At 74.5% G+C, this 56,915-nt stretch carries 51 protein-coding genes and 1 pseudogene (1 of these 52 running past the window's edge); 32 read left to right on the forward strand and 20 right to left on the reverse strand.

Annotation, left to right across the window (positions count from 1 at the left end; all coding sequences use genetic code 11):
• Positions 1–116: 116 nt before the first annotated feature.
• From ABZ793_RS10990 to ABZ793_RS11005, 4 genes and pseudogenes are all read right to left on the reverse strand, one after another.
• The gene (locus ABZ793_RS10990) at positions 117–3,050 is read right to left on the reverse strand and encodes a hypothetical protein (RefSeq protein ID WP_357455276.1); all 2,934 of its coding nucleotides are present in this window, start codon (positions 3,048–3,050) and stop codon (positions 117–119) included.
• A gap of 76 nt (positions 3,051–3,126) precedes the next feature.
• Positions 3,127–3,254, reverse strand: a pseudogene (locus ABZ793_RS10995) (cupin); the annotation flags it as partial.
• 17 nt (positions 3,255–3,271) lie between these two features.
• Positions 3,272–4,222 carry an LLM class F420-dependent oxidoreductase gene (locus ABZ793_RS11000; RefSeq protein ID WP_357455279.1) on the reverse strand — a complete coding sequence of 317 codons (951 nt, stop codon included), beginning with the start codon at positions 4,220–4,222 and terminating at the stop codon, positions 3,272–3,274.
• 2 nt (positions 4,223–4,224) lie between these two features.
• Positions 4,225–5,010, reverse strand: coding sequence for an ABC transporter ATP-binding protein (locus ABZ793_RS11005; RefSeq protein ID WP_357455282.1), 786 nt, complete (start codon positions 5,008–5,010; stop codon positions 4,225–4,227).
• Between the two features lie 312 nt (positions 5,011–5,322).
• Here ABZ793_RS11005 and ABZ793_RS11010 point away from each other — a divergent pair, with 312 nt between their 5' ends.
• Positions 5,323–6,351, forward strand: coding sequence for an ABC transporter substrate-binding protein (locus ABZ793_RS11010; RefSeq protein WP_357455285.1), 1,029 nt, complete (start codon positions 5,323–5,325; stop codon positions 6,349–6,351).
• A gap of 369 nt (positions 6,352–6,720) precedes the next feature.
• On the forward strand, positions 6,721–7,536 hold the full coding sequence (locus ABZ793_RS11015) for an ABC transporter permease (protein WP_357455676.1): 816 nt from the start codon (positions 6,721–6,723) through the stop codon (positions 7,534–7,536).
• A gap of 136 nt (positions 7,537–7,672) precedes the next feature.
• On the opposite strand, the gene ABZ793_RS11020 is transcribed toward ABZ793_RS11015, so the two are convergent.
• Positions 7,673–8,854 carry an ABC transporter substrate-binding protein gene (locus ABZ793_RS11020; RefSeq protein ID WP_357455289.1) on the reverse strand — a complete coding sequence of 394 codons (1,182 nt, stop codon included), beginning with the start codon at positions 8,852–8,854 and terminating at the stop codon, positions 7,673–7,675.
• Between the two features lie 449 nt (positions 8,855–9,303).
• Between ABZ793_RS11020 and ABZ793_RS11025 the strand changes: the two genes are divergently transcribed.
• From ABZ793_RS11025 to ABZ793_RS11040, 4 genes are all read left to right on the forward strand, one after another.
• Positions 9,304–12,450, forward strand: coding sequence for a nitrate- and nitrite sensing domain-containing protein (locus ABZ793_RS11025; protein ID WP_357455292.1), 3,147 nt, complete (start codon positions 9,304–9,306; stop codon positions 12,448–12,450).
• Positions 12,447–12,854, forward strand: a complete 408-nt coding sequence (locus tag ABZ793_RS11030) for a roadblock/LC7 domain-containing protein (RefSeq protein ID WP_067359650.1) — start codon at positions 12,447–12,449, stop codon at positions 12,852–12,854. Before ABZ793_RS11025 ends, ABZ793_RS11030 begins: the two co-directional genes overlap by 4 nt.
• Positions 12,855–12,940: 86 nt before the next feature.
• Positions 12,941–13,306: a DUF742 domain-containing protein gene (locus ABZ793_RS11035; protein ID WP_350704113.1), complete on the forward strand. Its 366-nt coding sequence runs from the start codon at positions 12,941–12,943 to the stop codon at positions 13,304–13,306.
• Positions 13,287–13,910, forward strand: coding sequence for an ATP/GTP-binding protein (locus ABZ793_RS11040; protein ID WP_357455296.1), 624 nt, complete (start codon positions 13,287–13,289; stop codon positions 13,908–13,910). The genes ABZ793_RS11035 and ABZ793_RS11040 overlap by 20 nt, the downstream gene beginning before the upstream one ends.
• A 66-nt stretch (positions 13,911–13,976) precedes the next feature.
• Here ABZ793_RS11040 and ABZ793_RS11045 read toward each other — a convergent pair whose 3' ends face one another.
• Positions 13,977–15,104 carry a uroporphyrinogen-III synthase gene (locus ABZ793_RS11045; protein WP_357455299.1) on the reverse strand — a complete coding sequence of 376 codons (1,128 nt, stop codon included), beginning with the start codon at positions 15,102–15,104 and terminating at the stop codon, positions 13,977–13,979.
• A gap of 147 nt (positions 15,105–15,251) precedes the next feature.
• On the opposite strand from ABZ793_RS11045, the gene ABZ793_RS11050 reads away from it, so the two are divergent.
• From ABZ793_RS11050 to glmM, 6 genes are all read left to right on the forward strand, one after another.
• Positions 15,252–15,968 carry a methyltransferase domain-containing protein gene (locus tag ABZ793_RS11050; protein WP_357455302.1) on the forward strand — a complete coding sequence of 239 codons (717 nt, stop codon included), beginning with the start codon at positions 15,252–15,254 and terminating at the stop codon, positions 15,966–15,968.
• Between the two features lie 117 nt (positions 15,969–16,085).
• Positions 16,086–16,343: a DUF6364 family protein gene (locus tag ABZ793_RS11055; RefSeq protein WP_208417965.1), complete on the forward strand. Its 258-nt coding sequence runs from the start codon at positions 16,086–16,088 to the stop codon at positions 16,341–16,343.
• Entirely contained in the window at positions 16,333–16,626 is a 294-nt protein-coding gene (locus ABZ793_RS11060) for a type II toxin-antitoxin system PemK/MazF family toxin (protein WP_350680954.1), read from the forward strand. The genes ABZ793_RS11055 and ABZ793_RS11060 overlap by 11 nt, the downstream gene beginning before the upstream one ends.
• 359 nt (positions 16,627–16,985) lie before the next feature.
• Entirely contained in the window at positions 16,986–17,429 is a 444-nt protein-coding gene (gene rplM / locus ABZ793_RS11065; RefSeq protein ID WP_018720634.1) for a 50S ribosomal protein L13, read from the forward strand.
• Positions 17,430–17,449: 20 nt separating this feature from the next.
• A complete protein-coding gene (gene rpsI / locus ABZ793_RS11070) occupies positions 17,450–17,917 on the forward strand; it encodes a 30S ribosomal protein S9 (RefSeq protein WP_350680952.1) in 468 nt (155 codons plus the stop codon).
• A gap of 110 nt (positions 17,918–18,027) precedes the next feature.
• Positions 18,028–19,383: a phosphoglucosamine mutase gene (gene glmM, locus ABZ793_RS11075; RefSeq protein WP_357455307.1), complete on the forward strand. Its 1,356-nt coding sequence runs from the start codon at positions 18,028–18,030 to the stop codon at positions 19,381–19,383.
• Between the two features lie 108 nt (positions 19,384–19,491).
• On the opposite strand, the gene ABZ793_RS11080 is transcribed toward glmM, so the two are convergent.
• Together ABZ793_RS11080 and ABZ793_RS11085 are read right to left on the reverse strand one after the other, a co-directional pair.
• Entirely contained in the window at positions 19,492–20,238 is a 747-nt protein-coding gene (locus tag ABZ793_RS11080) for an ABC transporter ATP-binding protein (RefSeq protein WP_357455311.1), read from the reverse strand.
• 2 nt (positions 20,239–20,240) lie between these two features.
• A complete protein-coding gene (locus ABZ793_RS11085) occupies positions 20,241–23,057 on the reverse strand; it encodes an FtsX-like permease family protein (protein WP_357455314.1) in 2,817 nt (938 codons plus the stop codon).
• A gap of 98 nt (positions 23,058–23,155) precedes the next feature.
• On the opposite strand from ABZ793_RS11085, the gene ABZ793_RS11090 reads away from it, so the two are divergent.
• Positions 23,156–23,761: a helix-turn-helix transcriptional regulator gene (locus ABZ793_RS11090; protein WP_357455317.1), complete on the forward strand. Its 606-nt coding sequence runs from the start codon at positions 23,156–23,158 to the stop codon at positions 23,759–23,761.
• 20 nt (positions 23,762–23,781) lie between these two features.
• Here the strand turns inward: ABZ793_RS11090 and ABZ793_RS11095 are convergent, their stop codons facing one another.
• Entirely contained in the window at positions 23,782–24,978 is a 1,197-nt protein-coding gene (locus ABZ793_RS11095; RefSeq protein WP_357455320.1) for a pyridoxal phosphate-dependent aminotransferase, read from the reverse strand.
• A gap of 31 nt (positions 24,979–25,009) precedes the next feature.
• Complete coding sequence (locus ABZ793_RS11100) at positions 25,010–25,522, reverse strand: MmpS family transport accessory protein (RefSeq protein WP_357455323.1); 513 nt, start codon at positions 25,520–25,522, stop codon at positions 25,010–25,012.
• A 324-nt stretch (positions 25,523–25,846) separates the two neighbouring features.
• On the opposite strand from ABZ793_RS11100, the gene glmS reads away from it, so the two are divergent.
• Positions 25,847–27,760 (forward strand): glutamine--fructose-6-phosphate transaminase (isomerizing), encoded by a 1,914-nt coding sequence (glmS, locus tag ABZ793_RS11105; protein WP_357455326.1) that lies wholly within the window; start codon positions 25,847–25,849, stop codon positions 27,758–27,760.
• A 112-nt stretch (positions 27,761–27,872) separates the two neighbouring features.
• On the opposite strand, the gene ABZ793_RS11110 is transcribed toward glmS, so the two are convergent.
• Both ABZ793_RS11110 and ABZ793_RS11115 read right to left on the reverse strand, forming a co-directional pair.
• On the reverse strand, positions 27,873–29,456 hold the full coding sequence (locus tag ABZ793_RS11110) for an alpha/beta hydrolase (RefSeq protein ID WP_357455329.1): 1,584 nt from the start codon (positions 29,454–29,456) through the stop codon (positions 27,873–27,875).
• A 185-nt stretch (positions 29,457–29,641) separates the two neighbouring features.
• On the reverse strand, positions 29,642–29,938 hold the full coding sequence (locus ABZ793_RS11115) for a type VII secretion target (RefSeq protein ID WP_357455332.1): 297 nt from the start codon (positions 29,936–29,938) through the stop codon (positions 29,642–29,644).
• A gap of 176 nt (positions 29,939–30,114) precedes the next feature.
• On the opposite strand from ABZ793_RS11115, the gene ABZ793_RS11120 reads away from it, so the two are divergent.
• From ABZ793_RS11120 to ABZ793_RS11185, 14 genes are all read left to right on the forward strand, one after another.
• A complete protein-coding gene (locus tag ABZ793_RS11120; protein ID WP_350704088.1) occupies positions 30,115–30,483 on the forward strand; it encodes a holo-ACP synthase in 369 nt (122 codons plus the stop codon).
• Positions 30,484–30,533: 50 nt separating this feature from the next.
• Positions 30,534–32,003, forward strand: a complete 1,470-nt coding sequence (locus ABZ793_RS11125) for an NAD(P)H-hydrate dehydratase (protein WP_357455336.1) — start codon at positions 30,534–30,536, stop codon at positions 32,001–32,003.
• A gap of 96 nt (positions 32,004–32,099) precedes the next feature.
• Positions 32,100–33,218: an alanine racemase gene (gene alr, locus ABZ793_RS11130; protein WP_357455339.1), complete on the forward strand. Its 1,119-nt coding sequence runs from the start codon at positions 32,100–32,102 to the stop codon at positions 33,216–33,218.
• Positions 33,215–34,306 (forward strand): alpha/beta hydrolase, encoded by a 1,092-nt coding sequence (locus ABZ793_RS11135; protein ID WP_357455342.1) that lies wholly within the window; start codon positions 33,215–33,217, stop codon positions 34,304–34,306. The genes alr and ABZ793_RS11135 overlap by 4 nt, the downstream gene beginning before the upstream one ends.
• Positions 34,303–34,785 carry a tRNA (adenosine(37)-N6)-threonylcarbamoyltransferase complex ATPase subunit type 1 TsaE gene (tsaE, locus tag ABZ793_RS11140; RefSeq protein WP_357455345.1) on the forward strand — a complete coding sequence of 161 codons (483 nt, stop codon included), beginning with the start codon at positions 34,303–34,305 and terminating at the stop codon, positions 34,783–34,785. The genes ABZ793_RS11135 and tsaE overlap by 4 nt, the downstream gene beginning before the upstream one ends.
• A gap of 60 nt (positions 34,786–34,845) precedes the next feature.
• On the forward strand, positions 34,846–35,547 hold the full coding sequence (gene ung, locus ABZ793_RS11145; protein WP_350704078.1) for a uracil-DNA glycosylase: 702 nt from the start codon (positions 34,846–34,848) through the stop codon (positions 35,545–35,547).
• Positions 35,548–35,633: 86 nt separating this feature from the next.
• Entirely contained in the window at positions 35,634–36,485 is an 852-nt protein-coding gene (locus ABZ793_RS11150) for a maleylpyruvate isomerase family mycothiol-dependent enzyme (protein WP_350704076.1), read from the forward strand.
• A 46-nt stretch (positions 36,486–36,531) separates the two neighbouring features.
• On the forward strand, positions 36,532–37,209 hold the full coding sequence (tsaB, locus tag ABZ793_RS11155) for a tRNA (adenosine(37)-N6)-threonylcarbamoyltransferase complex dimerization subunit type 1 TsaB (protein WP_357455348.1): 678 nt from the start codon (positions 36,532–36,534) through the stop codon (positions 37,207–37,209).
• On the forward strand, positions 37,206–37,670 hold the full coding sequence (rimI, locus tag ABZ793_RS11160) for a ribosomal protein S18-alanine N-acetyltransferase (protein WP_357455351.1): 465 nt from the start codon (positions 37,206–37,208) through the stop codon (positions 37,668–37,670). The genes tsaB and rimI overlap by 4 nt, the downstream gene beginning before the upstream one ends.
• Positions 37,663–38,709, forward strand: coding sequence for a tRNA (adenosine(37)-N6)-threonylcarbamoyltransferase complex transferase subunit TsaD (tsaD, locus tag ABZ793_RS11165; RefSeq protein ID WP_357455354.1), 1,047 nt, complete (start codon positions 37,663–37,665; stop codon positions 38,707–38,709). Before rimI ends, tsaD begins: the two co-directional genes overlap by 8 nt.
• 18 nt (positions 38,710–38,727) lie before the next feature.
• Positions 38,728–38,982 carry a hypothetical protein gene (locus ABZ793_RS11170; RefSeq protein WP_350704069.1) on the forward strand — a complete coding sequence of 85 codons (255 nt, stop codon included), beginning with the start codon at positions 38,728–38,730 and terminating at the stop codon, positions 38,980–38,982.
• Between the two features lie 150 nt (positions 38,983–39,132).
• Positions 39,133–40,833 (forward strand): ABC transporter ATP-binding protein, encoded by a 1,701-nt coding sequence (locus ABZ793_RS11175; RefSeq protein WP_357455358.1) that lies wholly within the window; start codon positions 39,133–39,135, stop codon positions 40,831–40,833.
• Complete coding sequence (locus ABZ793_RS11180) at positions 40,833–42,611, forward strand: ABC transporter ATP-binding protein (RefSeq protein ID WP_357455361.1); 1,779 nt, start codon at positions 40,833–40,835, stop codon at positions 42,609–42,611. The genes ABZ793_RS11175 and ABZ793_RS11180 overlap by 1 nt, the downstream gene beginning before the upstream one ends.
• Positions 42,612–42,853: 242 nt before the next feature.
• Positions 42,854–44,431, forward strand: coding sequence for a Na+/H+ antiporter (locus tag ABZ793_RS11185; protein WP_357455364.1), 1,578 nt, complete (start codon positions 42,854–42,856; stop codon positions 44,429–44,431).
• 188 nt (positions 44,432–44,619) lie between these two features.
• Here the strand turns inward: ABZ793_RS11185 and ABZ793_RS11190 are convergent, their stop codons facing one another.
• From ABZ793_RS11190 to ABZ793_RS11215, 6 genes are all read right to left on the reverse strand, one after another.
• Entirely contained in the window at positions 44,620–45,801 is a 1,182-nt protein-coding gene (locus ABZ793_RS11190; protein WP_357455366.1) for an ROK family protein, read from the reverse strand.
• 28 nt (positions 45,802–45,829) lie between these two features.
• Positions 45,830–47,089 carry an ABC transporter permease gene (locus tag ABZ793_RS11195; RefSeq protein WP_357455369.1) on the reverse strand — a complete coding sequence of 420 codons (1,260 nt, stop codon included), beginning with the start codon at positions 47,087–47,089 and terminating at the stop codon, positions 45,830–45,832.
• Positions 47,086–47,904: an ATP-binding cassette domain-containing protein gene (locus ABZ793_RS11200; protein ID WP_357455372.1), complete on the reverse strand. Its 819-nt coding sequence runs from the start codon at positions 47,902–47,904 to the stop codon at positions 47,086–47,088. Before ABZ793_RS11200 ends, ABZ793_RS11195 begins: the two co-directional genes overlap by 4 nt.
• Before the next feature lie 107 nt (positions 47,905–48,011).
• Positions 48,012–49,109: a substrate-binding domain-containing protein gene (locus tag ABZ793_RS11205; protein WP_357455375.1), complete on the reverse strand. Its 1,098-nt coding sequence runs from the start codon at positions 49,107–49,109 to the stop codon at positions 48,012–48,014.
• A 194-nt stretch (positions 49,110–49,303) separates the two neighbouring features.
• A complete protein-coding gene (gene ybaK, locus ABZ793_RS11210; protein WP_357455378.1) occupies positions 49,304–49,783 on the reverse strand; it encodes a Cys-tRNA(Pro) deacylase in 480 nt (159 codons plus the stop codon).
• A gap of 50 nt (positions 49,784–49,833) precedes the next feature.
• Positions 49,834–51,018: a methyltransferase domain-containing protein gene (locus ABZ793_RS11215; protein WP_357455381.1), complete on the reverse strand. Its 1,185-nt coding sequence runs from the start codon at positions 51,016–51,018 to the stop codon at positions 49,834–49,836.
• Between the two features lie 249 nt (positions 51,019–51,267).
• Here ABZ793_RS11215 and groES point away from each other — a divergent pair, with 249 nt between their 5' ends.
• Positions 51,268–51,582, forward strand: coding sequence for a co-chaperone GroES (groES, locus tag ABZ793_RS11220; protein WP_089012574.1), 315 nt, complete (start codon positions 51,268–51,270; stop codon positions 51,580–51,582).
• A 70-nt stretch (positions 51,583–51,652) separates the two neighbouring features.
• The gene (groL, locus tag ABZ793_RS11225; RefSeq protein ID WP_350704048.1) at positions 51,653–53,299 is read left to right on the forward strand and encodes a chaperonin GroEL; all 1,647 of its coding nucleotides are present in this window, start codon (positions 51,653–51,655) and stop codon (positions 53,297–53,299) included.
• Between the two features lie 152 nt (positions 53,300–53,451).
• On the opposite strand, the gene ABZ793_RS11230 is transcribed toward groL, so the two are convergent.
• Positions 53,452–53,835: a WhiB family transcriptional regulator gene (locus tag ABZ793_RS11230; RefSeq protein WP_350679881.1), complete on the reverse strand. Its 384-nt coding sequence runs from the start codon at positions 53,833–53,835 to the stop codon at positions 53,452–53,454.
• A 253-nt stretch (positions 53,836–54,088) separates the two neighbouring features.
• Between ABZ793_RS11230 and ABZ793_RS11235 the strand changes: the two genes are divergently transcribed.
• The gene (locus ABZ793_RS11235) at positions 54,089–54,919 is read left to right on the forward strand and encodes a LuxR family transcriptional regulator (protein WP_357455385.1); all 831 of its coding nucleotides are present in this window, start codon (positions 54,089–54,091) and stop codon (positions 54,917–54,919) included.
• 127 nt (positions 54,920–55,046) lie between these two features.
• Here the strand turns inward: ABZ793_RS11235 and ABZ793_RS11240 are convergent, their stop codons facing one another.
• Positions 55,047–55,457 carry a DUF5319 domain-containing protein gene (locus tag ABZ793_RS11240; RefSeq protein ID WP_357455387.1) on the reverse strand — a complete coding sequence of 137 codons (411 nt, stop codon included), beginning with the start codon at positions 55,455–55,457 and terminating at the stop codon, positions 55,047–55,049.
• 185 nt (positions 55,458–55,642) lie between these two features.
• Here ABZ793_RS11240 and guaB point away from each other — a divergent pair, with 185 nt between their 5' ends.
• Positions 55,643–56,915 carry the 5' portion of an IMP dehydrogenase gene (gene guaB / locus ABZ793_RS11245; protein WP_357455389.1) on the forward strand. Its footprint extends 290 nt past the window's final position, so the window shows 1,273 of its 1,563 coding nt (coding positions 1–1,273); its start codon is at positions 55,643–55,645; its stop codon lies off the right edge, out of view.

Below are 56,915 nucleotides of genomic sequence, written 5' to 3' on the forward strand. Positions count from 1 at the left end.
GGAGACGGCCTACCCGGGCAGGTCCGTCTACGGGGTTGGGTACGCGATCGACATCATGCCGCCGAAGACCAGCGCCCGATCGAAGGTCGACGGGCCGCCGCTCGGGCTGGGTCCGGTCAGTCGCGATGGTGGCGGCCGGTGGACCGCAACGACCGCCGACCGCTCTCCTGCCCGGGCTCGTTGTCCGCGGTCGGACCGCTCAGGCCGGCGACCCAGTCCACGTACTCCTCGTCCTGTGCCGTCAGCGGCTCGGGCTCCCGGTCCGCCGGAGCGTCCTCGGCCCGGGACCGGTTGCGCCGGAACAGCCCCAGCCGACCACGGGTCCGGCCCCCGGCCTGCTCGGCCGGGCCGCCCGACGCCTCGCCGTCGGCCGGCGTCCCGGGTGCCTCGGCGGCAGCGGTCCCGTTCCCCGACGCGGCGCCTGCCGGCGCCGGCGTCGGCGCGGGGCCCCCGGGTCGCGCGGTGGCGAGGGCGTCCCAGTTCGCCGCCCGGGCCAGGTCGGGCAGCGGGGCCCGGTGCCGGGGCCGGGGCGCCGGCTCGGGCGTGGGCTCCGCGGCCGGGCGGGGCGCGTCGAGGGCGTCGTCGGGCCTGACCCGGGGCGCTGTCGGCCACGCCGGTCCGGACTGCCAGGGCGGCCGGAACGTCCGATCCGGCTCGCCGGCCCGACCGGTCGCCGGCTCGTCGGCCGGGAAGAGTGGCACCGCGCGCGGATCGCTGGCGTCCGGCTCGTGGGAGTTGGCCCCGGACGTCGTGCCGAACAGGTCGGCGGCCCCGGCGGTCGGGGCGGCTCCGTCGATCCGCTCCGCTTCGTCGATCCGCTCCGCTTCGTCGGCCGGACCGACTTCGGTGGTGGGACCGAGCTCGCTGGTCGGACCGGGTTCGGTGGCCGGGCCGACTTCGGTGGTGGGATCGAGTTCGCTGGTCGGACCGACTTCGTTGGCCGGACCGAGTTCGCTGGTCGGACCGACATCGGTGGCCGGACCCACCTCGGTGGTCGGGGCCGGTCCGGCGGCACTGCTCGCCGTCTGGGCGGTTGTGTCGGCCCCGGCGGACCCTGTCCCCGCCGCAGCGGTGGTCGGTGCCGCGGCCCCAGCAGCCTCGGCGCGCGGTGTCGCCGGTGCGGGAGCCGGATCGGCGGGGGAGTCGATGACCGCAGGCGTCGGGTCGGCGCTGTTCGTCGCCGCAGCCGCCGGCTGTTTCGCCGACCGGGGCTTGCGGGTGCGGCGGGGCTTGGGGGCGGCCGGGACGGCCGGCTGCGCGGGGGGCGCGGCGGCCTCGGCCGTAACCGGTGGGTGCTCGCCCGCAGCCGTACGGGCCTGGGCGCCCTCGTCGGCGCGGTCCTGCCTGGCGGCGGGCACGGCCTCCACCGGGGGCGGCGATCCGGCTGCTTCCGTCACGTCCGTAACCGCCGGTACCGGCGATCGCGCCGCATCCGTTGCCGCTGGCGACTCGGCCGATCGCGCCGCATCCGTCGCCGCTGGCGACTCGGCAGAGGCCGCCGCATCCGTTGTCGTCCGCGACCTGGCCGGATGTGCCGCGTCGGCGACCGTCGGGGCCGGCGATCGGGGCGCAGGCGCCGTATCCGTTGCCGGGTGCGCCGCGTCCGTGACCGGCGAAGGCGGTGATCCGGCAGTGTGCGCGGCGTCCGTTGCCGCTGGTGATCCGGCTGGGTGTATGGCGGCGGCGTCCGTCGGGGCCGGCGATCGCGGCGGGGGAGCCTTGGCCGTTGCCGGGTGCGCAGTGTCCGTGACCGGCGGGGGTGGTGATCCGGTGGAGGGTGCGGCGTTTGTTGTCTCCGGTGACTCGGCTGCCTGCGTCGCGTCCGTGACCAGCGGGGGTGGCGACCCGGCAACGGCCGCCGCGTCCGTGACCGCCGGGAGCGGCGATCCTGCGGCCCGGTCCGGGGCGACGGAAGTCGGGGCCGGAGCGGCGGCGGGTGTCGTCGGGACGGTGGCGCCGTCGGCCGGCCAGTCCCAGTGCGCCGGGACGGCCCGGGGCGGCGGGGCGTCGTCGCCGGCGGTCCCGCCGGAGTCCGTATCCCCGGGCCGGTCGGCGGCGACGCGCCCGGCGTCCGCCAGGTCGACCGTCGCCGGCTCGTCGGCCCCGGCGGCCGGCTCCGGGGCGTGCGGCAGCGCGGGACCGGCGGGCAGCGGGCGCAGGATGTCGGTCGGCTCGATGGCGCCGCCGGGGGCGGTGCGCGTGACGAGCGGCCAGCGCAGCAGCGCGGCGGCGGCCGAACCGAGCGCGCCGGCGGCCACCGCGAACAGCGCCCCGTAGTACGGCGTGAGCTGGTAGCGGTCGGTCGCGTCGCCCGGACCGGCGGTCAGGTAGGCGAACGCCACCAGCACCGGACCTGCCACCCCGATCGTGCCGCTGACCAGCGGCGGGTGGCCGCGCCACCGGGCCAGCCCGCCGGTCGCCGCGCCGGCGAGCAGCGCCACCAGGGGCAGGATCACCAGGGCCAGTCGCTGGGCCGCGCCGGCGTCGAGCCAGGCCGGCTCCAGCACCCCGAGCCGTACGCTGGGCAGCGGCCCGGTCGAGGCGACCGACGGTGCCGTCGACAGCAGCGCCAGCAGCCAGACCGCGCCTGCGACCGCCGCCATGTTCCATCCCACCGGCGGCCGGAGCAGGACGGCGAGTGCGGCGCCCGCGCCGGCCAGCGCGCCGAGGATGGCGCAGATGCCGACGGCCCAGACCGGGTCCATCGCGACGAGTTCGGCGGCCCGGGCGGGCTGCATGCAGAGCGGCGCGACGACGGTCGCGCCCAGCGCGGCACCACTGGCGACGGCGAGGTGGCGGCCGGTGCCGGCCGCCATGCCGTCCCGGCGGGCGAGGCGTTCGGTGAGCACCGCGCCGACCACGGCGGCGCTGGCGGCGAACCAGCCCGCCCAGACGAGCTGGGCCGGCCACTGGTTGACGGTGGCGCCGGTGAAGGTGCCGGCGAGCCGGACAATGCCGAAGCCGAACGCGACGCCGAGCTGACCGGCCCCGGCCAGCAGGCTCACCCCGAGCGCCGTGAGCAGCAGTCTGCCCCAGGTCCGATAGGCCATGTCCGGCACGTTACGCACCTGTTGGGCAGGTCGCCACCGGCGCGCCGCGAGCGGGGTCGGCCCGCCCAGCCAGCGGTTACTTCAGCTCGACCAGCCGCGCCAGGTACGTCGTGTCGCCGACGTTGGTCAACATGTGCACGGCGCCCGGTCCCGGTAGACCACCCCGCCGGTCGGCTCGTCGGCGTCGATCGTGGTCCCGTCGAGTTAGAGCTGCGCGTCGGTCACCGGGTTGCGTCCAGCCGAGGGAGCACCTCGGCGGCGATGAGCTCCAGGTGGTCGAGGTCCGCGAGGTCGATCAGCCGAAGGTGCACCCGCGTGGCACCGATCGCGGCGAACTCCCCGATCCGGTCGACGAGCTGCGCGGGCGAGCCGACCACCGGGTCCTCCGGCGGCAGCGCGCTCTTGACGTGCAGCGGGGCGGCCCGGCGCTGCGCCTCGGCGTCGGTACGGCCGATCGCGACCAGGATCCCGGCGGAGAGCGTCAGCGGGTCGCGCCCGGAATCGGCCCGGCCGGCCCGGTCGCAGGCCTCCCGCACCCGCTCGTACGCCTCGGCGGTCTCCTCGACGGTCTTGAACGGCATGTTGAACTCGTCGGCGTACCGGGCGGCGAGGTCGGGGGTGCGCTTCGGGCCGCGTCCGCCGACGATGACCGTCGGCCCGGGCACCTGCACGGGCTTCGGCAGCGCGGGGGCGTCGACCAGCCGGTAGTGGTCGCCGGTGAAGCTGTACGTCTCGCCCGGCGGGGTCCGCCACAGCCCGGTGATGACCTCCAGCTGCTCGGCCAGCCGGTCGAAGCGCTCGCCGATCCGGGGGAACGGGATGCCGTAGGAGGTGTGCTCCCGCTCGTACCAGCCGGCGCCGATGCCCAGCTCGACCCGGCCGCCGCTCATCTGGTCGACCTGGGCCACCATCACCGCCAGCGGGCCGGGCAGCCGGAAGGTCGCCGACGTGACCAGGGTGCCGAGCCGGATCCGGGTGGTCTCCCGGGCCAGCGCGGCCAGGGTCAGCCAGGCGTCGGTCGGGCCGGGCAGCCCCGGCTCGTCGCCCATCGCCTGGTAGTGGTCGGCGCGGAAGAAGCCGTCGAACCCGCCGGCCTCGGCCAGCCGGGCGAAGCGGAGCTGGTCGTCGTAGCTGGCGCCCCGGTGCGGCTCCGTGAAGACGGTGACCCGCATGCTCATCGTCCCTCAGCGCCGGCCGCCGCCGGCAGGTCCCGCTCCATGAGGAGCTCGTGCAGGTCGGCGCTGACCCGGGCGACGTCCGCCAGGTGCGCGTTGCGGCCGAGAGTGCGCGGCCGGGGGATGTCCACGTCGACCACCTTGCGGATCCGGCCGGGCCGGGGGCTGAGCACGACCACCCGGTCGGCCAGCAGCACCGCCTCGTCGATCGAGTGGGTGACGAAGACGACGGTGGCCTGGGACTCCATGTGCACCCGCTGGAGTTCGCCGGAGAGTTCCTCGCGGGTGAGCGCGTCGAGCGCGGAGAACGGCTCGTCCATCAGCATCACCCGGGGCTCGCCGATCAGCGACCGGCACAGCGAGACCCGCTGCTGCATGCCGCCGGAGAGCTCGTGCGGCAGCCGCTTCTCGAAGCCGCCCAGCCCGGCGAGGTCCAGCAGCTGCCGGGCCCGCTCGCGGTGCTTCGCCCGCTTCCAGCCGAAGATCTCCACCGGGAGCAGGACGTTGTCCAGCACCGTGCGCCAGGGGAGCAGGGCCGGCCGCTGGAACAGCATGGCGATGTCGCGGCGGGGTCTGGTGATCGGCGTACCGGCCACGGTGATCTCGCCGTCGGACACCGGCAGGAGGCCGGCGATCAGGCGCAGCAGCGTGGACTTGCCGCACCCGGAACGGCCGAGGACCGCCACGAACTCGCCCTCGGCGACGTGCAGGTCGATGCCGCGCAGCGCCTCCACCCGGCCACTGCGGCCGTCGAAGGTGCGGGACACCCCGGACAGGCGGATCATCTCCGGCGGCCTCCCTGAGTCTGTGATCAGCAGTCGCGGCACAGGGTAGCCGGCCTGCCTACACGTCGCATCGTCCGGGGTGGATCACCTGGCCAATCCGCAGTGGATGGCGACGAGCCGTCACGGGCGGACACGAGTTGTGTCCGTACCGCAACACGATACGGCTGGCACCGCAAAGGTTGTTTTCTCGTACGCTGTGCCCGCGATGGATCCCCTCACGACGGTGGAGCCGGCAACCCCTCCGCCGGCCCGCCGGACAACCCCCACCGGGCGGCGGCGAGCCGTACTGGTCGGAAAGGACATGGTGTACTGATGAGAAGGCTGACCCGTACGGTCGCCGCGGCCGCGCTGGCCACCGCCCTCGCCCTGGTCTCCGCGTGCAGCGGTTCGGACTCCGGCGACGACGCCAAGGGTGGCAGCGGCGGGGCGCTGGAGAAGGTGACCTACCTCACCTCGTTCGGCAACTTCGGCCGTGACTCCTACGCCTGGGTCGCGAAGGAGAAGGGCTTCTTCAAGGAGGCCGGGTTCGACGTCGAGATCAAGCCGGGCCAGGGCACCGGCGGCGTGATCCAGACGATCGTCGGCGGTCAGGCCCACTTCGGCCCGATCGACCTCACCGGCGGTCTGCTCCAGCTCGGCAACGGCCAGGCCAAGGACTTCGTCGCGGTCGCCGCGATCCAGCAGCGCACCATGGCCGCCATCGCGACCGTCGAGGGCAAGGGCATCGCGTCGCCGAAGGACCTGGAGGGCAAGAAGCTCGCCGACACCCCCGGCTCCGTCGTCCGCAACCTCTTCCCGACGTACGCCCGGATGGCCGGCGTGGACGCCAACAAGGTGACCTGGGTCAACGGCGAGGCGCAGACCCTGATGGGCACGCTCGCCTCCGGCGCGGTGGACGGCATCGGCCAGTTCGTCGTCGGCCAGCCGACCATCGAGACCGTGACCAAGAAGAAGGCGGTCCTGCTGCCCTACAGCAACGTGATGCAGGACCTCTACGGCAACGTGCTGATCACCTCCTCGAAGATCGCCAAGGAGAAGCCGGAGATGGTCAAGCGGTTCACGCAGGCCCTGATGAAGGGCCTCGAGTACGCGCTGACCAACCCGCAGGAGGCGGGCAACATCCTGAAGAAGAACGTCGACGCCGCCAACCCGGCTGCCGCCGCCGCCGAGCTGCAGCTGATGGCCGGCTACGTGCGGTCCAGCAACTCCGGCACCCAGCTCGGCACGCTGGACAGCGGCCGGGTGGCCAAGAGCATCGCGATCCTGCAGGGCGCGGGCCAGCTCAAGCAGAACATCACCCCCGACCAGATCATCGACTTCAGCCTCGCGCCGAAGGCCTGATCGACGCCGACAGTGCCGCGGGGGGGGGGCCCCCCCGGGGGGGGGGGGGGGGCGCCCCCCCCCCGGGGCGGGCCGGGCCGGGCCGGGTGGGGGGGCCCAGGCCGGGTGCCGCCGGGACCCCCCCCCCCCCCCCCCCCCCCCCCCCCCCCCCCCCCCCCCCCCCCCCCCCCCAACCCCCCCCCCCCCCCCCCCCCCCCCCCCCCCCCCCGGGGGGGGGGGGCCCCCCCCCCCCCCCCCCCCCCCCGCCCCCCCCCCCGCCGCGTGCCGGCCCTGGCCGGCAGGAGAGGAGGACCCGTGACGGAGACGACCGGTACCCGGTCCGGCCCCACCGAGGCGGGAGAAGAGACCGCCCCGGCCGGCGCGCCCGGGGTGGCGACGCCCACCACGCCGCCGGTTGCGGCGGCCGCCCGCCGACCCGGCGTACGCCCGGCGGCGGTCGGCCTGCCGCTGCTCGGCGCGCTGATCGCGCTGATCGTCTGGTGGCTGGTCACGTCGGTGCTGGAACTGGTGCACCCGGCGTCCCTGCCGCCGCCGCAGGCGGTGTGGGGATCGTTGACGGCGTCGGCCGACGTGCTGCTGCCGGCGCTGGGGGTGACCACCCTGCTGACGCTGGTCGGCTTCCTGCTCTCGGCGGTCGCCGGGGTGCTGATCGGGATGGCGCTGGCCGCGTCCCGCCGCGTCGAGCGGATGTTCGCGCCGCTGCTCGTGGCGGTCAACGCGGTGCCGAAGATCGCCCTCGGCCCGCTGCTGGTGGTCTCGGTCGGCTGGGGGGAGAAGCCCATCCTGACCATGGTGTTCCTGCTGTGCTTCTTCCCGATCGTGCTCTCCACCGCGACGGGTCTCACCACCACCCCGGCGGACCTGGCCGAGCTGGCCAGGTCGCTGAACGCGTCGTGGTGGCAGGCGTTCCGCAAGGTGCGCTTCCCGGCCGCGCTGCCGCAGGTCTTCGTCGGCCTCAAGGTGGCGATGCCGCTGGCGGCGATCGGCGCGGTGATCGGGGAGTTCTACTCGGACAAGCCGGGGCTGGGCTACCAGATCCTGCAGTACAACGGCATCGGCGACACCGCGACCGCCTGGGCGGCGATCGTGCTGATCGCGCTGATGAGCATCCTGCTCTACAGCGCACTCTCCCTGGTCGAGCGGCTCGCGCTGCCCTGGGTCCGGGCCACCACGTCGGCCCGGTGACCCACGTTCGACCGGTGACCGGACGTCGACCGATGGCCCGCTAGACCAGCCGAGGTGTGTGGCCCGCCGTACCCGGCGCAGGCATCAAGCCTGACCGCCCGGAGCCGGTACGGCGGGCCACACCGCCCCACCACCCTCACCCCGCGAGGCGCCACCGGCCGTTGCGGGCGACCAGGGTGGTCAGGGCCTGCGGCATCAGGCCGGAGTGGTTGTCCGGCGTCATCCGGATCGGGCCGGACAGGCCGTCCATCTGCGACGTCTCCAGCACGTCGCGGATGCCGTCGCGGTCCACCCGGCCGGGCTCGCCGCCGGCGCGCAGTTCGGCGTCCGCGATGAGCTGCACGGCGTCGGCCGCGAACGAGGACGAGCCGTTGTAGCCGCCGAAGCGGGCGGTGTAGTCCTGGAACCACTGCCGGCGGGCCGCCTTCGCCGGGGTGGTGGCGATGACGTCGTCGATCACCATGGTCTGGGTGAAGACCATGGTCGCCCGCTCGGTCGCCCGGGCGGCGGTGCCGAGGAAGAGGTCGCCGGCGGCCGCCGCGTCGAAGAAGAGCGATCCCTTGAACTTGGCCTGCTGGGCCGCGGCGGCGGCGAGCGCCGCCTGCTCCGGCGAGGTCCACACCACCAGCGCGTCCGGCTCGTCCTCGGTCAGCGCCTTGACCTGCTCGCCGACCTCGGTGTCGGTGGTCTTGACCGACTCCGCGCGCGGCGGCTTGATGCCGCTCTTCGCGAACTCGCTGCGCAGCGCGGCCAGCCCCTCGCGCCCGTAGTCGTCGTCGCTGTGCAGCACGCCGGCCGTCTTGACGCCCTTGCGGCTCATCTCGACGGCGAGGGCGGCGGCGCTGTCGGCCGCGTTGGGGGCGAGCTTGAACACGTACCGCCGGTCGGCGATCGGGCTGGACACCGCGCCGGACGAGGCGAGCGCAATGGTGGGAATTCGCTTCTCGTTGATGGTCCGGACGGCGCCGACCGCGCATTCGTTGCAGCCGCCCATGATGATCGCGCTGACTTGCGAATCGGCGCTGAAGTCACCGATGTTGCGCAACGACTCGGCCGGGTCCGACCGGTTGTCCTTCACCTTGAGTTCGATCCTCCGGCCGTTCAGCGCGCCCGAGGAGTTAAGTTGCTCGATCTTCAGTTCCAACGCCCGCTGGTACGCCTTGCCGGCGGTCGCCGCCGCGCCGGAGAGTTCGAGGTCCGCCGCGATGACGATGGGACTGGTGTCCTGCTCGTCCGCGCCGAACTGGCAGCCGGTGAGCGTGGTGGCCAGCACGGCCGATGCGAGCGCCGCGGCGGTCGCGGAGCGGATGGTGCTCAACTCAGTCCTCCAGATGCGGCCCGGGGCGCTGCCCGGTCACCGCCGGGTTGTTTCCGTCCTCAGTGGAGGAACGGTATCGGTCTGCCGTACGGTGTGCGCGAAGCCTGCAAAACCTTGCCAACGCCGGGCCCTGTGGTCAAGCGCGCACGTCGGAGCCGTTTCGGGACGCGCATCCCACATGGTGGGGCCGCGAGAAGTTTGCCGGCGCTCACTAATCCGACACGGATGACCACTCTGGAGTTACATGCCCTGTTCACGGGCATGAAGAATTGAAGGTATTAGTTGACCGGATCACGGGATGCGTGCCCTCCGACCGTTTCTTTCCCCACTGCGGCTTCCCAAACAGGATCGCTTCTGATGAAATCGCGGCCGTGCCGCGTGTGGCGCAGTCCGCTGCACCGGGCGCGAGTCGGCGGGGCAAGCGTGGAAGAAACGACGGAGGCGATGTCGTGAGCACCGGACCGACGACCCTGCCCGGCGGCGGCGGCGAGAGCGAGCAGTCGAAGCGCCGTAGGATGCCCCGGCTGCGCGACGCGCGGATCCGCTCCAAGCTCGCGCTGATCCTGGTGGTGCCGGTCGCCGCGGTGATCGCGCTGGCCACCGTCCGGCTCATCTCCGTCGGCGAGGGCGCCCTGGACGCGACCCAGGCCCGGGCCGTCACCGCGCTCTCCATCGACATCTCCGCGATGACCCAGGACCTGCACGCCGAGCGGATGGCGGCGTCCGCCTTCCTGGCCGCGCCGCAGCAGAAGGCCGACGCCTACAACCTGCGGGTGCGTAGCACCGACGCGCGGATCGACGCCTACCGGGCGGAGCGCGGGCGGATCGGCGAGGTGCCGGCCGCCGTCCGGAACCGGCTGGCCACCATCGACGAGCACCTGGAGACGCTGGCCGCCACCCGGCAGAAGGTGCTGGACCGCCAGCAGATGGCGGTCGCCGAGGCGGCGCTGCGCTACGGGGTCATCATCACCGACCTGGTCGCGTACGGCGACGGGCTCGCCCAGCTGCCCGGCGAGGAGCGGCTGGCCGACGCCCGGCGTGCGGTCGCCGCGTTCGCCCGCGCCAAGGCGGCCGTCGCCGAGGAACAGTCGGTCGCCTTCACCGCGCTGAGCGCCGGCTCGCTCGACGAGGAACAGTTCTCCTCCTTCGTCGCCACCCTGACCAGCCAGCAGGAGGCGCTGCTCGCCTTCTCCCTGGCCGCCGACCCGACCCAGCGCGCCCTCGTCGACGGCACCGTCTCCGGTGACGCGGTCACCCTCGCCGACCGGGTCGCGGCCGACATCACCCGCTCGGTCGGGCAGCGCCCGCTGGTGACCGCCCAGGAGGCCACCGCCGCCTTCGGCGCGGTCAACGACCTCATGCGGTGGGCCGAGATCCGGCTCCAGGACCGGCTGCTCGACCAGGCCGACCAGGCCCGCTCGGACGTCATCCGGCAGGCCGTCGTCGAGTCGGTGCTGGTGCTGCTCACGCTCGCCGTCGCGGTCAGCCTCGCCGTGGTGCTGGCCCGTTCGCTCAACCGCTCGCTGCGCCGGCTGCGGGAGGGCGCCCTCTCGGTGGCCAACCACGACCTGCCGGACGCGGTGAAGCGGCTCCAGAACGTCGGCAACGTCGGCGACGGCGGTGTCGACGAGATCGTCCGGGAGGTGCGCGACCCGATCCGGCTCGACAGCCGCGACGAGGTCGGGCAGGTGGCGCTCGCCTTCAACGTCGTGCACCGCGAGGCGGTCCGCGTGGCCGCCGAGCAGGCCGCGCTGCGCACCAGCGTCTCGGCGATGTTCCTCAACCTGGCCCGGCGCAGTCAGACCCTGGTCGACCGGATGATCGGCGAGCTGGACGCGATCGAGCGCGGCGAGGAGGACCCGAAGCGGCTGGCGCAGCTCTTCGAGCTGGACCACCTCGCCACCCGGATGCGCCGCAACGACGAGAACCTGCTCGTCCTGGCCGGCGCCGACTCGGCCGTGCCGCGCCGCGACGACGCCCTCCTGGTGGACGTGCTGCGCGCCGCGCAGTCCGAGGTCGAGCTCTACAACCGGATCGAGTTCGGCACCGTCGACACCGACATCTCGGTGGCCGCGCACGCGGTCAACGACGTGGTCCGGCTGGTCGCCGAGCTGCTCGACAACGCCACCCGCTTCTCGCCGCCGACGACGACCGTGGTCGCCGACGGCCGGCGTATCCGGGACTACGTGCTGATCCAGGTGGAGGACCGGGGCCTCGGCCTGACCGACGACCAGTTGGACTCGCTGAACCGCCGGCTGGCGGCCCCGCCGAGCGTCGACGTCGCGGCGTTCCGGCTGATGGGTCTGGCCGTGGTCAGTCGGCTCGCCTCCCGCTACGGCATCCGGGTGGAGCTGCGCCGCAACGTGGAGGGCGGCACCGTCGCCCAGGTGACGCTCCCCGCCGCGACGGTGGTGCTGCCGCAGCTCCCCAGCCGCGACCAGCAGATCACCCGGCCCCGGCAGCCGCTCGCCGTCGAGCAGACGCCGCTCACCCCTGTCGGTCTCGGCGAGCCGCTCGCCGGAACGGGGCGTACCGCCACCCTCACCGACCAGTGGCGGTCCGCGCCGGCGCCGTGGCAGGCGCCCGAGCAGGCGCGGGACGCCGCGTCCCCGGTGCAGGCCGGCGGCCTGACCGGGACGCCGTCGGCTCCTCCGGCGACGCCGGCCCAGCCGACCTTCACCGGCGGTGGGGTCTCGGTCGGCACGCCGACCGTCGCCTACCCCGCGGTCGAGCCGCTGCCCAAGCGTGTCCCCGCGGCGGAGGCCGCCGCGCCGGCCGCGCCGGTGCTGCCGGCCGGCCCGACCGCCGGCCAGCCGGCCACCACCCCGCTGCCGGCCGGGCCCGCCGCGGCGGGCGGATTCGGCGCAGGCGCGGGCCGTGGCCTCGGGGCCAACCTGGCTGCCACCGCCCCGGCCGCGCCGATCACCCCGGCCGCGCCGATCACCCCGCGCGCCGAGCTGCCGGCCGAGGCGCCCATCTTCCGCGAGATGGAGGCGGTGTGGTTCCGCTCGCACGGCAACGACGCCACCGCCATTTTCACCCGCCCGGACTTCAGCCAGCCGCCGCAGGCCCAGCCGTCCGCCGGCCAGCCGGCCGCGGCCCGGCCGACGACGGGCGAGTCGCGCCCGCCACGGCTGCCCACGCGTACGCCGGGCAGCACGGCCACCCCGCCGCCCGCGCAGCCGCCGCCGTCGTACACCCCGCCGGCCCCGGCCCCGGCGCGGCCCGTGACGCTGGACGCTTCCCCCGCGACACCGGCCGCGACACCGGCCGCGGCGCCGGTCGCGGATCCGCCGCCGGCGGCACCCGCGACGGACGCGGACGCCTGGCGGACGGCGGCCGACGAGGGCTGGTCCCGGGCCAGCCGGGCCGCGGAGCCGGCCGCCGCCGGCACCACCCGGTCCGGGCTGCCCAAGCGGGTGCCGCAGGCGCAGCTCGTGCCCGGCGGGATCGAGCCCCAGGGCGGCCGCGACCGCAGCCGGCGCACCCCCGACGAAGTACGGGGTCTGTTGTCGGCCTACCACCGCGGCGTGCAGCGCGGCCGGGCGGCCGGAACGGACCAGAACAGCACCTCGACCAAGGAGACGAGTCGATGAACAGGCCAGCGGCCATGCAGGACATGAGTTGGTTGCTCACCAACTTCGCCGACAGCGTGGCGGGTATCGCCCACGTGGTGGCGGTGTCCGCCGACGGGCTGCTGCTCGCCTCCTCGCGGGACCTGCCCGCGGACCGGGCGGACCAGCTCGCGGCGATCACCTCGGGCGTGGTCAGCCTGACCGAGGGCGCCGCCCGGATGTTCAGCGCCGGCGGTGTGCTGCAGACGGTCATCGAGATGGACAGCGGCTACCTCTTCCTGATGTCGATCAGCGACGGATCGTCGATGGCGGTGCTGGCGGCCCGTAGCTGCGACGTCGGGCAGGTGGGTTACGAGATGGCGCTCCTGGTCGAGCGGGTCGGCGCGGCGCTGGTGCCGCTGCCCCGGGACGCCGTGCGGTCGTAGCCGGGTTGCGACGCGGGCTCCGCGTCGGCGAGGGATGAGGAGACCGGTGCCACAAGGGCCCGGCCGGGAAAGGGAGGTGATCGCGGATGGACCAACGGCGCGCGGACCCGCGCGGCGCGCTGGTACGGCCGTACGCCGTCACCCGCGGTCGGACCGAGGCGCAGATGGACATCGCCCTGGAGGCGGTCCTGTCGGCCACCCCCACCCAGGTCGCGGAGTCCCGCTTCGCGGGGCACGACAAGCACCGCATCGCCACCGTCTGCGAGGGGCGGGCGCAGTCGCTGGCCGAGATCGCCGCGTACACCCGGATGCCGCTGGGCGTCACCCGGGTGCTGGTCGCCGACATGGTGGCCGAGAGCCTGCTGACGCTACACACTGCCGCTCCCGCCGAGGGGTTCGAGGAGCGGATGGAAATCCTTGGAAGGGTGCTAAGTGGACTTCGCAGGCTATGACCCCGCCGGGGCCCGCCAGAGCCGGGGAATCATCTCCGCGAAGATCGTGGTCGCGGGCGGCTTCGGCGTGGGCAAGACGACCCTGGTCGGCGCGATCTCGGAGATCACCCCGCTCAGGACCGAGGCGGTGATGACCGCGGCCGGGGTCGGCATCGACGACCCGTCCAAGGTGCCGGGGAAGCAGACCACCACGGTCGCCATGGACTTCGGCCGGATCACCATGGCCGAGGACCTGATCCTGTACCTCTTCGGCACGCCCGGCCAGACCCGGTTCTGGTTCATGTGGGACGAGATCATCAAGGGTGCGGTGGGCGCGGCCGTCCTCGTGGACACCCGCCGGATCACCGACGCCTTCGCGCCGCTGGACTACTTCGAGAACCGCAGGCTGCCGTACGTGGTGGCGTTGAACCGGTTCGACGGCGCGCCGCAGTACGAGCTGGAGGAGGTCCGGGAGGCGCTGGCCATCTCGCCGGACGTGCCGCTGGTGTTGACCGACGCCCGGCACCGCGAGTCGGTCAAGCAGGTGCTGGTGACCGTCGTGGAGCACGCCATGATCCGCCTCCAGTCCGAACACGGCCGCGGCTTCCCGGCTCCGGTCGGCTGAGAACGTCCACGGCTGGACGGTGCCCGTGGCCGCCCCGGTGCGGGCGGCAGGGGTCGCCCCGCCGCGTCAGTCGACCCGGAGCCGGTAGCCGCGCTTGACGACGGTCTGTACCACCCGGGGTGCCCGCAGCCCGGCGCGCAGCCGGGCGACCGCCATCTCCACCGCGTGCTCGTCGGCGCCGCGCGGCAGCGTCCGCAACAGCGAGGTCCGGGACAGCACCCGGCCGGGGGAGTGTGCCAGCGCCCGGAGCACGGCCATCGGCGCCGGGGCGAGCGGGCGCAGCTCGCCGTCGACCACGGCGGCGTGCCCGCGCAGGGTGAGCAGGTGGCCGGCCGCCGTCAGGGTGACCGTGCGGCGCGGCAGCTCGTCCACGATGGTCCGGACCAGGGCGCCCAGCCGCGCCCGGGACGGCATGCTGACCGGCACCCCGCGCCGCAGCAGCGGCTCCGCGGTGACCGCCCCCACGCAACTGGCCAGCACGTCGCGCCGGAACGCGTCCAGCACCGCGTCGCCGCGGTCCCCGGCGGCGCGCAGCAGCGCCTCCGCCGCCGGGGCCGAGGTGAACGTGACGGCGTCGACCAGCCGGCCGGCGACCAGGTCGATCAGGCGGTGCAGCGGGGCCGGGTCGGTCGGCGCCGCCCACCGGTAGACCGGCACCTCGATCACGGTGGCCCCGGCCGCCTCCAGCGCCATCGTGTGCTCAGGCTGCCGCCCGCCGTGCAGCGGCATGGCGATCACCTGCCCGGCGACGCCGCGCCGGCACAGGTGGTCGACCACCTCGTCGCAGCTCTCCGATTCCGGTGACCACTGGTCGTGCAGGCCGGCGGCGCGGATCGTCCCGCGCGCCTCGGGGCCCCGGGCCACCACGTACGCGTCGGCCAGGACGCCGCGCAGCGGCTCGGCCAGCCCCCAGCCCTCGGCGGCCTCCAGCCAGCCGCGCATCCCGATGCCGGTGCTGGCGATCAGGATGTCGGGTGGCCGGTCCAGGCAGGCCCGGGTGGCCTCGCGCAGGTCGGTGTCGTCGGCCAGCGGCACGATCCGCAGGGCCGGGGCGATCACCACCCGGGCGCCCCGCCGCTGGAGCAGCGCGGCGAGTTCGTCCCGCCGGCGGTCGGTGGCCACCCCGATGGTGAAGCCGGCCAGTTCGTCGCACGTCCGCCCCGGTCGAGTCGTCGCCCGTGCACCGTCCGTCATGTCGGCAGAGCGTGCCGGCGGGCGGTCTCCGGTCCGGGTCCCGTCTGTTTCGGTCCTGTCAAGAGCCCCGCACACCGCGCCGGAGCGGCGAGCCGAATCGCGGCGTTTACAATATGAGACGACTGTCCCGCGATTTGGGAAGGCGACATGGGGGTGAGTGCGGCCTTCGACGCGGTTGCCGGCAGCTACGACGAGGCCCGCCGGCGGCTGGTGCCCTGCTTCGACGCGTTCTACGGCACGGCCGTGGAGGTGGCCGCGCCGCCGCTGCGGACCGCGCTGGCGTCGGGGCGTACCCCCGAGGTGCTGGACCTGGGCGCGGGCACCGGGCTGCTGTCGCTGCTGCTCGCGGCGGCGGTGCCGGGGGTGCGGCTGACCCTGGTCGACGCCGCGCCGGCCATGCTCGCGGTCGCCGCCGAACACCTGCGGGCCCGGTCGGTGCCACACCGCACGGTGACGGCCGACCTGGCCGACCCGCTGCCCGCCGGTCGCTACGACGCGGTGGTCAGCGCGCTGGCCATCCACCACCTCGACGACGCCGGCAAGCGCGCGCTCTACCGGCGTGCGGCGGCGGCGCTGGCGCCCGGCGGCGTGTTCGTCAACGCCGAGCAGGTCGCCGGTCCGACGCCGGAACTCGACCGGCGCTACCACGGGGTGTGGCTGGCGCAGATCGCCGCGCTGGGCTCCGACGCCGAGGAGATCGCCGCCGCCGAGGGCCGGATGGCGTACGACCGACCGGCGCCGGTCGCCGCGCAGTGCCGCTGGCTGGCCGAGGCGGGACTGGCCGACGTCGACTGCTTCTTCAAGCAGTGGCGGTTCGCCGTGTTCGGCGGCCGACGTGGGCCCGACGCCGAGGCGGCCGGCTGACCGGGCGGCCTCGGAGGCCGGACGTGTGGATGTGCGGGACCGTCGAGCTTTGTCTGGTTTGCCGGCTGGCGGCGAGCGGGATGACTGCCTGTCATACCGCTGGGTAGTCTGCACGGCATGACTGCCAAGGTGACCCTGTCGTTCTCCGACGAGACGATCGAGGAGGCCCGGCGGTTCGCCAAGCGCGAAGGGCTCTCCCTGTCGGCGTGGATGGACCAGGCGGCCCGGGAGAAGGCGCTGCGCGAGGTCTTCACCGCGCACGCCGCCGCCGTCGGCCGGGCCGGGCTCGACCTCGAATCCGCCGCCCTCGCCGACGCCCGCGAGGTGGGCATGGTCGACGACGTGCTCTTCGGCGGGCGCCCGCGTGCTGCGTAGGGGCGAGGTCTGGCGCATCGACGGCGCCCGGGAACGGCTCGGGCTGGTGATCAGCTCCGACGTCTACAACTCCACCGACGTGCCGATCGTCATCGTGGCCGAGGTGGTCGAGGAGGCGCTGCTGCGCGACTCGCCCCTGGCCGTGCCGATGGGCGCGTACGTGGTGATGCCCGACCGGCTCTCCTCGCCGATGAAGAAGTGGTTCACCGAGTGCGTGGACGTCGCCGACACCGAGACCATGCTCCGGGTCGGCCGGGCGTTGCGCATCCTGCAACAGCTCTGACACCTCACCGGCCCGGCCGAGGTGCGCTCCTCGTTCCCGGCAGTCGTTCCGCACCCTGGGCAGCGCGGACGCGGCGTGTGTCGCCTTCGTCGTGGCGTACGCCGTGAGTTTCGGGGTGACCTGGTCGGTCTGCCCGCGGCCGGGCCCGCGCCGGTTGGCCGGGGTGTGACCCCGGCTATGCTCTGTGACGGGCCAGGCGGGGCGGTACCCCGTTTTGACCTGCCGACGGGGCGGCGGGTATCGTTGCCTGCTGTTGTACGACATCCAGAGGCGTGCCGCCTGAGGTACGCTTGGTCGTTCGTGCGCGCCCGGTAACCTCGGCGCGCGACCCCAGACCGACGACGAGACAAGGTATACCTGTGCGTACGTACAGCCCGAAGCCGGGTGAGATCGAGCGTCAGTGGCACGTCATCGACGCCTCTGATGTCGTGCTGGGCCGCCTGGCCACCCACGCCGCCACGCTGCTGCGCGGCAAGCACAAGCCGACTTTCGCGCCGCACGTCGACACGGGCGACTTCGTCGTCATCGTGAACGCGGGCAAGGTGGCGCTGACCGGCAACAAGCGGCAGCAGAAGATCGCCTACCGCCACTCCGGTTACCCGGGTGGTCTGAAGCAGGTCGGCTACGACGAGCTGCTGACCAAGCGCCCCGAGCGGGCCATCGAGCTCGCCGTCAAGGGGATGCTCCCGCACAACAAGCTCGGCCGTAAGCTCATCAAGAAGCTGAAGGTCTACGCCGGTGCCGAGCACCCGCACGGCGCGCAGCAGCCGGTGCCGTTCGAGATCAAGCAGATCGCGCAGTGAGCGCGGGCGAAGGAATCAGCATGACCGACATCACCGCCACCGAGGTTGCCCCCGAGGAGGCCACCGAGGCGCCGGCGCCCGTCGCCCGCGCGCCTCGTGGTGACCGGCCGATCCAGACCGTGGGTCGCCGCAAGGAGGCCATCGTCCGGGTCCGCATCGTGCCGGGCACCGGCAAGATCACCTGCAACGGTCGGGACCTCGAGGCCTACTTCCCGAGCAAGGTGCACCAGCAGCTGATCAAGGACCCGCTGGTCACCGCCGAGAAGCCGGAGGCGTTCGACGTCATCGCCAACCTGCGTGGCGGCGGCACCACCGGTCAGGCCGGCGCGCTCCGGCTGGCCATCGCCCGGGCCCTGATCGTCAGCGAGCCGGACGACCGTCCGGCGCTGAAGAAGGCCGGCTTCCTCACCCGGGACGCCCGGGTCAAGGAAAGCAAGAAGTACGGCCTCAAGAAGGCCCGTAAGGCTCCTCAGTACTCGAAGCGCTGACCTTCAGCGGCACGTTGTACTTCTGACGAACGGCCGGGTCGCCTCCCCTCGACGGGAGGCGGCCCGGCCGTTCGCCTTTCCCTGGACCGTTTCATCGGAGGTTGGCGGGTATGGGTCGGTTGTTCGGCACGGACGGCGTACGCGGGCGGGCGAATGCGGATCTCACGCCCGAGTTGGCGCTCGCGGTGGCGGTCGCCGCCGCGCACACGCTCGCCGAGTCGGACAAGAGTCATCCCCCGCTCGCCGTGGTCGGCCGGGACACCCGGGCCAGCGGCGAGATGCTGGAGGCCGCCGTCGTGGCCGGGCTCACCAGCGCCGGCGCCAACGTGGTGCGGGTGGGCGTGCTGCCGACGCCGGCCGTGGCGTTCCTCACCGCCGAGGCCAAGGCCGACCTGGGCGTCATGCTCTCCGCCTCGCACAACCCGATGCCCGACAACGGGATCAAGCTCTTCGCCGCCGGCGGGCACAAGCTGCCCGACGAGATCGAGATGCAGATCGAGTCGGCCGTCGCGGCGAACGCCACCAGCGCCTGGGAACGGCCGACCGGCGCCGGCGTCGGCCGGGTGCACGACCTGCTCGACGGCGCCGACCACTACGTGCAGCACCTGGTCGGCACCGTGCCGCACCGTCTCGACGGGATCAAGGTCGTGGTCGACTGCGCCAACGGCGCGGCCGCCGAGGTGGCGCCGGTGGCGTACCGGGAGGCCGGGGCCGAGGTCGTCGCGATCCACGCCGAGCCCGACGGCCTGAACATCAACGACGAGTGCGGCTCCAACCACATCGAGGCCCTGCGGGCCGCCGTGGTCGAGCACGGCGCGCACCTGGGCATCGCGCACGACGGCGACGCCGACCGGTGCGTCGCGGTGACCGCCGACGGCGACGAGGTCGACGGCGACCAGGTGATGGCGATCCTCGCCCTCGCCATGCGGGAGGCCGGCACGTTGACGCAGGACACGCTGGTCGCGACCGTGATGAGCAACCTGGGCCTGCGCCTGGCGATGTCCCGCGAGGGCATCCGGCTGGTCGAGACCAAGGTCGGCGACCGGTACGTGCTGGAGGAGCTGCGGGCGTCCGGGCTGGCGCTGGGCGGCGAGCAGAGCGGCCACATCGTGATGCCCGCGTACGCCACCACCGGCGACGGGGTGCTGACCGGGCTGCACCTGATGTCGCGGATGGCGGCGACCGGCAAGTCCCTGGCCGAGCTGGCCGGCGTGCTCACCCGGCTGCCGCAGGTGCTGGTCAACGTTCCCGTCGGCGACCGTACGGTCGGCGCGGCCGCGCCCGCCGTCCGGGCCGAGGTCGAGCGGGCCGAGGCGGAGCTGGGGGAGACCGGCCGGGTGCTGCTCCGCCCGTCCGGCACCGAGCCCCTGGTCCGCGTCATGGTCGAGGCCGCCACGGAGCACGTCGCCCGCGAGACGGCCGAGCGCATCGCCGGCGCGGTGCGCGTCGCCAGCCCGACCGCCTGACTTCTCCCTTCGGCCCGGGCCCGCCACCGGCGGGCCCGGGCCGTCGCCTTTCCCGGACGGTCGGGAGCCGGCCTGAGCGCTCCCCAGGGGCGGCTGCCGGCGGCCGGTCTACAGGCGCAGGCCCGCGGCGCGCCGGAAGGTGGCCGCCGGGTCCTCGCCGTCGGTGAGGTCCACGTCCTCGACGATCCGCCCGTCGCCGAGGCGGATCAGCCGGTCGCACCGGGCGGCCACCGCCCGCTCGTGGGTGGCGAGCAGGATCGTCATGCCGTGCCGGTCGCGCAGGTCCAACAGCAGGTCGAGGATCTGCCCACCGGTGGTCGAGTCGAGGTTGCCGGTCGGCTCGTCGGCGAGCAGCAGCCCGGGGGAGCCCATCAGCGCCCGGGCGATCGCGACCCGCTGCTGCTGACCGCCGGAGAGCTGGGCCGGCAGGGCCCGTTCCCGCCCGGCCAGGCCCACCGCGTCGAGCAGCTCCCGGGCCCGGGCGGCGTGGTCGGCCCGCCCCCGGCGGGGCAGCATCGGTGCGATCACGTTGTCCAGCACGGTCAGCGCGGGCAGCAGGTGGTAGCGCTGGAAGACGAAGCCGACCCGCTGCCGGTACCGGGCCAGGGCCGCCCGGCGCAGGGTGGTGATCTCCACGTCGTCCACCGTCACGGTGCCCCGGTCGGCCTGCTCGATCGCGCCGATCAGGTGCAGCAGGGTGGATTTTCCGGAGCCGCTCGGCCCGGTCAGCGCCACCAGCGACCCGGCCGCGATCTCCAGCGACACGTCGTCGACGGCGGTGAGCCGCTCGGTGCCGCTGCGGAACTGCCGGGCCAGTCCGGCGACGCGGACCGTACTCCCCGTCGTCGCTGCCATGGTCACTCCTCTGCCAGTAGTTGTGCGGTGGGAAGGCGGCGCAGCAGCGCGGCCGGGACGAGCGCCGCCAGGCAGGTGACCAGGACCCCGGCGAGCGCCACCGTGGCGGCCACCGTCACCAGCGCCGTCGGCAGTTCACCGACCAACCAGGCCGCTCCGCCGAGCCCGAGGCCGGCTCCGGTGAGCGCCCCGAGCGCACCGAGCAGGACACCCTCGTAGCCGACCAGTCGGCCGAGCTCGGCGTCGGTCCAGCCGGTCGCGCGCAGCGTGGCCAGCTCGGCGGCGCGGTCCCGGATGTTCAGGTAGAGCACGTCGGCGACCGCGGCGGCGCCGAGCAGCACCGTGGCCGCCGCGGCGAGAGCATCGGCGCCGCGCACGCTGAGCGACACGGTGTCGCCGAGCAGACTGCCCACGATCGCGCCCCGGAAGGCGTACGCGGCGGCGGCGACCAGGGTCAGCGCGGCCACCCCGATGGCCAGCGCGCCTGCGCCGAGCAGGGTGCGGCCGGGGGTGCGGACCAGGTTCACCAGGGCCAGACCGGCCAGGGTGCGCGGCCGGCGTACCCAGCGGGCGGTGGCGATTGGTGGGCGCAGCGCGGCGGCCGGGTGGGCACGCGCGGCCCGCAGGGCCGGCGTCAGGCCCGCGACCAGCGCCAGCAGCAGCGCCACCGGTACGGCGAGCAGCGCCCGCCGCCAGTCGACGTCGATGCCCAGTGCCGCGCCGAGCGGGAACGCGAGGCCGACGGCGAGCAGTCCGGCGGCGAGACCCAACGCGGCGACCTCGCCGAGGATCAGCGCGCCGATCCGGCGGGCCGGCCAGCCCAGGCAGGCGAGCACCGCCAGTTCGGGGCGGCGGTCCCGGACCGCCGCCGAGACCGCGTTGCCGAGGAAGAGCACGCAGACCACCAGCACCAGCAGGAAGAGCGCGGCGCTCTTGCGGTCGACGGCCCTCGTGATGGTGGAGGCCACGCCCAGCGCCGACCAGTTCTCGTCGAGCCGCAGCGCGGGGCGGCCAAACGCGCCGGCCGGCAGCTCCACGGTCTGCGGCGCGGGGGAGGAGCCGAGGGTGATGTCGACGTCCAGACCGGTGGCCTGGGCGATCCGCTCGGCGGTCAGCCGGACCCGCTCGGCGGAACGCTCGCTGTAGCCGCGTACGTCGGCGACCCGGACCCGGATGGCGCTGATCGGCGCGGCGCGCTGCGGGCTGCTGCCCCCGGCCAGCAACTCGGGCACGCTGCCCAGGTTGGTGAGCAGCAGCGGCGGGGCGGACAGGTAGCCGGCCGGGTTGCCACTCGGCTCCAGCGGCCGGCCGCCCAGCGCGGCCCGGCTGCGCTCGTCGGCGCCGCGGGCGACCGGCGGCTCGTACGTCTCCAGCGGCACCTTGCCCAGGTCGCTGAAGCCGGCGAGCTTCTCCGGGTCGAAGAGGCCGACCGACTTCCACATCCGCGCCTGCGAGGTGTCTCGGGAGGTGGCCAGCGCGGTCAGCGGGCGGAACGGGGTGTCCTCGGTCAACCAGGGCTGGGGCAGCACGTTGGTGGTCTTCTCCTGCCCGTACGCGCCGGGGTTCGGTGCCGCCTTCCGGGGGCTCAGCACCCCGTCGGGCATCTGGTCGTACGTCGTCTGGCCCGGTTGGACCACCCGCAGAAGCTGGCCCCAGCAGCACGTCCGCCCGTCTGCGCCGGCCGCGATCTGGGACCGGTAGGCGGTCAGCGAGTCCCGCTCGACGCCGCCGGCCGGCACGGCGGGCGCGCCGCGCAGTGCTCCGGCCAGGTCGCCCGGGATGACCCCGGCGATGCTCCGGGACGGGACGATCCGGGTGTAGCTGGCGCGGATGGCGCCGTCCAGGTAGGGCCGGCTGCTGGCCAGCACGGGCACGGTGTGGAGGACGGATCCGGGCTGCCGCTTGACGTCGACGTCGTCGCCGGGGAGCAGCGGGCGTCCCTGCACGACCGCGTCGGAGAGGCCCACCAGGCGCTGCTCGGCCGCCGGATCGACGGCGGCGAGCAGGAACGGGATCGTGAGTTCCAACTCCAGCACCAGACGTGGGGTGGACTGCGACGATTGGGCACCCGGTGCCGCCTGCTGCCCGCGCTGGAATTTGCCGTCCGGCAGCAGTCGGACGCCCTCGACCGACCAGACCTCCCGCTCGGTCAGGTTGGCGAGGCCGGGCGCCAGGCCCCAGAGGGGGTCACAGATCGGTTCGCTCCGACCGCCGGGCAGCACCTCGCGGGGCACGTCACCGCAGAGGTCTGATTCGTACCGGCGGCCGTCGTCGTAGGGGATGGCGTCGCTGTGGAACCCGCCGCTGGTTATCGGGAACAGCAGCGGATGCTTCGTGACGTAGACGTAGACCGGATGGGCCTGGGCTTTGGTGAGCCCGCGTTCGGCGAGGAACGTGCGGTCGACCCGGATGACCTGCCGGTCCAGCGACGGGTCGACCGCGTCGGTCAGGTCGACCGGCATCTTGATGGCCGTGGTGGAGTGGCCGAGCATCGCGATCGGAGCGGCCACATCCACCCCTTCGATGCCCTGCACCTGCTCGTACTGGGCGGGGGTGATGCCGCCGTACAGCCCGGAGAGGTAGTTGGGCCGGACCAGCCGCTGCTCCGCCTCCAGCGGCGTCCGCGCCCCCTTGGGACGAACCAGGATGTCGTACGCGGCGCGGGTGTCCCGCTCGACGGCGCCGGTGACGTCGAGTCGTGAGGTGGTGGTGGCGCCGGTCAGGACGACGAAGCCGGTGGTCGCCACCAGCACGCCGACCAGCAGCGCCACCGACCGTCCCGCACGGCCGCGAAGCTGCTTCCAGACGATGTTGAGCATGTCGCGCCTCCCCGTGTGCTGAACACACTGTGCGCGATACATTGTGACAATGCAAGGCCCATCGGGGTGGGCCAGTCCGGATCGGATCGGAGGAGACGGTGGCGATACAGCACGCGGTCCTGGCCCTGCTCGCCGGCGGCCCCAGCTACGGCTACGAGCTGAAGGGCGCCTTCGAGGAGGCGGTCGGCCCGCAGTGGGGCCCGCTCAACATCGGGCACCTCTACCAGATCCTCGACCGGCTCTCCCGGGACGGCCTGGTGGTGGCCGAACGGCACCCGCAGCCGGTCAAGCCCGACCGGGTGGTCTACGAGATCACCCCGGACGGCCACGCCGAGCTGGACCGCTGGCTCGCCGAGCCCAGCCCGCGCAGCGGCGGGTTCCGGGACGACTTCTTCCTCAAGGTGACCGCCGCGGCCCGGTCCGGCGACCCGGCCACCGTGCGGACGGTGCTCGGCAACCAACGCGGACACCTGATGCGGGAGCTGCGCAACCTCGACGGGCTGCGCCGCCGGGCCGACGACCCGGTGGTCGGCCTGCTGCTCTCGGCGGCGAGTCGGCACGTCGAGGCCGACCTGGCCTTCGTCGACGACGCCGAGGGGGTGCTGCTCGCCGACGGCGGGGCGGTGGTCGCCAAACTCCGCGCGGCCCGCTCGGAGGGGACGCCGGCGGAGCGGGGGAGCGGCCCGACCCGCGCCGCCGGCTGACGGTCAGGCGCAGGCGTCGGTCACCGCGTGCCGGTGAGCCGGCGCAGCCGGGTGACGGCCTCGGTCAGGACCTCCGGGCGCTTGCAGAAGGCGAAGCGGACCAGCCGGCGACCGGCCTCGGCGTCGTCGTAGAAGACCTGGGTCGGGACGGCGACCACCCCACACCGCTCGGGCAGCGACCGGCAGAACTCCACGCCGTCGCGCCCGCCCAGCGCAGTGACGTCGGCGGTGACGAAGTACGTCCCCTCCGGCGCCAGCACCTCGAACCCGGCGTCGGTCAGCCCGCCGACGAGCTGGTCCCGGCGGGCCTGCATGCCGTCCCGGAAGCCGGTGAAGTAGTCGTCGGGCAGGGCCAGCGCCACCGCGACCGCCGGCTGCAACGGCGCGGCGTTGACGAAGGTGAGGAACTGCTTCACCCGCAGCACCGCCGAGACCAGCGCCGCCGGCCCGCTCACCCAGCCGACCTTCCAGCCCGTGCAGGAGAACGTCTTGCCGGCCGAGGAGATGCGCAGCGTCCGCTCGCGCATGCCGGGCAGGGTCGCCAGCGGCACGTGGCCGGCGGCGGCGTCGGTGAAGACGAGGTGCTCGTACACCTCGTCGGTCACCGCGTACGCGCCGTGCTCCCGGCACAGCTCGGCGACCAGGGCCAGCTCGTCAGGGGTGAACACCTTGCCGGTCGGGTTGTGCGGCGAGTTCAGCAGCACCAGCCGGGTGCGCGGGCCGAACGCGGCGCGCAGGGCCGCCGGGTCGAAGGCGTACCGGCCGTCGGCGGCGGGACGCAGCGTGACCGGACGCCGGACCGCGCCGGCCAGCGCGATCGAGGCGGCGTACGAGTCGTAGTACGGCTCGAAGCAGACCACCTCGTCGCCCGGCTCGCAGAGCCCGAGGATCGCGGCCGCGATCGCCTCGGTGGCGCCCGCCGTCACCACGATCTCGCCGTCCGGGTCGTACTCCAGCCCCCAGAACCGGCGCTGGTGCGCGGCCACCGCCGCGCGCAACGCCGGGACGCCCGGCCCCGGCGGGTACTGGTTCTGCCCGGTGCGCAGCGCCTCGGCCGCGGCGGCGAGCATCTCCGCCGGCCCGTCGGTGTCCGGGAAGCCCTGGCCGAGGTTGACCGCGCCGGTGCGCACGGCCAGGGCGGACATCTCGGCGAAGACGGTCGTCCCGAACGCGCGCATCCGCGCCACCAGCGGGTCGACATCGGCGGTGGTCGTCACGCCCGCCAGCCTACGGACTCCCGGCCCGGGTTCAACCCGTCGTCCCCCTGTTGCAGGTGACCTGCCACCGGCCGCCGTCCGCGGCTACGGCCCGGCCGTCGACGGTGATGCGGCAGCCGATCGCGCGGTTCCGGTCGGGGCCGGTGGCCAGCACCATCACCCGCTCGGCGTCGTGTGCGCGCAACCGCATCCGCCAGGGCAGGGTGACTCCTTCGGTCTGGACGAAGTCACCGTTGGCGTCGTAGTACTCCACGTCGGCTGGCCCGCGGCCGGTCACCTCGTAGACGACGGTGACCGTGCCCGGTCCGTCGGAGGGCGTCCGTGCCGGTGCGGCAGTCCGTACCGGCACGGCCGGCGGAGTCGTCGGGGCCGGCTCCGCCGTCGGCCACCCGCCGCCTGTCGGTTGCTGGTACGGGAGAGGCAGGTGGGCGAGCGGGCGGTCCGGGTCGCCCCCGTCGACGGTGCTGACAAGGCGGTCGGCGAGGCCGAGGCAGGCGCAGATGCCGAAGACGACGACCGCGCCGGCGGCGACGCCGAAGTCCACCGCGGGAGGGCGCTTGCCCGACGCACGCGGGCCGGAGGGGGCCGTTTCGGGTGCGGACGGGCCTGCCGGCGGGGTCGGCTCGGGCGGCGGCGTGGCGTGGGACATGGCTGTGCTCCGGGGAAGGCGGGCGGGGCGCGGCCGTCAGGGTGCCGTACGCGGCCGACGCGGGCAAGCCACCATCCCGTGCCGGTTTCGCCCCCGGGCGTACGGGTGTGGCTGTTTGTCCTCCCGGATCCCGCCCGTTACCCGATCGCTCAAATTCAGTGATTGTTTACCCGGCTTTCGCGCACGCACGATGAGCGAAGCTGGGTTAGGCTGCGGGACATGTGTGGAATCGTGGGTTACGCCGGCGCGCGCCCGGCGCTCGGAATCGTGCTCGACGGACTGCGGCGGCTGGAGTACCGCGGCTACGACTCGGCCGGCGTCGCCATCGTCTGCGACGGCGAGCTGCTGACCGAGAAGAAGGCCGGCAAGCTCGCCAACCTGGAGAAGGTGCTCTCCGAGCGGGCCGCCGAGGACCCGACGTCCTGCGCGGCCAGCCCCATCGGCATCGGGGACGGCACCACCGGCATCGGGCACACCCGGTGGGCCACCCACGGCGGCCCGACCGACCGCAACGCCCACCCGCACCTCGCCCCCGACGGCCGCGTCGCCGTGATCCACAACGGCATCATCGAGAACTTCGCGAAGCTCCGCGCCGAGCTGGAGGCCGACGGCGTCCAGTTCACCAGCGACACCGACACCGAGTGCGCGGCGCACCTGCTCTCCGCCGCACTGGCCGACCTGCGCGCCGCCGGCCACCCCGAGGGCCCACAGCTGCTCGCCGCCGGCATGCGAGTGGTCTGCCAGCGTCTGGAGGGCGCGTTCACCCTGCTCGCCGTCGACGCCGCGGTGCCCGGCGCCGTCGTCGGCGCCCGCCGCAACTCACCGCTGGTCGTCGGCCGGGGCGACGGGGAGAACTACCTCGCCAGCGACGTGGCCGCGTTCATCGAGCACACCCGGGACGCGGTGGAGCTGGGCCAGGACCAGATCGTCCTCATCACCGGTGACACCATCGAGATCACCGACTTCTCGGGCCAGCCCGCCAGCGGCAAGGACTTCCACATCGACTGGGACTCCTCGGCCGCCGAGAAGGGCGGCTACGACTGGTTCATGCTCAAGGAGATCGAGGAGCAGCCCCAGGCCATCGCCGACACCCTGCTCGGCCGGCTCACCGACACCGGCGAGATCATGCTCGACGAGGTCCGCCTCAGCGACCAGGACCTGCGCGACGTCGACAAGATCTTCATCGTCGCCTGCGGCACCGCCTACCACTCCGGCCTGGTCGCCAAGTACGCCATCGAGCACTGGACCCGGATCCCCTGCGAGGTGGAGCTGGCCAGCGAGTTCCGCTACCGCGACCCGGTTCTCGACCGGTCCACGCTGATCGTCGTGATCTCGCAGTCCGGCGAGACGATGGACACGCTGATGGCGCTGCGGCACGCCAAGGAGCAGAAGGCCCGCGTCCTGGCCATCTGCAACACCAACGGCTCCACCATTCCCCGCGAGTCCGACGCCGTCCTCTACACCCACGGCGGCCCCGAGATCGCCGTCGCCTCGACCAAGGCGTTCCTGACCCAGCTCGTCGCGTGCTACCTGATCGGCCTGCACCTGGCCCAGGTGCGGGGGATCAAGTTCGCCGACGAGGTGGCCGCCGTCGTCGAGCAGCTCCACCGGATGCCGGGCAAGCTGCGCGAGCTGCTGGACCGCATCGAGCCGGTCCGTGAGCTGGCCCGCGACCTCAAGACCGAGCCGACCGTGCTGTTCATCGGCCGGCACGTCGGCTACCCGGTGGCCCTGGAAGGCGCGCTCAAGCTCAAGGAGCTGGCGTACATGCACGCCGAGGGCTTCGCCGCCGGCGAGCTGAAGCACGGCCCGATCGCCCTGATCGACAAGGGCACCCCGGTGATCTGCATCGTGCCGTCGCCCGTCGGCCGGGGCATGCTGCACGACAAGGTGGTCTCCAACATCCAGGAGGTGCGGGCGCGCGGCGCCCGGACCATCGTGATCGCGGAAGAGGGCGACGAGGCGGTCGTCCGCTACGCCGACCACCTGATCTACGTGCCGCGTACGCCGACGCTGCTCGCGCCGCTGGTCACCACCGTGCCGTTGCAGGTCCTCGCCGCCGAGATCGCCGCCGCCAGGGGGCACGACGTGGACCAGCCCCGCAACCTGGCCAAGTCGGTGACGGTCGAGTGACGCCGGCCGGCGGCGGGGCGCCCGCCGCGCCGCCGGCCGATCCCGGGACCCTGGGGACCCGCTGCCCGTCCGGGGGTCGTTCGTCGCCGAGGTCTCGCGTGGCGTCGCCACGTCAGCGGCCGAGCACCACGCGGGCCATGCCGTCCAGCGCCGGGTTGTCGGCCGCCCAGTAGCCGCTGTGCCCGTGCCGGCCGCTGGGGAAGGTGCGCCCGCCGAAGCCCGGGTGGGCCGGGTCCTGGCCGAACCACAGCTCGCGTTCCGGCCCGCCGGCCAGCCGGGCGGCCCCACCGAGCGGCGACGCGGCGAGCAGAGCCTGCCGGGCCAGCTCGTCCGGCGGCCGGGCGAGCCGGATCACGTCGTCCGGCGCGGTGCTCGCCCAGACCTGCTCGGGTGGCAGGCCCAGCTCGGCGGCGTGCGCGACCCCCACCCCGGGCGAGCCGACGAAGACCAGCGCGTCGGCGGCCAGCCCGTGGTCGCGGGCGGCCGTGCCGACCACCAGCGAGCCGTAGCTGTGGCCCAGCACGGTCTGCCGGCCCGGCGGCCCGTCGTGGGTCGCCCGCAGCCCCTCCTGGAACCGGTGCAGCGCCGGGCCCGCGTCCCGGGCCTGCCCCCACCAGGCCGCCTCGTGCAGGAAGTCGGGGGCGTCGTAGTCCAGCCAGAGCACCGCGGCGGTCTCCTCCTCCGGCGCGATGTCGGCGCAGCGGGACAGCACCCGCGCCGCCCGGCCCAGCTCGCCGGGTGCGTCGTCCAGGCCGGCGGTCGTCCCCGGCACGTGCGTCAGCGTCCGCGCCGCCCGGTCCGGGTTGCCCAGCGCCACGACCGCGCGGCCCTCGCCGGCGGTGTCCAGCCCCAGCAGGTACGCCCGGGGCGCCTCGCCGGCGGCCAGGCGCCCGGTCAGCGCGTCCAGCCCCGCCAGCGCCCGCTCGACCCGCAGCAGCCCGGCCAGCTCGACCGGCCCGCGCGGCACCCGCTCCAGCAGCCGGCGCCGCGCGGCGAGCAACTCCTCCCGCCGCGCCCCGAGCAGCAGGCGGTTGGCCTGGTCGCGGGCGGCCACCGGCACCCCGTCGAGGCGCCCGACGAGCGCCGCCTCGTGCGCCACCAGCCACCGCCGCTGCGCGGGGGTGAGCCCGGCCCACCACGCCCGTACCGCGGCCGGGGTGGTGCCGGGCGGGGGCCGGCCGGGTGGCGGCGGGGTGGCCCATGTCGACCGGGCGGCGGCGGACAGGGCGTCCAGCCGGCCGGCCACCTCCCGGTCGGCCGCCCCGGCCAGCGCCAGCGCCTCCCGGATCGCCGCGCCCACCCCGGCCGCGACCTGCCCCGACCGTGGGGAGGCCGGCGCGCGGGCGGGATCGGCGGCGACCCGCCCCTGTCGGTCGACCAGCAGCCCGGCGCCGTCCGCGCGCGTCACCGCGGCGGCGAGCCGGGCCTTCGCCGCCCCCAGCCGACCGGCGAACTCGGCCAGCACCTGGTCGGCCTCGATCAGGGCGGGGGAGACCGTGGTCAGCTCGGTGCGCAGCGCCGCGAGCCGGGCGTCGGCCGCCCCGCCAGCGCCGCCCGACCAGTCGGCGCGCAGCGCCGCCGCCCCGGCGGACAACTCGTCGGCCCGGCGCCCGACCCGGTCGGTCAACCCCCGCCAGGCCGCCCCGGCGGCCCGCCAGGCACCCGGGTCGACCGCCCAGAGCTGCCGGTATCCCACGGCCGTTGCCCGCTCGGCGGGGTGCGCCGGCCGCCCGGACGGCCCGGCTCGGCCCGGTGCCCGCTCGGCGGGGTGCGCCGGCCGCCCGGACGGGCCCGCTCGGCTCACCGCGGGTGGTGCCGGCGCAGCTCCGGTCACCAGTGGTGCCGACCCGGCTCCGCCCGCCGTCGGTCGTGCCGGCGCGGTCACCGGTGGAGGGCGGCGAACCGGCCGGCCGCCCGGTCGTCCACCGACTCGTACGCCTCGGCCGCCGCCCGCACCGCCCCGGCCGTCGCGGCCACCTGGGCGCCGAGCGCGCCGAACCAGGAGTGCACCGCCGACTCCAGCCCGGTCAGCGCCGCCCCGGCCGCCCACTCCGTGGCCGGCACCACCAGCCCGGTCACCCCGGCCAGCCCGTGCCCCAGCCGGTACGCGTCGTCGCCGAGCGCGCTCGCCGCCCGGCGCAGCGCGTCGGGCCGTACGGTGATCGGCTCCTCGGTCATCCTCGGCCCCCGTGCCTCGCGGAACATCGACGACCGGAACGCTAGGCGGCGTCCACACCCCCGCAGGCACCCTGTGGACGACGGCCCCGGCGGACGGACACCCGCCGTCCACAGGCGTTGCCCGGCCCCGAGCCGGCGGCTAATGTGCGGCCGCCCGCGCCGGTAGGGTGAGCCCCGTGATCGTCGCTGTCGGCATCGACGTCGTCCTGGTCGAGCGGTTCGCCCGGGCCCTGGCGCGGACGCCGCTGCTCGCCGACCGGCTCTTCACGGAGGCCGAGCGCTACACCAGCTCCGGCAACCCGCGTTCGCCGGAGTCGCTGGCCGCCCGGTTCGCGGCCAAGGAGGCGGTCGCCAAGGCGCTCGGCGCGCCGGCCGGGCTGAGCTGGCACGACTGCGAGATCGTGCCGGACCCGGACGGCCGCCCCTGGCTGACCGTCTCCGGCACGGTCGCGGCGGCGGCCACCGAGCGCGGGGTCAACCGCTGGCATCTCTCGTTGTCCCACGACGGCGGGATCGCCTCGGCCATGGTGGTCGCGGAACGGTGATCGGAGCGCGCCGACCTGGCGCGCCGGGAAGGTCGGACGGGGGCGGTGGCGTGAGACCGGTGTGGCGGGTCGCGGACGTACGCGCGGCGGAGGCGGGGCTGGCCGCCGCCCTTCCGCCCGGGACGCTGATGAAGCGGGCCGCCGCCGGGCTGGCCCGCCGCTGCGCGCTGCTGCTCGCCGACCGGGGCGGGGTCTACGCCGCCCGGGTGCTGCTGCTGGTCGGCTCCGGCGACAACGGCGGCGACACGCTCCTGGCCGGCGCGCACCTGGCCCGTCGCGGCGCGGCCGTGTCGGCGCTGTTGCTCAGCCCCGGCCGGGCGCACGCCGAGGGGCTGGCCGCGCTGCGGGCCGCCGGGGGGCGGATCGTGGACCGGCCGCCGGCGACGGTCGACATGGTGCTGGACGGCATCGTCGGGATCGGCGGGCGGGGCGGGCTCCGGGACACCGCCGACCAGCTCGCCGCCAGCCTGGTGCGGCACTGCGGGCGCGACGGCGCCCCCGCCACCGTGGTCGCGGTGGACGTGCCCAGCGGTGTCGCGGTCGACACCGGGGACGTGCCGCTGACCGCCGCCGGGCGGCCGAGCGCCGTCCGCGCCGACGTGACGGTCGCGTTCGGCGCGCTGAAGCCCGCGCTGGTGGTGGGCCCGGCCGCCGCGCTCGCCGGTCAGGTGGAACTGGTCGACATCGGGCTGGAGCCGTGGCTGCGCGGCAGCCCCGCGCTGCGCGTGACCGAGTGGTCGGACGTCGTGGACTGGTGGCCCCGGCTCGGCCCGGCGTCGGAGAAGTACGCCCGGGGCGTGGTGGGTGTCGCCACCGGCTCGGCCACCTACCCCGGCGCGGCGGTGCTCTCGGTCGCCGGGGCGCTGGCCGGCCCGACCGGCATGGTCCGCTACGCCGGCTCCGCCCGGGCCGACGTGCTGCACCGGCACCCCTCGGTGATCGCGACCGACCGGGTCGCCGACGCGGGGCGGGTGCAGGCCTGGGTCTGCGGCTCCGGGCTGGGCACCGGCGAGGAGGCGGCCCGGGAACTGCGCGCGGTGCTCTCCGCCCCGGTGCCCGTGGTGCTCGACGCCGACGCGCTGACCCTGCTGGTCGACGGCTCGCTCGCCGACCGGCTGCGCAGGCGGGACGCCCCGATCGTGGTCACCCCGCACGACCGCGAGTTCACCCGGCTCTGCGGCGAGACGCCGGGCGCCGACCGGGTGGCGGCCACGCTGCGCCTGGCCGCCTGGATGAACGCCGTGGTGCTGCTCAAGGGCGACCGCACGGTGATCGGCACGCCGGACGGCCGGGCGTACGTCAACCCGACCGGCACGGCGGCGCTGGCCACCGGGGGCACCGGCGACGTGCTGGCCGGGCTGCTCGGCTCGCTGCTCGCGGCCGGGCTGGCGCCGGAGCGCGCGGCGGCCTCGGCCGCGTACCTGCACGGGCTGGCCGGTCGGGAGGCGGCCCGGGGCGGGCCGGTGACCGCGCCCGACGTGGCCGACGCCCTCCGCCCGGTCCTCGCCCGTCTCGGCTGACTGCAGCGGCTCCGCCGGCCTGGGCCGGGGAGAGCTGACCGCAGCGGCTCCGGCGGCCTGGGCCGGGGAGATCAGCGCGGAAAGTAGGCTGGGGGCATGTGGCAGGCCGAGGTGCGGGTGGATCTGGACGCGATCCGCGAGAACGTGAGCCGGCTGCGGGCCGGCACCGCCGCCGAGTTGATGGCGGTGGTCAAGGGCGACGGCTACGGCCACGGCATGGTCCCGGCGGCCCGCGCCGCGCTGGACGCCGGGGCGGACTGGCTGGGCGTCTGCACGCTGGACGAGGCGCTGACGCTGCGCCGGGCCGGGATCACCGTGCCGGTGCTGGCCTGGCTCCTCGCGCCCGGGCTGCCGCTGCACGAGGGGGTCGCCGCCGGGGTCGACCTCGGCGCCGCCAGCCTGCCCCAGCTCGACGAGATGGTCGAGGCGGGCCGCGCGGCCGGGCGACCGGCCCGGCTGCACCTCAAGATCGACACCGGGCTGTCCCGGGGCGGCGCGACCGTCGCCGACTGGCCGGCCCTGCTCGACGCCGCCGCCAAGGCGCAGGCCGACGGCCTGGTCGAGGTGGTCGGGGTGTGGAGCCACTTCGTCTACGCGGACTCGCCCGGCCACCCGACCATCGACCGCCAACTCGCCGTCTTCCACGAGGGCATCGGCATGGCCGAGCAGGCCGGCCTGCGGCCCCGCTACCGGCACCTGGCCAACTCCGCCGCCACGCTGACCCGACCGGACGCGCACTTCGACCTGGTCCGGCCCGGGCTCGCCGTCTACGGGCTCTCCCCGGTGACCGGCGAGAGCTACGGGCTGCGCCCGGCGATGACCGCCCGGGCCCGGGTGATGCTCGCCAAGCGCGTCCCCGCCGGCTCCGGCGTCTCGTACGGGCACACCTACACCACCGAGCGGGAGGCGAACCTGGCCGTGGTGCCGCTCGGCTACGCCGACGGGGTGCCCCGGCACACCTCCAACAGCGGGCCGGTGCAGCTCGGCGGCCGGCGGCGGCAAATCTCGGGCCGGGTCTGCATGGACCAGTTCGTGCTCGACTGCGGCGACGACCCGGTGGCCGCCGGCGACGTGGTCACGCTCTTCGGCAGCGGTGCCGGCGGCGAGCCCACGGCCGACGACTGGGCCGAGGCGGCCGGCACCATCAACTACGAGATCGTCACCCGGTTCGGCAGCAGCCGGGTGCCCCGCGTCTACGACGGCGAGCGCCCGTGACGTCCCGTTCCCGGATTCCGTTGCCCCGCTCCGGGCACGCCCGGGCCGCCGTGGGCGCGCTGGCCGCCGTCGGGGTCGCCGCCGCCGGGCTCGCGGCCGGCGTCGCCACCGAACGCGCCCTGGTCCGCAAGCTCAAGTCCGACCCCACCGACCGGTACGCCGACGAGGTCTTCGGCGAGCAGCGGTACGACGAGGCGTTCCGGCTGGAGATGCCCGACGGCACCGACATCCACGTCGAGGCGGTCGAGCCGACCCGGCCGACGCCCGGCAACCCGACCGTGGTGCTGGTGCACGGCTTCTGCCTGGACATGGGTACCTTCCACTTCCAGCGCAAGGTGCTCGCCGAGCGGGGCGAGCACCGGATCGTCGCGTACGACCAGCCGGGGCACGGCCGGTCCGGGCGGCTGGAGACGGGCGAGTACGACCTCACCGCGCTCGGCCGGACGCTGCGCGAGGTGATCGACCGCGTCGCCCCGGAGGGGCCGCTGGTGCTCGTCGGCCACTCGATGGGCGGCATGACGATCATGGCCTTCGCCGAGCTGTTCCCGGAGCTGTTCGGCGACCGGGTCGTCGGCACCGTGCTGATGGCCACCTCCGGCGGCCTGCTCGCCGAGACCAAACTGGTGGCGCCGGCCCTGCTCGGCCGGGTCGGCGCGCCCGTGCTCTACATGGTCGGCAACGTCACCCGCTACGGCGGCACGGTGATCGACCGCGCCCGCAAGTCCACCACCAACGTGGCCTGGCTGCTCACCCGCAGGTACGGCTTCGGCACCCGCCACCCCAGCCCGGCCCTGGTGTCGTACGTCGAGACGATGAACTCGCGCACGTCCGCCGACACGGTGACGCGCTACCTGCGGACGCTGGCGACGCACTCCCGCTTCCCGGCGCTCGCCGCGCTGGCGGACACCCCCGTGCTGGTGGTCGTCGGCGACAAGGACATGATCACCCCGGTGACCCACTCGGAGGAGATCGTCCGGCGGCTGCCGCACGCCGAGTTCGTCAAGATCTCCGACAGCGGGCACGTGGTGATGCTGGAGCACGCCGACGAGGTCAACGCGGCACTGACGCGCTTCCTGGAGGAGCTGTGACGCATGTCGTCGAGCTGCCGACGGTCGACGACACCCACGGGTTCGGGCGGCGGCTGGCCGGGCTGCTGCGCGCCGGCGACCTGCTGTTGCTGACCGGCCCGCTGGGCGCCGGCAAGACCGCGTTGACCCAGGGCATCGGGGCCGGGCTCGGGGTGCTCGGCGACATCACCTCGCCCACCTTCGTGATCGCCCGGGTGCACCGACCGGATCCGGCCCGGGGCGGCACGGTGGCGCTGGTGCACGCCGACGCGTACCGGCTGGGCGACGCCGCCGATCCGCGCGCCGAGATCGACGACCTCGACCTGGACGCCTCGGTGGACGAGTCGGTGACCGTGGTCGAGTGGGGCGAGGGCCTGGTCGAGCAGCTGGTGGAGGCGCACCTGCGGGTACGCGTCGACCGGCGCGACGACGACACCCGGGTGGTCGAGCTGGAGCCGGTCGGCGGCGACTGGGCGCAGCGCCTGGCCGCCCTCGGGTGAGCGCTGTCGTACCGTCTGCCTAGAGTGCGCGGGACGGATTCGACAGGCGAAAGGTTGCCGATGCCCGACGACGCCCCCACCCTGGACCTGCTGGCGCTGCTGCCGGAGGACTGGCGTGCCGTGCTCACCCCGCACCTCGACCCGGCCCGCACCGCCGAGCTGGCCGCGTTCGTCGCCGGGGAATACGCGACCCGCACCGTCTTCCCGCCGGTCGACGACCTCTTCTCGGCCTACCGGCTCTGCGCGCCGGCCGACTGCCGGGTGCTGATCCTCGGGCAGGACCCCTACCACAAGGCGGGGCAGGCGCACGGGCTCAGCTTCAGCGTGCGGGAGGGCGTGAGCGTGCCGCCGTCGCTGCGCAACGTCTTCAAGGAACTCGGCGAGGACGTCGGCGTGCCGAAGCCGCGCAGCGGCAACCTGAGCGGTTGGGCGGCGCAGGGCGTCCTGCTGCTCAACTCGGTGCTCACCGTCCGCGAGGCCACGCCCGGTTCGCACGCGAACCGCGGCTGGGAGGAGTTCACCGACGCCACCATCCGGGCGCTCGACGCGCTGGACTCCCGGGTGGTCTTCCTGCTCTGGGGCGGCTACGCGCGCAAGAAGGCCGCGCTGGTCACCAACCCCCAGCACGTGGTGCTGGAGGCCGGGCACCCCAGCCCGATGAACCCGCGCGGCTTCCTGGGCAGCCGGCCGTTCAGCGCGGCCAACAAGGCCCTCGCCGACGCGGGCCTGCCCACGGTCGACTGGGAGCGCTCGGCCGGCTGACGAAGTCCGCAAGCTGCGGGTCACCGGGCGGCGACTGTCCGCTGTAGCCTGTGCCTCCAGCGGTCGGCGAGCCGGGAGGCGGGCGGATGACGGCGACGGTCAGCGACGAACGGTGGCGGGTGGCGCGGACGGCGCTGGCGGAGCAGACAGACCGCTTCGTCGATCTGGTCCGCGCCGCCCCGCCGCAGGCCATGGCCACGGCCGACTGGTCGGTGGCGGACACGCTCGCCCACGTCGGCTCCATCGCGTGGTTGTACGTCTGCCTGGTGGATCCGGAACGCCCGCTCCCACCGGTGCCGGGCGTCGACACGCTGCTGTCCGGGACCACCGTCGACACGGTGGCGGACTTCAACGACGTGATGCTCGGCCACCTCACCGAGCGCGACCCGCAGCCCCTGCTCGACCGGTTGCAGGCCGACGTGAAGCAGTTCCTGGTCGCCTGCGAGGGGCGGCGCCCCGACGAGACGGTGCCGTGGCTCGCCGGGGCGCAGGTTCCCCTCGCCGGGCTCTGCGCCCACCTGGTCAACGAGGTGCTCATCCACGGCCACGACGTCGCCCGCGCCACCGGGCAGCCCTGGGAGATCCCCAGCCCGCACGCCGTGCTCTTCCTGGAGCTGTTCCTGGCCGGCGTCGTCCGACACGGCTATGGGCGGCTGATCGACGGCGGCTCGCCGCCGAGCGAGCGCCGCATCGTGGTCGAGTTCCGCTCGGCGTACGCGGCCCCGGTCCGGCTGCTGCTGCACCGGGGGGTGGTGTCGTTCGCCGAGCCGGACGCCCGGCCCGACGTGCGGATCGACCACGATCCCGCCACGCTCAGCCTGATGATGTTCGGCCGGATCAGCCGGGCCCGGGCGGTGCTCAGCGGCAAGGTGCGCATCAGCGGGCGGCGTCCCTGGCTGCTGCCGGCCTTCCAGCGCAAGTTCCGCACCCCGAGCTGACCCGCGTCGCCGGGGCCGCCGACCGGGGCGGCTAGGCTGGCTTACCGTGCTCGTACTGGTGGTGGACAGCTCGACGCCCGCGGTGACGGCGGCGCTGGTGGAGGTCACGGCGGACGGCGTCGCGACCCGGGCGTACCGCTGCACGGTCGACGCCCGCGCCCACGGCGAACTGCTCGCCCCGCAGGTCGACGCGGTGCTCGCCGACGTCGACGCCCGCCCGGCCGACCTGGGCGCGATCGTCGCCGGGCTCGGCCCCGGCCCGTTCACCGGGCTCCGGGTGGGTCTGGTCACCGCCGCCACCATGGGCCAGGTGCTGGGCGTGCCGACGTACGGCGTCTGCTCGCTGGACGCCGTCGGCCACCCGGCGGCCGCCGGCGAGCCGGTGCTGGCGGCGAGCGACGCGCGGCGCCGGGAGATCTACTGGGCGGTCTACGACGGCGCGGGCCAGCGGATCGTCGGGCCGGAGGTGTCGGCCCCGGCGGTCGCCGCCGAGCGCGCCCGCGGCCTGGCCGTCACGGTCGCGGTCGGCGACGGCGCGCACCGGTACGCGGACACCCTCGGCCTGCCCGTGCGGGCCGAGCCGCGCTACCCGGACGCCGGCGTGCTGGCGACCCTGGCCGCCGAGCGGATCCGGGCCGGCGCCCCCGGCGAGGCGCTCACCCCGCTCTACCTGCGCCGGCCGGACGCCGTGGCGGCGACGGCCCGCAAGCCGGTCCTGCCATGACCGGGGTGCGCCTCCAACGGTTCCGGTGGTGGCACATCGACGAGGTGCTGCCGATCGAGGCGGACCTGTTCGGCGCCGAGCAGTGGTCGGCGGCGATGTTCTGGAACGAGCTGGCCAACGGGCACTTCTACCTCGTCGCCACCGACGACGACGGCACCGTGCTGGGCTACGCCGGGCTCACCGCGGCCCCGCCCGACGAGGCGTGGGTGCAGAACATCGCGGTACGCCGGGACGCCCAGCGGCGCGGCGTCGGCCGGCTGCTGCTGGAGGCGCTGCTCGCCGAGGCGGCCCGGCTCGGGTCCCGCAGCACCCTGCTGGAGGTCGCGGCGGACAACGCCCCGGCCCAACTGCTCTACGCGGCGTACGGCTTCGAGCCGATCGGCGTGCGGCGCGGCTACTACCAACCGAGCAACACCGACGCGCTGGTCATGCAGCGCACCCGGGAGGCGGGCGATGACTGACGAACCCCTGGTCCTCGGCATCGAGACGTCCTGCGACGAGACCGGCGTCGGCATCGTACGGGGGCACACGCTGCTGGCCGACGCGCTCGCCTCCAGCGTCGAGCAGCACGCCCGGTTCGGCGGGGTGGTGCCCGAGGTGGCCAGCCGGGCGCACCTGGAGGCCATCGTGCCGACCATGGACCGGGCGCTGAAGGAGGCGGGGGTGACCCTCGCCGACATCGACGCGATCGCGGTCACCTCCGGCCCGGGGCTGGCCGGCGCGCTGCTGGTCGGGGTGGCCGCCGCCAAGGGCTACGCGCTCGCCGCCGAGAAGCCGGTCTACGGCGTCAACCACCTGGCCGCGCACGTCGCCGTGGACACCCTGGAGCACGGCCCGCTGCCCGAGCCGGCGATCGCCCTGCTGGTCTCCGGCGGGCACTCCTCCCTGCTCCTCGTCGACGACCTGGCCCGGGGCGTCACCCCGCTCGGCGCCACGATCGACGACGCGGCCGGCGAGGCGTTCGACAAGGTGGCCCGGCTGCTGGGCCTGCCGTTCCCCGGTGGGCCGTACATCGACCGGGAGGCCCGGGCCGGCGACCCGGCCGCCATCGGCTTCCCGCGCGGCCTGACCGCCGCCAAGGACCTCGCCGCCCACCGCTACGACTTCTCCTTCTCCGGACTGAAGACGGCGGTGGCCCGCTGGGTCGAGGCGCGGCAGCGGGCGGGCGAGCCGGTGCCGGTCGCCGACGTGGCCGCGTCCTTCCAGGAGGCGGTCTGCGACGTGCTGGTGCGCAAGGCGCTGGACGCCTGCCGGGCCAACGGTGTCGGGACGCTGGTGATCGGCGGCGGCGTGGCGGCCAACTCGCGGCTGCGGGCGATGGCCGAGCACCGCGCCGCCAAGGACGGCATCCGGGTCCGGGTGCCCCGACCGAAGCTCTGCACGGACAACGGCGCGATGGTCGCCGCCCTCGGCTCGCACCTGGTCGCCTCGGGTGTCGCGCCGAGCCGGCTGGACCTGCCCGCCGACTCGGCCATGCCGTTGACCACTGTCAGCGTGTGAACTTCAGGGACGGATGACGTGATCGTGCGGATGTGGGAGGCGCGGGCCGAGCCGTACGGCGTCGCCGACCTGATCACCTGGGTCTGCGACACGGCGCTGCCGGAGTTCGAGCACGACCCGATGCACCTGTCCAGCGAGGTGTTCTCCTCAACGGACCACCGGGTGGTGGTCATCTCCAAGTGGCGCAGCAATCCCCGCCCGCTGCCGGAGCCGCCGGCGATGCTGCTCGCCCGCCCGCCGCACTCGTGGGACTTCACCCAGGTCGACCGCTGACCGGCGTGCGTCGCCGTTCGACGTGGGTCGGGGCGTGCCGCCGTTCGACGTGGATCGGGGCGTGCCGCCGCCGTTCGGCGTGAGCCGGGGCACGTGGCAGCGGTAATTGGTTGGCGGTGCCGCCCATGGCCCGCCTAGCGTCGGTGGGCCATGCGTTTCTCACCGGCCGGCGACCCCGGCGCACCCGACACCCGCTCGGCGACCCGCTACCTGGTGTGGCTGGCCGGGCGGCACAAGGTGCTGTTCACCGTCGGCATCCTGCTCGGCGTCGTCTGGATGGTCGCCCAGGCGCTGGTGCCGGCGGCCGTCGGCCGGGCCGTCGACGGGCTCACCCGCGGGGACGAGGACGCGCTGCTCACCTGGGGGCTGGTGCTGCTGGGCCTGGGCGTGCTCCAGGCGGTCGCCGGGATCCTGCGGCACCGCTGCGCGGTGCACAACTTCCTCGCCGCGGCGTACCGGACGGTGCAGCTGACCGTGGGCGCGGCGAACCGGCTCGGCGCCGCGCTGCCGCGCCGGGTGGCCGCCGGCGAGGTGGTGAGCATCGGCACGGCCGACATCAACCAGATCGGCTCGGCGATCGACATCACCGCCCGGGGCACCGGCGCCGTCGTCGCGATCGTGACCGTCGGGGTGATCCTGCTCGGCGCCTCCCTGCCGCTCGGGCTGGTCGTGGTGCTCGGCGTACCGCTGCTGATGGCGGTGGTCGGGCTGCTCATCCGGCCCCTGCACCGGCAGCAGCAGGCATACCGGGACTCCGAGGGTGCGCTGACCACCCGGGCCGGCGACATCGTCTCCGGGCTGCGGGTGCTGCGTGGCGTCGGCGGCGAGCCGATGCTCTCCGCCCGCTACCGCGCGCGGTCCCAGGCGCTGCGCGCCGACGGTTTGCGGGTGGCCCGGGTCGAGTCGCTGCTGGAGGCGGCGCAGGTGCTGCTCCCCGGCGCGTTCCTGGTGCTGGTCACCTGGCTCGGCGCCCGGTTCGCGCTGCGTGGCGAGATCAGCGCCGGCCAGCTCGTGGCGTTCTACGGCTACACCGCGTTCCTGGTCAGCCCGCTGCGGCAGCTCACCGAGGCGGTGGACAAGCTGACCCGGGGGCACGTCGCCGCCCGGCGTGTGGTGCGGCTGCTGCGGCTCGACCCGGAGTTGGTGGACCCGCCCCGCCCGGCGGCGCTGCCGGACGGCCCCGGTGAGTTGGTCGACGTGGAGTCGGGCGTGACCCTGCGGCCCGGCCGGTTCACCGCGCTCGCCGCGACCGCGCCCGAGGACGCGGCGGCGATCGTTGACCGCCTCGGCCGGTACGTCGACTCGGACGCGACGCTGCACGGCGTACCGCTGCGGGCGCTGCCGCTGGCGACGGTGCGGGAGCGGATCCTGGTGGCCGACAACAACGCGCACCTGTTCACCGGCCCGCTGCGCGCGGAGCTGGACCCGCACGACCGGGCCGACGAGGCGGCGATCGCGGCGGCGCTGGCGGCGGCGAGCGCGACGGACATCGTGGAGGCCCTGCCCGACGGGCTGGCCAGCGCCGTGGCCGAGCGGGGGCGGGAGTTCTCCGGCGGCCAGCAGCAGCGGCTGCGGCTGGCCCGGGCGCTCGTCGCCGACCCGGAGACCCTGCTGCTGGTCGAGCCGACCAGCGCCGTGGACGCGCACACCGAGGCCCGCATCGCCGAGCGGCTCGGCGCGGCCCGGGCCGGCCGGACCACCCTGGTCTGCACCACCAGCCCGCTCGTGCTGAGCCGCGCCGACCATGTGATCTTCGTGGAGGACGGCAAGGTGGTGGCCGAGGGGACGCACACCGCACTGCTCGACGGCGAACCGCGCTACCGGGCGACGGTCAGCCGGGGGGAGGACTGATGGCCGCCGCACTGCCGGTCGCCGACGCGCGCCAGGTGCGCCGCTACGCCCGTACGCTGGTGCGCCGGCACCCGCGCGCGCTCGGCGTGGCGCTCGGCCTGCACGCCCTGGCCGCGGCGGCCGGCCTGGTCGCGCCGTGGCTGCTCGGCGACCTGGTCGAGGGGATCTCCCGGGGCACGACGGGCGTCACCGTCGACCGGATCGCGCTGCTGATCGCCGGCTTCGTGCTGGCGCAGTCGGTGCTGGTGCGGTTCGCCCACCTGGCGTCGGCGCGGCTGGGCGAGCGGGTGCTGGCCGAGCTGCGCGAGGAGTTCGTCGACCGGATCCTGGCGCTGCCGCTGGCCACCGTGGAGCGGGCCGGGACGGGCGACCTGCTCACCCGGACGTCCCGGGACGTCTCCGCGCTGTCCCGGACGGTCCGGTTCGCGGTGCCCGAGACGCTGATCGCGGTCGTCACCGGCTGCTTCATCGTCGGCGCGCTGCTCCTGGTCAACCCGCTGCTCGCGGTGCCCTGCCTGGTCGCGGTGCCGCTGCTGTGGGCCGGCACCCGGTGGTACCTGCGCCGCGCCCCGGACGGCTACCTGCGGGAGAACGCCGCCTACTCCGACATCACCGACGGGATCAGCGAGACCGTCGAGGGCTCGCGCACCACCGAGGCGTTGCGGCAGGAGGCGCGCCGCCGGGCCCGCACCGACGCCGACATCCGCCGGTCGTACGCGGCCGAGCGCTACACCCTGCGGCTGCGCACGGTGTTCTTCCCGGTCACCGAGATCGGCTACGTGGTGCCGGTGGTCGCCACGCTGATCATCGGCGGCTGGTTCCACCTGAAGGGTTGGGTGAGCCTCGGCGAGGTCACCGCCGCCACGCTCTACGTTCAGCAACTGATCGACCCGGTCGACCGGCTGCTCTCCTGGCTGGACGAGTTGCAGGTCGGCGGCGCCTCGCTGGCGCGCCTGCTCGGGGTGGCCGACGCCGACGCCCCGACCACGTCCCCGGCCCCGTCCGGGTCGCCGGCGCGGGCGGGCACCGACGTGCCGACGGGCGACCGGCGGCTCGCCGCCCGGGACGTCCGGTACGCGTACCGGACGGGGCGGGACGTGCTGCACGGGGTGACCCTGGTGCCGGAGCCGGGGGAGAAGCTGGCGATGGTCGGCCCCTCGGGCGCCGGAAAGTCCACCCTCGGCCGGCTGCTCGCCGGGGTGCACGCGCCCCGTTCCGGCTCGGTCACCGTGGCGGGGCGGCGGCTCGACGAGCTGCCCCTGGCCGAACTGCGGACGCACGTCGCGCTGGTCACCCAGGAGCACCACGTCTTCATCGGCACGCTGCGGGACAACGTGGCGATGGTCCGGCCGGGCGCCGACGAGCCGGCCGTCCGGTCGGCGCTGGCCGCCGTCGACGCGCTCGACTGGGCCGACGCGCTGCCGGACGGGCTCGACACGGTGGTCGGCGCCGGTGGGCACCCGCTGTCGCCCGCGCAGGCGCAGCAGTTGGCGCTGGCCCGGCTGGTGCTGGCCGACCCGCACACGCTGGTGCTGGACGAGGCCACCTCGCTGATCGACCCCCGGGCAGCCCGGCATCTGGAGCGCTCCCTCGCGGCCGTGCTCCAGGGCCGGACGGTGATCGCCATCGCGCACCGCCTCTTCTCGGCGCACGACGCCGACCGGGTCGCGGTGGTCGAGGACGGCCGGATCATCGAGATCGGCCCGCACGACGAGCTGGTCGCCGCGGGCGGTTCGTACGCGGCCCTCTGGCGCTCCTGGCACGGCACCCGCTCCTGACGCCGACCGCCCGCCGCCACCGGCCCTGACGTCGCGCCGTCCATTCCTGCTCCTGGCGTCGCGCCGCCCGTCACCTGCTCCTGGCGTCGCGCCGCCCGTCACCCGCTCCTGACGTCGCGCCGCCCGTCACCCGTTCGACGGTTCGGCGGTGCCGCTTCCGCGTGCCGTACCACGATGTTGCCAGTGGCAGGCGATCGCGCACCCGCCACTGCGGCGCGGCCGGCGGGTGACGGGGGAGCGACGTGGGCGGTCTCGAACTCATCGTGGTGCTGGGCGTCACGGTGCTGGTCGGCACCACCCTCGGCGGGCGGTACAGCGTGGCGCCCCCGGTCCTGCTCATCACGATGGGCGCGCTGTTGGCGCTCCTGCCGCCGCTGTCGCACGTGGTGCTGGAGCCCGAGGTGGTGCTGCTGCTGTTCCTGCCGGCGATCCTCTACCGGGAGAGCATCACCACCAGCCTGCGCGAGATCCGCACCAACCTGCTGGCGATCACGCTGCTGGCGGTGGGGCTGGTGGTGGCGACGATGGTCGCCGTGTCGCTCGTCGCGCAGCGGCTCGGCATCGACCCGGCCGCGGCCTGGGTGCTCGGCGCGGTGCTCGCGCCGACCGACGCTGCGGCGGTCTCCGGCCTGGCCAAACGGATGCCGCGCCGGATCCTCACCACCCTGCACGCGGAGAGCCTGATCAACGACGGCACCGCGCTGGTGCTCTTCACCGTCGCGGTGGGCCTGATCGTCGGGGGCACCGAACCGAGCGCGCTCGGGCTGGCCGAGCGGTTCGTCGGCGCGTCGGCCGGGGGCATCGTCGCCGGCCTGCTGGTCGGCTGGGCGGTGATCGTGGTCCGGCGACGCCTCGACGATCCGCTGCGCGAGGGCGCGCTGAGCGTCCTCACGCCGTTCGTCGCGTTCCTCCTCGCCGAACTCGTCCACGCCAGCGGGGTGCTGGCCGTGGTGGTCGCGGGCCTCGTGCTCTCCTACGCGGCTCCCCGGGTCGTCCGGGCCCGGTCCCGGGTGCTGGCGTACGCCTTCTGGGACCTCGCCACGTTCCTGATCAACGGGGGGCTCTTCGTGCTCCTCGGGATGCAGATCCCGCGCGCGCTGCGCGGCCTCACCAGCCTGTCGACGGCGCGGGCGCTGGCCATCGCGGTCGCGGTGACCTGCGTCGTCGTGGCGACGCGGATGCTCTGGATCCACCTGGCGGCGTTCGGCTTCCGGGCCGCCAACCGCCGCCCGTCGCTGCAGGGCGAGCAGGTCGACTGGCGGGTGCGTACGGCGGCCGGGTGGGCGGGGTTCCGGGGCGCGGTGTCCCTCGCGGCGGCCCTCGCGGTGCCGGTGACGACCCCCACCGGCACGCCCGTCCACGGGCGTGACCTGATCATCTTCACGACCGCCGTCGTCATCCTGATGACGATGCTGATCCAGGGCACCACGCTGCCGGCCGTCGTCGGGTGGGCGGGCCTGGTCGGCGACACCCGGCGCGTCGACGAACTGCGCCTGGCCCGGACGCGGGCCACCGAGGCCGCCCTGGCGGCGCTGCCCGAGGTCGCCGACCGGCTCGGCGCCGGGCCGGACGCGGTCGACCGGATCAGGGCCGACTACGAGCAGCACCTCGACGACGTCCGCTCCGCCGACCGGGGCCGGTCGGCGGAGCAGGCCCGGGACCTCGACCGGCGGCTGCGGCTCGCCGTACTGGAACACAAGCGCCGCGAGATCACCAGGTTGCGGGACACGAACCAGATCGACGACATCGTGCTCCGGGACGTGCAGGCCGTCCTCGACATCGAGGAGATCCGGCTGCTGGGACCGGAGCCGAACGAGTAGCCCGCGACGTCGCCCGCCCCGCCGCGGAACCCGCCTGCCCGGTACGGCCCGGCGCCGACCGTGCGGCCCGGCGGGCGGGTCAGGCGCGGCGGAGCACGCCTGCGCGGGAACGAGGTCGCGGCCGGTCACGTCGTCCTCGGCGGCTTTCTTCGCCCGCACGTCGGCCGCCGCACGGCCGCCCGTCGTCCTCAGCCGACGTCGAGCGGGTCGGCGAGCAGCCGCTCGAAGGCCAGCTCGGCGGCGCCGATCAGCGCCGCGTCGTCGCCCAGCTTCGGGGTGCGTAGCCGGACGTGCTCCAGGCAGGCCGGCAGGGCGATCGAGTTGAGCCGGCTGCGTACCTGGGCGGCGGCGGCGAGGTAGAGGTCCCGCATCGTGCCGCCGAAGATGACCATCTCCGGGTTGAAGATGTTCACCAGGTTGGCCACCCCGAAGCCGAGCCAGTCGCCGGCCTGGCGGACGGCGGTCTGCGCCCGGGCGTCGCCGCGGTCGGCGGCCTCGAAGACGGCCAGCAGCGCGTCTCGGCCCCGCGCGTCGCTGCGGCCGGCGGCGCGCAGCAGCGCGTGCTCGCCGATCTGGGTCTCCCAGCAGCCGCGGGAGCCGCATTCGCAGGGCGCGCCGTCGGGGACGACCACCATGTGCCCGACCTCGCCGCCGTAGCCGCCGTGCCCGGTGAGCCGGCGGCCGCCGGCGATGATGCCGGCGCCCACGCCCACGTCCCCGTACAGGTAGATGACGTTGTCGCAGCCGGCCGCCGTGCCGCGCGCGTGCTCGGCGAACGCCGCCACGTCGGCCACGTTGCCGACCGTGACCGGGACCTCGCAGCCCAGTTCGGCGGCGAGCGCCGCGCCGAGCGGCTCGTCCACCCAGCCGGTGGTCGGTCCCAGCCGGACCAGCCCGTCGTCGCGGCGGACCATGCCGCAGACCGCGACGCCCGCGCCGACGCAGACCGCGTCGGCCGGCACGGTCTGCTGCATCTCCTTGACCGCCCCGGCCAGCAGCGGCGCGGCCTCCGCGGCGGTCAGCCCCCGGGGGCGTTCCTGCTCCCGGCGGTCGAGCACCGCGCCGCCGAGGCCGACGCGCGCCGCCCGCAGCCGGTCCACCTCGATGCTGTACGCGTACGCGTGCACCCGCTCCGACTCGGGCCGGACGACCAGCGACGGCCGTCCGGCCCGGCCGGTCTCCTTCGGCGTCCCCTCGCTGACCAGCCCGGCGCCGGCCAGGTCGGCGGTCAGCGCGCCGATGGTGCTGCGGTTGAGCCCCAGCGCGCTGGTCAGTTCCGCACGGGTGGTCGCCCCGTGGATGTGCACGTACCGCAGCAACGCGCCCAGGTTCTGCCGGCGGATCTCGTCCTGGCTCGGTCCTGCGCGCATTGCTGTCGTCACTTCCGTGGTGCGGTGGTCAGCGGGTGCCGGTGGCCGTGGAGCGGCGACGCGACAGTGCGTCGACGCCCGCGGCGAGCAGCAGCACCAGCCCGGTGAACACGTACTTCAGGCCCGAGCTGAGGTTGAGCAGGCCCATGCCGTTGATGATGACCGCCACCACCGCGCCCCCGAGCACGGCGTTGATCATCCGCCCCTTGCCGCCGAAGAGGCTGGTGCCGCCGATGACCGCCGCCCCGACCGCGTACAGCAGCACATTACTGCCACCGGTGTTCGGGTCCACCGACCTGTCACGGCTGGCGGCGATGATGCCGCCCACGGCCGCCATGGTCGAGCAGATCACGAACGCGGAGATCCGGATCCGGTCCACGTTGATGCCGGCCCGACGGGCGGCCTCCCGGTTGCCGCCGACGGCGTACAGGTGCCGGCCGTACGCGGTGCGGGTCAGCACGAACGTCCAGCCGACCAGGAGCACGGCGAGGATCGGCACCACGATCGGCATGCCCCGGTTGGAGCTGATCAGCGGGTTGATGCTGCGCTCCTGGTTGAGCACGTACACCGCGAGGCCGAGGACGACCGCGAGCGCCGCGATCCGGGCGGACACCACGGCGAGCGGTTCGGCGACCAGGCCACGGGCGACGCGGTTGCGGTGCCGCAGCAGTTGCGCGGCGGCGTAGCCGGCGACCGCGACGGCGAAGAGCACCCACCCGATCAGCGGCGGCACCCAGCGGTTCTCGATCGCGATGATCGTCTCGTCGCGGATGGTGATGTTGCTGCCCTCCTCCATGAGGAGGAGCACCACGCCCTGGAACGCCAGGAAGCCGGCGAGCGTGACCACGAAGGACGGGATCCCCACCTTGGCGACCAGGATGCCGAGGGTGAGGCCGATGACCATGCCGGTCGCGAGCGCGGCGGCCACCGCGACGTACCAGGGATGGCCCAGCACCGTCGCCACGTTGGCGAGGATCGTCGCGCAGACGCCGCTGGCGAAGCCGGCGGAGAGGTCGATCTCGCCGAGCAACAGGACGAAGATCAGGCCCATCGCGATCGCGGTGACCGCCGCGCCCTGCGTGAACAGGTTGGCGAAGTTCGCCGCGGAGAAGAAGACCGGGCGGACGATCGCGAACACCGTGCAGAGGACGACCAGGCCGATGACGGCCGGCAGCGAGCCGAGGTCGCCCCCGCGTACGCGGGCCAGGTAGTTGCGGACGTGGCCGCCGACGGTGGGCGCCGGGGCGACGGCCGCCGGCCCTTCCTTGCGTACTGCGGTGGTGGTCATCGGAGGGCCTCCGGGTTGCTGGCGACGGGCTGCCCGCCGTTGTCGGTCTGCCCGTTGCCCCCGCCGAGGCCGACCGCGCCGGACCGGCCGGCGGTGATCAGCTCGACCACCTGGGCGTGGGTGATGTCGGTGGTCCTCACCTGGGCGACCATCTGGCCGAGGTAGAGCGCGGCGATCCGGTCGGAGACGGCGAAGACGTCGTTCATGTTGTGCGAGATGAGCACCACGGCCAGTCCGTTGTCGGCGAGCCGGCGCACCAGTTCGAGCACCTGCGCGGTCTGCGCGACGCCGAGCGCGGCGGTCGGCTCGTCCAGGATGACCAGCCTGCTGTTCCACAGCACCGCCTTGGCGATCGCCACGGTCTGGCGCTGGCCGCCGGAGAGGCTGGAGACGTGCTGCCGGAGCGACTTGACGGTCCGCACGCTCAGCCCGGCCAGGGTCTCGGCGGCCATCTGCTCCATGGTCGGCTCGTCGAGCACGATGCCACTGCGCTTCTCCCGGCCGAGGAACATGTTCTGCACGATGTCGAGGTTGTCGCAGAGCGCGAGGTCCTGGTAGACGACCTCGATGCCGAGCGAGGCCGAGTCGCGCGGGCTGTTGATGGTCACCGGGCGGCCGTCGAAGAGGAACTCGCCGGCGTCGGTGGGATGGATGCCGCTGATGCACTTGACCAGGGTCGACTTGCCGGCACCGTTGTCGCCGACCAGCGCGGTCACCTCGCCCGCGTGGGCGGAGAAGGCGACGTGGCGCAGGACCTGGACGGGACCGAAGCTCTTGTCGATCCCGCGTAGCTCCAGCAGGGGGATTGCGGACACGGGGGTCTCCTTCGGGCGGCGGGGGAGGTCGGATCCCGTCCGGCGTGCGCGCCGCCCGGCACGGGGAGGTCCGTGCCGGGCGGCGCCGCCTGGAGCGGGTACGGGGGTCAGCTGATGCCGGCGTCGGCGCAGAGCTTGGCGTACGCCCTGGCGCAGACCTCGTCCTTGGTCACGAAGCCGTCGGCGATGACGTCCTTGACGTTCTCCTTGTAGATCGCCTTCGGGGTGAGCAGCACGGCGGCGACGTCCTTGCCGCTCTCCGGGTCCTTGACGGTCTGACCGGTCTCCTTCCGCTCGCCCATGGCCAGCGCGATGGCCAGGTCGGAGGCGGCCTTGGCCTCTTCGCGGATCGCCTTGTAGACGGTCATGCACTGGTCGCCGGCGAGGATGTTCTGCAGGCCCTGCGGGGTCGCGTCCTGGCCGGTCACCGGCACCTTGCCGTTGAGCTTGTTCTTCTTGAGCACCGAGATGGCCGCGTTGCCGAGGCCGTCGTTGGCGGCGAGGACGCCGTCGATCCTGCCCTGGGTCGAGGTGAGCATCTGCTCGAAGATCACGCCGGCCTGCGCGTTGTCCCAGTCCGGAACCGCCTGGTCCGGGCCCTTGGTGTACTCCTTCGAGTCGAACTTCGGCTTGAGCACCGAGTCGTACCCGTTCTTGAACAGGGTGGCGTTGTTGTCGGTCGGGGAGCCGTTGAGGTACGCCACGACCGGGTTCTTCGCGCCCTTGTCGGTCAGGCACTTGCTCAGGCCCTCACCCTGGAGCTTGCCGACGGCCTCGTTGTCGAAGCTGACGTAGTACTCGGCGCCGCCGCCGAGGGTGAGCCGGTCGTAGTCGATGGTCGCCACGCCCTGGGACTTGGCCCGCTCCAGCACCGCCTTTCCGGTGCCCGAGTCCAGGTTGACGATCATCAGCGCGGTCGCCCCGTTGGTGATCATCTGGTCGGCGATCGTGGAGAACTGGGACTTGTCGCCCTGGGCGTTCTGGATGTCGTACTGGACACCGGCCGCCTTGAACGCCTCCTCCAGGAACTTGCGGTCCGCGCCCTCCCAGCGGGCGGAGGACTTGCTGTCCGGGAGGATCACGCCGATCTTCGGGGCCCGGGTGCCGCCGGCCTGGTCGCCGCCGCCGGTCTCGTCGCCGCAGGCGGTCACGCCGCCGGTGGCGAGCAGGCCCACGGCGGCGAGGGTGAGGAAGCCCTTGCGCATGTGCAGGGTCCTTTCGGGGGTGGGGGATGATGCTGGTTTGTTGTGCCCGGCAACGTATTCCGCGTCACACTGCGGGCACAAGAGTGCCGAGGTGGCAAGTTTGTTGTCGGCAGTAACAATTCAGCAACGTCTCTATCGCCCGGCCGTCGCCCCGCGCGGGAGCGCTCTCCCGCCGGCTCGGGGAGCGGCGCAGCTCAGCGGGCGGACAGCGGGGCCGTGGCCGCCCCGGTGAGGGCGACCAGGTCCTGCGGGGCGAGCTGGAGCTGCAGGCCGCGCCGGCCCGCCGAGACGTAGACGGTGGGATGGTCGAGCGCCGACGAGTCGAGCACCGTGGGCAGCCGCCGGCGCTGACCGAGCGGGCTGATCCCGCCGCGCACGTAGCCGGTGGCCCGTTCGGCCACCGCCCGATCGGCCATGGCGGCCCGCTTGCCGCCGACCGCCGCGGCGAGCGCCTTGAGGTCCAGCTCGCCGGTGACCGGCACGACCGCCACGGTCAGCGCGCCGTCGACCTCGGCGACCAGCGACTTGAACACCCGCTCCGGCGGCACCCCCAGCGCCGCCGCGACCAGCGCGCCGTAGTTCGGCGCGTCGGGGGAGACGTCGTACGGATGCGTGCTGTGGGCGATCTTCCGCTTCGTCAGCAGCGCGGTCGCCGGAGTGCCCTGTCCCGCCATGACCGTCAAGCTAACCCGGCTCCGGGTGACCCGCGAGCCGATAAGGCCGGCTACCCGACCGGCCGGCAGACCAGCGCCGTCGGCGCCCCGGCGACCCGGGTCAGCACCAGGCTGGCCGCCTCGTCGCCGGCCAGCCGCAGGTCCCGCCGCAACTTCTCCGGCTCCAGCGCGGAGCCGCGCTTGAGGATCTCCACCCGCCCGACCCGGCGGTCCCGCAGCAGCGCCCGCAGCCGCTTGAGCGAGAACGGCAGCACGTCGGTGACCTCCAGGCAGCGGCCGAACGGGGTCGCCGCCGGGGCGTCCGCGTAGAGGTAGGCGATGCTCGGGTCGGCCAGCGTCGCGTCGAGGGCGCCGGCCAGCTCCGCGACCAGGTGCGCGCGGACCACCGCCGGGTCCGGGTCGTACAGGAAGCGGCGGACCGGCCCGACCGGCGCCTCGGCGTCGCCGGAGCCGGTCAGCGCGTGCGCGGCGGCACCGCGCAGCAGGGTGGCCCGGCGGGGGACCTCGGCGAGCCGGCCGCACCACAGCGCCGCCTCGACCAGGTCGCCGTCCGCGCTCACCCACTCCGCCTCGGCGCCCGCGGGGATCAGCGCGTGGTCGATCCCGGGCGCCACCTTCACCACCGTGTACGGCACCCGCGCGGCCAGGCCGACGACGAAGTCCCAGGGCGGGGAGTAGGCGTTCGGGTCGAAGACCCGTCGCCCGGTGCCCGCCTTCCGCCGCGCCGGGTCGCAGAACACCCCGTCGACCCGGCTGACGTCGAACGCCGTGGCGTCGCCGCACTCCACCGTGAACAGCTCGGCCAGCCCGGCCGCCTCCGCGTTGGCGGCGGCCATCGCGGCGGTCACCGGGTCGGCCTCCACCCCGTACACGCGGATGCCGGCCCGCGCGGCGGCGAGCGCGTCCGCGCCGAGGCCGCACCCGAGGTCGGCCAGGGTGCGTACGCCGGCGGCGCGCAGCCGGCGCGCGCGCCGCGCCGCGACGGCGCCGCGGGTGGCCTGCTCCAGCCCGGCCCGGGTCAGGAACATCCCCGCCGCCGCCGGCCCGAACTTGCCGACCGCCCGGCGGCGCAGCTCGGCCTGGGTGAGCGCGGCCGCCGCCAGCGCGGGCGGCATCCCGGCGGAACGGAGCGCGGCCGCCGCGGCCAGCGGGTCGCCGCCGGCCACCCGCGCGGCCGCGTCGAGCGCGGCCGACCCCTCGGGCGTACGCAGGGCGGCGAGCTGGTCGAGGTCCACGCGGTCATTCTGGCCGCCCGGCCCGACGCGCCGGCCGGCGGGTTGGCACTCTCCTTGACGGAGTGCTAGCCGAGGAATAACCTGCGATTAGCACTCTCACCCCGAGGGTGCCAGCTTCCGGGCCGTCAGGCCTGGGCGCTGAACGCCAGGCGGACCGGCACCCGCGACGACGGCCCCGCCCGGTGGCATGTGGCAGATTGACGCTGGTCGGCTCGCCGGCCGGTAACGAAACCAGTACCCCAGGAGGGTATGCCCGTGACTACCGCGACCAAGGTTGCGATCAAGCCGCTCGAGGACCGGATCCTGGTCCAGGCGAACGAGGCTGAGACCACCACGGCGTCGGGCATCGTGATCCCCGACACCGCCAAGGAGAAGCCGCAGGAGGGCACCGTCCTCGCTGTCGGCCCGGGCCGCGTCGACGACAAGGGCAACCGGATCCCGGTTGACGTCAAGGTCGGCGACACCGTCATCTACTCGAAGTACGGCGGCACCGAGGTCAAGTACGCCGGCGAGGAGTACCTGGTGCTCTCCGCCCGCGACGTCCTCGCGGTCATCGAGAAGTAAGCAACCGATCAGTGTCGTTGCCCCGGTCCGGCTCGCCGGGCCGGGGCAACGTCGCTTCGAAGGGACATTCATGGCGAAGATCCTGAGCTTCTCGGACGACGCCCGGCACCTGCTCGAGCACGGTGTCAACGCCCTCGCGGACGCGGTCAAGGTGACCCTCGGCCCGCGCGGGCGCAACGTCGTCCTGGACAAGAAATTCGGTGCGCCCACGATCACCAACGACGGCGTGACCATCGCCAAGGAGATCGAGCTCACCAACCCGTACGAGAACCTCGGCGCGCAGCTGGTCAAGGAGGTGGCGACCAAGACCAACGACGTCGCCGGCGACGGGACCACCACCGCCACCGTGCTGGCCCAGGCGATGGTCCGCGAGGGCCTGCGCAACGTGGCGGCCGGAGCCAACCCGACCGGCCTCAAGCGGGGCATCGACGCGGCGGCCGCCAAGGTCTCCGAGGCGCTGCTCGGCCGCGCGGTCGAGGTCGCCGACAAGAAGTCGATCGCGCACGTCGCGACCATCTCCGCGCAGGACGCCACCATCGGCGAGCTGATCGCCGAGGCGATGGAGAGGGTCGGCCGCGACGGTGTCATCACCGTCGAGGAGGGCTCCGCGCTCACCACCGAGCTGGACGTCACCGAGGGCCTCCAGTTCGACAAGGGCTTCATCTCGCCGAACTTCGTCACCGACGTGGAGGGGCAGGAGTCGGTCCTGGAGGACCCGTACATCCTGATCACCACCCAGAAGATCTCGGCGATCGAGGAGCTGCTGCCGCTGCTGGAGAAGGTCCTCCAGAACAGCAAGCCGCTGCTGATCATCGCCGAGGACGTCGAGGGCCAGGCGCTGTCCACCCTGGTGGTCAACTCGATCCGCAAGACCCTCAAGGTCTGCGCGGTCAAGGCCCCGGGCTTCGGCGACCGCCGCAAGGCGATGCTTCAGGACATGGCGATCCTCACCGGCGCCGAGCTGGTCGCCCCGGAACTGGGCTACAAGCTCGACCAGGTGGGCCTGGAGGTGCTCGGCAGCGCCCGGCGCGTGGTGGTCGACAAGGAGAACACCACGATCGTCGACGGCGGCGGCCAGGCGAGCGAGGTCGCGGACCGGGTGGCCCAGATCCGCAAGGAGATCGAGGCCTCCGACTCCGACTGGGACCGGGAGAAGCTCGCCGAGCGGCTGGCCAAGCTGTCCGGCGGCATCGCGGTCATCAAGGTCGGTGCCGCGACCGAGGTCGAGATGAAGGAGCGCAAGCACCGCATCGAGGACGCGATCGCCGCGACCAAGGCCGCGGTCGAGGAGGGTACCGTCCCGGGCGGCGGCGCCGCCCTGGCGCAGATCCTGCCGGCGCTGGACGACGACCTCGGCTTCACCGGTGACGAGAAGGTCGGCGTCTCGATCGTGCGCAAGGCGCTGGTCGAGCCGCTGCGCTGGATCGCCCAGAACGCCGGCCACGACGGCTACGTCGTGGTGCAGAAGGTCGTCGGCAAGGAGTGGGGCCACGGCCTCGACGCCGCCAGCGGCGAGTACGTCGACCTGGCGAAGTCCGGCATCCTCGACCCGGTGAAGGTGACCCGCAACGCGGTCAGCAACGCCGCGTCGATCGCCGGGCTGCTGCTCACCACGGAGAGCCTCGTGGTGGAGAAGCCGGAGAAGGCCGAGCCGGCCGCCGCCGGTGGGCACGGCCACGGCCACGGTCACGGCCACCAGCACGGCCCGGGCTTCTGACCCTCGCCGTACGCCTCGTCGGGGCGCACCGTCCGCGTGACGGTGCGCCCCGACGCCTTTTCGCCGGCGGCACGCCGCGGTGGACCTGGGACGGCGCGACGCCGCGCCCCGGGCGGGGGCGCGGCGTCGGTGTGGTCCTCGGGTGGCCGGGCTCAGGCGATCTTGCGCTGGGCCGGGACGGTCGACTTGTGCGGCCGGCCCAGGCGGGCCTCCAGGCGGGCGATGTCGACCCGGGTCTGGCGGCGGTCGGCCAGGTCCTCCCAGCCGACGGCGAGCAGTCGCAGCCGCTCGGACTCGCTGAAGCCGCCCCACACGCCGTACGGCTCCCGCACGGAGAGGGCGTGCGCGGCGCACTCGGCCCGGACGGGGCAGGTGCGGCAGACGGCCTTGGCGCCGGACTCGCGGCGCAGGCGCGACGAGCCGCGCTCGCCGTCGGGGTGGAAGAACTGTGCGCTGTCCCGGCCCCGGCAGGCGCCGAGCCGCTGCCAGTCCCAGAGATCGACGATGGGTCCGGGCAGTCTACGTACGTTCGACATCAGCACCCCTCCTCCCGCGCGGCACCGCGGAGATCCATGTGAACCGGCGTCCGGGCGGCGGTCCGCGCAGGCGCGCCGTTTCCGGCCTGGATGCTCCCTACCCGAACCTTCCCCGGCTCACACTTCTGTGATCGAAAACCTTGGACAACTAGCGGCATATGCCCTACTTGTCGGAAAAGTTCGGAGGATTGCCGGGAACCTCCTCGCGACCGGACTCGGTCATGGTCTGCTCGTGGGCGGAGAGGAGACCACTGTGCGTACGGTTCTCGTGTGCGTTCGGACACCGCTTGCGGCGCAGCATCTGACGTCCGCGGCGGCCCGGCTCGGGCTGTCCGCCGTCGTGCGGACCGCCGTCTCCGATCCCGAGGTGATGTTGCGTCTGGCCGAGCGTCCGGCCGACGTGGTGCTGGCGGACACGGCCCTCACCCGGCCGGACAGCGCGGGCTTCGTGCGCCGGGTGCTCGCCCGCGCGCCGCAGGCCTCCGTGCTGCTGCTCGGCACCGAGGAGTCGGAGGCGGCCGCCGCCACCATCAGCGCCGGCGCCCGGGGCCTGATCCAGGGCGCGGACCACGACCTGACCAGCGCGGTCGCCAAGGCCCTGCTGCTGCTCGTCGCCCCCGGCCGGGCGACCCGGAGCCGGATCGCCGACCCGGCGCGGGACACCGCGGCGGTCGGCGGGCCCCGCGCCACCCCGGCCGGCCGACCGCCGGTCGACCCGGGCCCCGCCTGGTCGACCCCGTCCGCCGACGGCGCGGGCGGCGCGCCGACCGTGGTGCCGGCGCAACGCGGCGACGACCCCGCCGAGCCGGCCGACCCGGCCGGTGAGCCGACGGAGGCGGTGCCCGCCGGGCAGCGGGGCGCGTCCGGCGCGCGCGGCGGCCGGTCCCAGATCGGGCTGACCGAGCGCGAACTCCAGGTGCTGCTCGGCATGGCGGAGGGCAAGAGCAACGCCGAGATCGGCCGGGAACTGTTCGTCTCGGAGGACACGGTGAAGACCCACGCCCGCCGGCTGTTCCGCAAGCTCGGCGCCCGGGACCGCGCGCACGCCGTGGCCGCCGGTTTCCGCGCCGGGCTGGTGGCCTGAGCCCGGAATCGGCGGGCTGGTGGCCTGAGCCCGGAATGCCGGGCCGGTGAGCTGAGCCCGGAACGCCGGGCCGGTGAGCTGTCGGGGTGTGGCCGACGGCCTGTGCCCCCGCGGCGGCGGCCGTGCCTCAGCTCTCCGTGCCGGGCTCCTCGTCCGAACCCTCGGTCAGGGTGTCGTGCACGCCGTCCGCGTAGCCCCGGGCGTAGTCCCAGGTGACGTAGTGGTCCGGGTCGGGGTCGTAGGCCGGCTCGTGCACCCGGGGCCGCCCGGAGCTGAGCAGGTGACGCAGGTTGCCCCGGAGCAGGTCCCAGTCGAAGTAGTGCGGCTCCCGGCAGTCCTCGCACTCGATGACCAGCCCGCGCACCCCGATCGGCGCCAGCAGCGCCTGGTAGATCTCCAGGTCGGCGAGGTCTTCCAGCACGTCCTGCCGTTCGACGTCGGTCAGCGGGTCGAGCGGGGCGTCGTCGCCCGGATCGTGCAGACCGGCGGCCGGATCGGCCGGGTCGCCGTTGAAGGGGTCGATGGGCTCGTCGTGCACCCCCTCACCGTAGACCCAACGCGGGGGCCGCGTCCGCCCCCGGGCCCTCGGTGACCTGCGCCGCCACCGCCGAGGGCGGCCCAGGTCAGTGGGTACGATGGGACGACGCGCAGTCACCCGGCGTGCGCCGGCGCCCGCCCGCGCCACCTCGCTGAAGCCCGTCCGAGCAGCTCAGGGGAGCAATAGTGGAAATTTCGCCCAGCACCGATCTGCCGACCGCCGCCGACAGCGGCGAGCTGGGTGGCCACCTGCCGGAGTTGCCCGCCGGCTCGGCCCGGGTGGTCCCGCTTGGCCTGACCTTCGACGACGTGCTGCTCCAGCCGGGCGAGTCGGACGTGGTGCCCAGCCGGGTCAACACGGTGACGAAGCTGACCCGCAACATCAACCTGAGCGTCCCGCTGCTCTCCAGCGCGATGGACACGGTGACCGAGGCGCGGATGGCGATCGCGATGGCCCGCCAGGGCGGCATCGGCGTGCTGCACCGCAACCTCTCCCTGGAGGACCAGGCCCTCCAGGTCGACCTGGTCAAGCGCTCCGAGTCCGGCATGATCACCAACCCGGTGACCGCCAGCCCCAACGACACCCTGCGGGACGTCGACGCGCTCTGCGGGCGCTACCGCATCTCGGGCGTACCGGTGGTGGACGGCGAGGGCCAGCTGGTCGGCATCGTCACCAACCGCGACATGCGCTTCGTCTCCGACCCGGCCACCCCCGTCCGCGAGATCATGACCCGCACCCCGCTGGTCACCGCCCCGGTCGGGGTGAGCAAGGACGACGCCCTGGGCCTGCTGCGCCAGCACAAGGTCGAGAAGCTGCCGATCGTCGACGAGTCGGGCCGGCTGCGCGGGCTGATCACGGTCAAGGACTTCACCAAGAGCGAGCAGTACCCGAACGCCACCAAGGACGACGCCGGCCGGCTTCGGGTCGCCGCCGCCATCGGGGTGGGCGACGACGCGTACAAGCGGGCCCGGGCGCTGGTCGACGCGGGCGTCGACGTGCTGATCGTGGACACCGCGCACGGCCACCAGCGGGCGGTGCTGGACATGGTCCGCCAGCTCAAGAAGGACGTCACGATCGACATCGTCGGCGGCAACGTGGCCACGTACGCCGGCGCGAAGGCGCTGGTCGACGCGGGCGCCGACGGCGTGAAGGTCGGGGTCGGCCCGGGTGCCATCTGCACCACCCGGATCGTCGCCGGGGTCGGCGTACCGCAGATCACCGCGATCATGGAGGCGGCCCGCGCCGCGCGGCCGGCCGGCGTCCCCGTGATCGGCGACGGCGGCATCCAGTACTCGGGCGACATCGCCAAGGCGCTGGTCGCGGGCGCCGACACGGTGATGCTCGGCAGCCTGCTGGCCGGCTGCGAGGAGAGCCCCGGCGAGCTGATCTTCATCAACGGCAAGCAGTACAAGGCGTACCGGGGCATGGGCTCGCTCGGCGCGATGCAGTCCCGCGGCC

Origin of the sequence: Micromonospora sp. NPDC047465, from assembly GCF_040643125.1 — a bacterium.
In the GTDB taxonomy this organism is placed as follows: domain Bacteria; phylum Actinomycetota; class Actinomycetes; order Mycobacteriales; family Micromonosporaceae; genus Micromonospora.

Bases quoted from the DNA above. Each gene is read 5' to 3' on its own strand.
- ABZ793_RS11080 (WP_357455311.1), bottom strand. From the start codon at position 20,238: ATGGCAGCGACGACGGGGAGTACGGTCCGCGTCGCCGGACTGGCCCGG.
- ung (WP_350704078.1), top strand. From the start codon at position 34,846: ATGCCCGACGACGCCCCCACCCTGGACCTGCTGGCGCTGCTGCCGGAG.
- glmM (WP_357455307.1), top strand. From the start codon at position 18,028: ATGGGTCGGTTGTTCGGCACGGACGGCGTACGCGGGCGGGCGAATGCG.
- ABZ793_RS11045 (WP_357455299.1), bottom strand. From the start codon at position 15,104: ATGACGGACGGTGCACGGGCGACGACTCGACCGGGGCGGACGTGCGAC.
- glmS (WP_357455326.1), top strand. From the start codon at position 25,847: ATGTGTGGAATCGTGGGTTACGCCGGCGCGCGCCCGGCGCTCGGAATC.
- ABZ793_RS11085 (WP_357455314.1), bottom strand. From the start codon at position 23,057: ATGCTCAACATCGTCTGGAAGCAGCTTCGCGGCCGTGCGGGACGGTCG.
- groL (WP_350704048.1), top strand. From the start codon at position 51,653: ATGGCGAAGATCCTGAGCTTCTCGGACGACGCCCGGCACCTGCTCGAG.
- ABZ793_RS10990 (WP_357455276.1), bottom strand. From the start codon at position 3,050: ATGGCCTATCGGACCTGGGGCAGACTGCTGCTCACGGCGCTCGGGGTG.
- ABZ793_RS11030 (WP_067359650.1), top strand. From the start codon at position 12,447: ATGAACAGGCCAGCGGCCATGCAGGACATGAGTTGGTTGCTCACCAAC.
- ABZ793_RS11010 (WP_357455285.1), top strand. From the start codon at position 5,323: ATGAGAAGGCTGACCCGTACGGTCGCCGCGGCCGCGCTGGCCACCGCC.
- ABZ793_RS11035 (WP_350704113.1), top strand. From the start codon at position 12,941: ATGGACCAACGGCGCGCGGACCCGCGCGGCGCGCTGGTACGGCCGTAC.
- tsaD (WP_357455354.1), top strand. From the start codon at position 37,663: ATGACTGACGAACCCCTGGTCCTCGGCATCGAGACGTCCTGCGACGAG.
- ABZ793_RS11000 (WP_357455279.1), bottom strand. From the start codon at position 4,222: ATGCGGGTCACCGTCTTCACGGAGCCGCACCGGGGCGCCAGCTACGAC.
- ABZ793_RS11175 (WP_357455358.1), top strand. From the start codon at position 39,133: ATGCGTTTCTCACCGGCCGGCGACCCCGGCGCACCCGACACCCGCTCG.
- ABZ793_RS11115 (WP_357455332.1), bottom strand. From the start codon at position 29,938: ATGACCGAGGAGCCGATCACCGTACGGCCCGACGCGCTGCGCCGGGCG.
- ABZ793_RS11150 (WP_350704076.1), top strand. From the start codon at position 35,634: ATGACGGCGACGGTCAGCGACGAACGGTGGCGGGTGGCGCGGACGGCG.
- ABZ793_RS11005 (WP_357455282.1), bottom strand. From the start codon at position 5,010: ATGATCCGCCTGTCCGGGGTGTCCCGCACCTTCGACGGCCGCAGTGGC.
- alr (WP_357455339.1), top strand. From the start codon at position 32,100: ATGTGGCAGGCCGAGGTGCGGGTGGATCTGGACGCGATCCGCGAGAAC.
- ABZ793_RS11055 (WP_208417965.1), top strand. From the start codon at position 16,086: ATGACTGCCAAGGTGACCCTGTCGTTCTCCGACGAGACGATCGAGGAG.
- ybaK (WP_357455378.1), bottom strand. From the start codon at position 49,783: ATGGCGGGACAGGGCACTCCGGCGACCGCGCTGCTGACGAAGCGGAAG.
- ABZ793_RS11050 (WP_357455302.1), top strand. From the start codon at position 15,252: ATGGGGGTGAGTGCGGCCTTCGACGCGGTTGCCGGCAGCTACGACGAG.
- ABZ793_RS11230 (WP_350679881.1), bottom strand. From the start codon at position 53,835: ATGTCGAACGTACGTAGACTGCCCGGACCCATCGTCGATCTCTGGGAC.
- rpsI (WP_350680952.1), top strand. From the start codon at position 17,450: ATGACCGACATCACCGCCACCGAGGTTGCCCCCGAGGAGGCCACCGAG.
- rimI (WP_357455351.1), top strand. From the start codon at position 37,206: ATGACCGGGGTGCGCCTCCAACGGTTCCGGTGGTGGCACATCGACGAG.
- ABZ793_RS11205 (WP_357455375.1), bottom strand. From the start codon at position 49,109: ATGCGCAAGGGCTTCCTCACCCTCGCCGCCGTGGGCCTGCTCGCCACC.
- ABZ793_RS11195 (WP_357455369.1), bottom strand. From the start codon at position 47,089: ATGACCACCACCGCAGTACGCAAGGAAGGGCCGGCGGCCGTCGCCCCG.
- groES (WP_089012574.1), top strand. From the start codon at position 51,268: ATGCCCGTGACTACCGCGACCAAGGTTGCGATCAAGCCGCTCGAGGAC.
- ABZ793_RS11180 (WP_357455361.1), top strand. From the start codon at position 40,833: ATGGCCGCCGCACTGCCGGTCGCCGACGCGCGCCAGGTGCGCCGCTAC.
- ABZ793_RS11190 (WP_357455366.1), bottom strand. From the start codon at position 45,801: ATGCGCGCAGGACCGAGCCAGGACGAGATCCGCCGGCAGAACCTGGGC.